The 57,671-nt window shown below is 31.2% G+C and carries 33 protein-coding genes and 1 tRNA gene (2 of these 34 running past the window's edge); 13 read left to right on the top strand and 21 right to left on the bottom strand.

Annotated elements, in window-relative coordinates; genetic code table 11:
- Together H6553_11500 and nadB are read right to left on the bottom strand one after the other, a co-directional pair.
- A protein-coding gene (locus H6553_11500) for a hypothetical protein (GenBank protein MCB9034454.1) crosses the window boundary here: on the bottom strand, positions 1–18,361 show its 5' portion. Its footprint begins 7,127 nt before the window's first position; only the first 18,361 of its 25,488 coding nucleotides appear in the window; its start codon is at positions 18,359–18,361; its stop codon lies off the left edge, out of view.
- Between the two features lie 130 nt (positions 18,362–18,491).
- Positions 18,492–20,093 carry an L-aspartate oxidase gene (gene nadB, locus H6553_11505; GenBank protein MCB9034455.1) on the bottom strand — a complete coding sequence of 534 codons (1,602 nt, stop codon included), beginning with the start codon at positions 20,091–20,093 and terminating at the stop codon, positions 18,492–18,494.
- Positions 20,094–20,922: 829 nt separating this feature from the next.
- Here nadB and deoC point away from each other — a divergent pair.
- Positions 20,923–21,576 carry a deoxyribose-phosphate aldolase gene (gene deoC, locus H6553_11510; protein ID MCB9034456.1) on the top strand — a complete coding sequence of 218 codons (654 nt, stop codon included), beginning with the start codon at positions 20,923–20,925 and terminating at the stop codon, positions 21,574–21,576.
- Positions 21,577–21,605: 29 nt separating this feature from the next.
- On the opposite strand, the gene H6553_11515 is transcribed toward deoC, so the two are convergent.
- Positions 21,606–23,879 (bottom strand): WG repeat-containing protein, encoded by a 2,274-nt coding sequence (locus H6553_11515; GenBank protein ID MCB9034457.1) that lies wholly within the window; start codon positions 23,877–23,879, stop codon positions 21,606–21,608.
- Positions 23,880–24,067: 188 nt separating this feature from the next.
- On the opposite strand from H6553_11515, the gene H6553_11520 reads away from it, so the two are divergent.
- Positions 24,068–24,535, top strand: coding sequence for a hypothetical protein (locus H6553_11520; GenBank protein ID MCB9034458.1), 468 nt, complete (start codon positions 24,068–24,070; stop codon positions 24,533–24,535).
- 45 nt (positions 24,536–24,580) lie between these two features.
- Positions 24,581–25,282 (top strand): purine-nucleoside phosphorylase, encoded by a 702-nt coding sequence (gene deoD, locus H6553_11525; protein ID MCB9034459.1) that lies wholly within the window; start codon positions 24,581–24,583, stop codon positions 25,280–25,282.
- Here deoD and H6553_11530 read toward each other — a convergent pair.
- Together H6553_11530 and H6553_11535 are read right to left on the bottom strand one after the other, a co-directional pair.
- Positions 25,279–25,851, bottom strand: a complete 573-nt coding sequence (locus tag H6553_11530; GenBank protein ID MCB9034460.1) for a DUF3109 family protein — start codon at positions 25,849–25,851, stop codon at positions 25,279–25,281. The two genes, deoD and H6553_11530, sit on opposite strands and share 4 nt — an antisense overlap.
- Entirely contained in the window at positions 25,852–26,553 is a 702-nt protein-coding gene (locus tag H6553_11535; protein ID MCB9034461.1) for an SAM-dependent methyltransferase, read from the bottom strand.
- 82 nt (positions 26,554–26,635) lie between these two features.
- Here H6553_11535 and H6553_11540 point away from each other — a divergent pair, with 82 nt between their 5' ends.
- Positions 26,636–27,556 (top strand): alpha/beta hydrolase, encoded by a 921-nt coding sequence (locus H6553_11540; protein ID MCB9034462.1) that lies wholly within the window; start codon positions 26,636–26,638, stop codon positions 27,554–27,556.
- A gap of 45 nt (positions 27,557–27,601) precedes the next feature.
- Here H6553_11540 and H6553_11545 read toward each other — a convergent pair whose 3' ends face one another.
- The gene (locus tag H6553_11545; protein MCB9034463.1) at positions 27,602–28,441 is read right to left on the bottom strand and encodes a transketolase; all 840 of its coding nucleotides are present in this window, start codon (positions 28,439–28,441) and stop codon (positions 27,602–27,604) included.
- Positions 28,442–28,515: 74 nt separating this feature from the next.
- Positions 28,516–31,332 (bottom strand): carbamoyl-phosphate synthase large subunit, encoded by a 2,817-nt coding sequence (carB, locus tag H6553_11550; protein MCB9034464.1) that lies wholly within the window; start codon positions 31,330–31,332, stop codon positions 28,516–28,518.
- 97 nt (positions 31,333–31,429) lie between these two features.
- Between carB and H6553_11555 the strand changes: the two genes are divergently transcribed.
- The 3 genes from H6553_11555 (at position 31,430) to H6553_11565 (ending at position 36,275) form a co-directional block, all read left to right on the top strand.
- A complete protein-coding gene (locus H6553_11555; GenBank protein MCB9034465.1) occupies positions 31,430–33,826 on the top strand; it encodes a gliding motility-associated C-terminal domain-containing protein in 2,397 nt (798 codons plus the stop codon).
- A 163-nt stretch (positions 33,827–33,989) separates the two neighbouring features.
- Positions 33,990–35,012, top strand: a complete 1,023-nt coding sequence (locus tag H6553_11560; protein ID MCB9034466.1) for a glutamine synthetase beta-grasp domain-containing protein — start codon at positions 33,990–33,992, stop codon at positions 35,010–35,012.
- 123 nt (positions 35,013–35,135) lie between these two features.
- Positions 35,136–36,275 (top strand): cystathionine gamma-synthase, encoded by a 1,140-nt coding sequence (locus H6553_11565; protein ID MCB9034467.1) that lies wholly within the window; start codon positions 35,136–35,138, stop codon positions 36,273–36,275.
- Positions 36,276–36,338: 63 nt separating this feature from the next.
- Here the strand turns inward: H6553_11565 and ybeY are convergent, their stop codons facing one another.
- Genes ybeY through H6553_11585 form a run of 4 tightly spaced genes read right to left on the bottom strand, consistent with a single transcriptional unit; the run spans position 36,339 to position 39,019 of the window.
- Entirely contained in the window at positions 36,339–36,782 is a 444-nt protein-coding gene (gene ybeY, locus H6553_11570; protein MCB9034468.1) for an rRNA maturation RNase YbeY, read from the bottom strand.
- Positions 36,782–37,504: a ribonuclease III gene (rnc, locus tag H6553_11575; protein ID MCB9034469.1), complete on the bottom strand. Its 723-nt coding sequence runs from the start codon at positions 37,502–37,504 to the stop codon at positions 36,782–36,784. Before rnc ends, ybeY begins: the two co-directional genes overlap by 1 nt.
- Positions 37,505–37,516: 12 nt before the next feature.
- Positions 37,517–38,776 (bottom strand): beta-ketoacyl-ACP synthase II, encoded by a 1,260-nt coding sequence (fabF, locus tag H6553_11580; protein ID MCB9034470.1) that lies wholly within the window; start codon positions 38,774–38,776, stop codon positions 37,517–37,519.
- A 3-nt stretch (positions 38,777–38,779) separates the two neighbouring features.
- Entirely contained in the window at positions 38,780–39,019 is a 240-nt protein-coding gene (locus tag H6553_11585; GenBank protein ID MCB9034471.1) for an acyl carrier protein, read from the bottom strand.
- A gap of 136 nt (positions 39,020–39,155) precedes the next feature.
- Here H6553_11585 and H6553_11590 point away from each other — a divergent pair, with 136 nt between their 5' ends.
- The 3 genes from H6553_11590 to H6553_11600 are packed head-to-tail and all read left to right on the top strand — an operon-like array spanning position 39,156 to position 42,083.
- Positions 39,156–39,593, top strand: coding sequence for an IPExxxVDY family protein (locus H6553_11590; protein MCB9034472.1), 438 nt, complete (start codon positions 39,156–39,158; stop codon positions 39,591–39,593).
- On the top strand, positions 39,583–41,016 hold the full coding sequence (pyk, locus tag H6553_11595; protein MCB9034473.1) for a pyruvate kinase: 1,434 nt from the start codon (positions 39,583–39,585) through the stop codon (positions 41,014–41,016). The genes H6553_11590 and pyk overlap by 11 nt, the downstream gene beginning before the upstream one ends.
- 17 nt (positions 41,017–41,033) lie before the next feature.
- Entirely contained in the window at positions 41,034–42,083 is a 1,050-nt protein-coding gene (locus tag H6553_11600) for a M42 family metallopeptidase (GenBank protein MCB9034474.1), read from the top strand.
- A 62-nt stretch (positions 42,084–42,145) separates the two neighbouring features.
- On the opposite strand, the gene H6553_11605 is transcribed toward H6553_11600, so the two are convergent.
- Positions 42,146–42,218: transfer RNA gene (locus H6553_11605), tRNA-Phe, on the bottom strand.
- Positions 42,219–42,363: 145 nt separating this feature from the next.
- Between H6553_11605 and H6553_11610 the strand changes: the two genes are divergently transcribed.
- From H6553_11610 to H6553_11620, 3 genes are all read left to right on the top strand, one after another.
- Positions 42,364–44,214, top strand: a complete 1,851-nt coding sequence (locus H6553_11610) for a hypothetical protein (protein ID MCB9034475.1) — start codon at positions 42,364–42,366, stop codon at positions 44,212–44,214.
- A gap of 115 nt (positions 44,215–44,329) precedes the next feature.
- Entirely contained in the window at positions 44,330–45,589 is a 1,260-nt protein-coding gene (locus tag H6553_11615) for a hypothetical protein (protein MCB9034476.1), read from the top strand.
- Entirely contained in the window at positions 45,582–47,063 is a 1,482-nt protein-coding gene (locus H6553_11620; GenBank protein MCB9034477.1) for a glycosyltransferase family 39 protein, read from the top strand. The genes H6553_11615 and H6553_11620 overlap by 8 nt, the downstream gene beginning before the upstream one ends.
- On the opposite strand, the gene H6553_11625 is transcribed toward H6553_11620, so the two are convergent.
- From H6553_11625 to H6553_11665, 9 genes are all read right to left on the bottom strand, one after another.
- Positions 47,053–48,114, bottom strand: a complete 1,062-nt coding sequence (locus H6553_11625) for a hypothetical protein (protein ID MCB9034478.1) — start codon at positions 48,112–48,114, stop codon at positions 47,053–47,055. The genes H6553_11620 and H6553_11625 overlap by 11 nt on opposite strands.
- A gap of 69 nt (positions 48,115–48,183) precedes the next feature.
- The gene (locus H6553_11630) at positions 48,184–49,365 is read right to left on the bottom strand and encodes an aminotransferase class I/II-fold pyridoxal phosphate-dependent enzyme (GenBank protein ID MCB9034479.1); all 1,182 of its coding nucleotides are present in this window, start codon (positions 49,363–49,365) and stop codon (positions 48,184–48,186) included.
- A gap of 99 nt (positions 49,366–49,464) precedes the next feature.
- Positions 49,465–50,241, bottom strand: a complete 777-nt coding sequence (locus H6553_11635) for a Fic family protein (protein ID MCB9034480.1) — start codon at positions 50,239–50,241, stop codon at positions 49,465–49,467.
- A gap of 272 nt (positions 50,242–50,513) precedes the next feature.
- Positions 50,514–50,987 carry a methylated-DNA--[protein]-cysteine S-methyltransferase gene (locus tag H6553_11640; protein ID MCB9034481.1) on the bottom strand — a complete coding sequence of 158 codons (474 nt, stop codon included), beginning with the start codon at positions 50,985–50,987 and terminating at the stop codon, positions 50,514–50,516.
- 34 nt (positions 50,988–51,021) lie between these two features.
- A complete protein-coding gene (locus tag H6553_11645) occupies positions 51,022–51,579 on the bottom strand; it encodes a DUF1572 family protein (GenBank protein MCB9034482.1) in 558 nt (185 codons plus the stop codon).
- Between the two features lie 72 nt (positions 51,580–51,651).
- The gene (locus H6553_11650) at positions 51,652–52,068 is read right to left on the bottom strand and encodes an OsmC family protein (GenBank protein ID MCB9034483.1); all 417 of its coding nucleotides are present in this window, start codon (positions 52,066–52,068) and stop codon (positions 51,652–51,654) included.
- A gap of 58 nt (positions 52,069–52,126) precedes the next feature.
- A complete protein-coding gene (locus H6553_11655) occupies positions 52,127–52,729 on the bottom strand; it encodes a 2OG-Fe(II) oxygenase (GenBank protein ID MCB9034484.1) in 603 nt (200 codons plus the stop codon).
- A gap of 175 nt (positions 52,730–52,904) precedes the next feature.
- Complete coding sequence (locus tag H6553_11660; GenBank protein MCB9034485.1) at positions 52,905–53,621, bottom strand: PorT family protein; 717 nt, start codon at positions 53,619–53,621, stop codon at positions 52,905–52,907.
- Positions 53,622–54,178: 557 nt separating this feature from the next.
- On the bottom strand, positions 54,179–57,671 hold the 3' portion of the coding sequence (locus H6553_11665) for an alpha-2-macroglobulin (GenBank protein ID MCB9034486.1). The gene runs 2,639 nt beyond the window's last position; 3,493 of the gene's 6,132 nt are visible here — the last part of the coding sequence; its start codon lies off the right edge, out of view — the gene reads right to left on this strand; the stop codon is at positions 54,179–54,181.

Genomic DNA, 57,671 nt, shown 5'->3' on the forward strand with positions numbered 1-57,671 from the left:
CTGGACCTTCCATTAATGGTTGTACAACATTGTCTTTATACCATACGAAGTTAAAGTTATCTAAGTTTTGTGCTGTATTTGAGTAAGTATCTCCATCAATCAGAATGTAATCTATACCTGTAATATGTATTTCACCATCACAAATACCTGTATTCTCGCAATCGCTTAATAGTTGACGCGTAATGTTTATGGTAACTTCTGGATTGTTAAGTACACTACAAACTGTACATGTAAGATTACCAACGCCTAAGCTAGGACAACCTGCTTCTATTGTTCCACAAGGTAAAACAAATGGCTCTAATGGATAAATAACGAAATTAAATTCAACTGAATTAGTACTATTATTGAAATCAAACACTGCATTTGTTTCTATACTGTCTAGTGATTGACCTTCATATACTGTACCAGAAGCGATCAAATTACCCTCTAAATCAAGTAATTGGTATTCAAAATCAAAAGGAGCTACTGTGTAAACACCAATGCTTGTATGTAGAAGAATCTGCATGAAACCACTATAAGTTCCATCATTAAAACAGCTATCTCTTCCAAGTCCGTTTGGCATAATTAGTGCTTGTGGTATATACTGACATTCTGTACTTGTTGGCAGATAATTATACTTAGCAAATGCTCTTTCTTCACAGAATGTAGTTGGATTATCATAAGTTATTTCTACTGAATAATTTCCATAAGGAACATTTGCCAAATAAGGACCAGTACCTACTACATTGCCATACATGTCTGTCCATACAAAATTGTACACTGCATCAGCTCCAGCCATTACACTAGCACTATCTGCATATTCTAGAGAATTAACATCATCTATACGAGTATAAATTCGATCTACCCAAATACTTATGAGTGTAGTATCTCTTTCTTCACAAGCAGGCGTAGCTAACTGTGTTCCTTCTATTTGTGCAAAGATTGTTGTTAAACCATTACTAGAAGGTATATAAACAAATGATACATCCATATATACCGGACAATTAGGATCATCATCACAAACACCATAAATATTATCACTTAATAAGTCTGAAGCGATGAAAGAAGCATAACCTTCTATTATACCATTGCTTGGTGTAATTTCTGTGCCTGATTCTGTATCGTACCATTTCCAATTATTACAGCTTGGATTACTTAGTAATATATTTATTGGACTATTTGGTCTTCTACATTGATTATCTAAAGCAAAAGAAATATTTGTACTTGTATCTGCAGTAGATGCATTGGTTACTGCAAAAGTTGAGCTATCTGCACAATCTGTACCATTGCTTACTACTACTTTATAGATACCTGCATCTAAACCAGTAATTAAGTTGGTGCCTGATATAATGAATACATTATTTGGCATACTGTACCAAGAAATTGTAGCACTAGTAGATCCTGTTGTAACATACTCTACAAAAGCAGAACCATTGCTTAAGCTACAGTTAGTATTTACTATACTTGTGTTAGTTATAGATACACCACATTCTTGTGGACATTCTTTTTTAAGTAACACTCTAATACTTGTATCTGCACAATATCTATCGAATGTTACCGTATAGAATCCTGGATATAAGTTAAATATGTTTGCTCCACCTGCATAATTGCCTACGGCAAAAGCAGTATCATAGCCAACTGTACTTGTAATATAAATTGAATCTACTGCATCGTTGATTGCTGCCCAATCGATTGTTAATTGACCTGAATTAGTATTACAATCAAAAGAAGGTGTAACGGCAGCTATTAATGGATCTGGATTAGCATTTGGTATTTCTATTTCTATTGTATCGAAACCACAAGTTGCCTGTACTATTAATTGATATACTCCTGGTCGTAAGTTTGTAATACTATCTGTAATTACAGTATCTGGATTTGCAAAAGAAACTGAGCCAGTAGAATTACCTGTCCATGAAATACCGTAGATAGTATCTGTAGAACTAGCTGTGAATACCACTTTTCCGTTTGATGCACCACAACTTGTTGCAGCAGTAATCGCTGGAACTAAATCTATAATAGTTTCTTTTGGTGAAATACAAATGGTAGTATCATAAGTACAAATTCCCACATAAGGCGTACTATATGTAATTGAAATATCATGACAACCTACTGCTAAGCTTAAAGTATCTATATAGCTTGAAGGATCAAAGCCAATTTCGCTATATGTTGTATAAGGATCAGCCCCTATTATATGGAAAAGTATAGCGTTACCTATTGCTGCATTATTGTTGCCTTGTGTTAATGCAGTACAATTACTCCCTATACTGCCTCCTGTATTGCTAACTCTATTATATATAAAGCCAAGCCGAGTTGCTGGTGATACACTATAATTTTGGACATTTCGGACTTGAATAGATAGTTGCGTAATTATGCTATCATAATTTGGACAATCTGATTCATAAACATATGTGCCGTATGGACTGTTGTTAATATAAAGTTCATCTGTTCCTAAACTAGTTCGCATAAAGCTTTGTAATTGTTGAATAAACGCTGAAGGTGTATTGAAAACACCAGACAAGGTAAAGGTATCAGTAGGGTTTTGTGTATAAACTACAAAATCTCCAATATAAGGGAAAGGAATTCCTTGTCTTGCTTTATTATTGATAACAGATCCAGATCCAAAACCAATACCAATACCCAAATAATTATCTATTTGTTCAACTGGATAACTAACGATACTATTGCCATCCAACTGTATTTCTATTATTGACGGATTATTAAGTGTACCATAGTATAACACATCACTAGGGGTAATGCTTTGAATATTTAGTACTACATTGGCAGTATCACAAGAAGCATACTCAAGTACCTCTGTATTTACTAGAATAGGAAGACCAGTAAACTCAAATATAGAATCATACACATTTCCACATATATCAGTTACTCTAACATAATACTTCTCTCCATAATAAACATTAAAGTATGTATAATCTAACATATATGTTAAATTGTTAGGATATTCTTGATATTGGTAAAGAATATTCGTATCTCCATTAAAATTATATTTAACAATATATACGCTATCAATAAAATTAGGCATAAATATATCTTGATCAAACTCTGCATAACCAAAATAATCCCCTAAATTGGAACCCGCACAGGTGAGATTCTCTATATAAAAATATGGATTTGCAAATACTGCATTATTTTGTAAAGAATCTATCCCTATTGTAAAGGTAACACTGTCTATTTTACACTTGGTATACGCATATATTGTATAAGTGCCAGGTATTAAACTTTTTGTGTAATCTTGAATTAGAATTTTATTATAATTACCACCAAATACAACAAATCTATAATTGTCAAAATTTGTTGTGTCAATACTAGACCCATTATTTTCAACCAATTGTTCTGGTCCATACATGATAACACTGTCAAATAAAACATTATTATTACTATAAACATCTAAAACTAGAAGCCCTCTAGAAGTAATAGAGTCTATACATGATACGCCAGCATTAGAAATATCTATATCGAACATAATGCTATCGTTTGTTAACACCTCTAAATAAATTGTTGTGTCTTTAATACCACAAGCTGTTTGGATACTAAGTGTATGATAGCCCGTGCTTGTTAGTGGTATAGAATCATTTTGAATGCAGTTATAAATAGGATCATAACTAGCAAAACGAATATCTGTAAAGTAAGAACGAGGTGTTAAGAATCCAGCATTTCCTGTATTTTGAATACCCCAGCGGAACTTCCCTTTTGATTTATCCATTGTAAATGGCTGTTTAAATATTTCTGTTCCATTATAGTTTATACTTAAGGTGTCTTCTTTATAAGTACAAGTAATATTTTTTACTACAATAGAAGTAGCATAGTATAATACTTGTACCGATCCATTATTTGAATATGTAGGATAATTAACTCGAATATAATCTGCCGATTGTTGATCATATACTACCTGAATCGTTGGAAGATGTGTGTATCCTGATGTTAAATTTGTATTATAATATAAATTATGATTAAATATACTGGCAGTGTCTGCATCTTGAATCATGAAGATATTATAAAAAGAATTTGCACCTCCGCCTATGCCTTCTGTAAAAGAGAAAGAACTTTCGAAAGCAGACTCTGACATAGTAAAGCCATTTATATAATTATCATCTGGCGTAGTTTGATCTGTAAGTGTCGCATCGTATGAATAAAAAGATAAAATAGTTTCGTTATAAGCATCTGCCCAAGGTTCATAAAGGTGTGGTTTAATATAATTTGTATTGTATGTGGTATTACATATTTTCGTTGAATCGACATTATAAGGAATACCATCTAATAGAACTGTCATGTCGCTAGTAGCACTAGCAGAGTATACCAGCCAAGCAGTATCTCCACAGTTGATTGGATTTGGTTGTAACATTGCTGTTAAGCCCACAGTATCTATTTCTGTTTCTGGAATAACTATAGTAAAAGTAGTGTCTGCACAAGGTGTACTTACAGTAAATGTGTATGAGCCAGCAGGAATACCTCGAATTTCAATTAGTGAGTCATTTAGTGTTGTATTAATGATTACAGAATCGGTTTCTGTGCCAGACCATTTAATTTTAACTGGAGTACTGTTTGCAGAAATAGTTAAGTCTACACCCCCTAAGGTTGTTTCTAAACAGTTAGAAGAACCAATGATATTGCTTGCTACAACATCCAAAGTATCAAGAGCTTCTGGTATGGTAATAAAAGTATCTAATGTGTTACAATGTGTATATACCGTAACCGGATAAGTACCTGGCTCTAAGTTAAGCGTGCGTGCTTGTGTTTGGTAGTAGTATGTTTCGCAAGAAGAAGAAGAAACTGTCATATTTGTGAAAGAGACAGAGTCTAGAGAACTAGTAGCCCCAACGGAAACAACAGGATATATATGTGTAATAGAATCTACCCAAGCAGGTAAGTCTGCTAAATAATTTAAACCCGCAGAAGTACGAATCTTAAACTTATTGTCTGCTTTACTAAGTACTAAAGTTATAGTATCACTAGCTGATATATTAATCGTTAAAAATGGAGAATTAGTGCCAACCATTCCAATGGTAGATAAATAACTATCATAAGTTGTAGCAGGATTAATCATCCTTCTATCCCATGTAAAAACTGAAGATCCAGCATTACCTGTTGCAAGACCCCACATTGGTTGAATCGAAGTATTGAATAAAGTATTACGATTTGACATTGATTTTGCTGTTGAAAAACCAATATATTTTACAGAAGCAGCCGCAGCATAAGGTAGTTGGAAACTCAATACAACAGAATCATTGTCATTCCACTCCAACTCTGTATTGCCATACAAATTAGCATTATCATAATTGGTATTATACTTAGCCATTTGAGCACTACCTGGAGCAATATAATAGTTCCAAGTATCGTAATTTGAGTTAGAAACAGAATACCCTTCATTAGTAAGTGTTAAAGGTTGTGTTCTGCCCGACTCTACAATACAAGAAGGCGATGGCACTTGTTGATGTGTGTAGGTAGCTAAACCTGCACTTGTATAGTTATTAAAAGTGGTAAGGAAATTTGGATAAATAAGTGGATAAAGCACTGAATTGTTTACTACATTAACATACCTAAAATTATAATCAGGAGTATAACCACTTAGTACCCCTTTTGTAGAGTTCATAGTAAAAGCAGCTCTTTTTATGGTATAAACCGATTCACCAGAACAAATTAATGAATCTAATTCTAAATTAAAATCAAAGTGAATATTTGGATTAATTGAATTAAATGTTTCGTTATACCACTCATTTAATTCTTGTAAATTATTTATAGTAGGACTGTATTGATTATAAACTATTGTTCTAGTATAAGTTGTTGCTACTCCTGTTTCTGTATTCTTTATTTGAATATTAATAGGAACTGTATTTGTAGCTGTAGAACCAGCAGGATATCCTAATTTTAAAGGGAATTTAAAGGCATCAGCATCGGTACATGTAGAGATGGTATTACCCGCATTTGCTGTAGTTGCTTGTGCAATAGTATAGTCAAAGTGTGCTTCGTAAAATGTTTGGTCACCAATTCTAACGCTATCTATTCCAGACAGACTTAGTACATCATAAGTCAATGTACCTTGGTCTAAGCAGGTTTGTGGTGCTGTAATATCAAAGTTTACAAGAGCTGCATCTGTTTCGCTTTGAACGGCAAACTCGTAACAGGTATCGTTACATAGTGTGTATGTACAAAGAGTATAAGGACCTACAGCTAGATCTTCATATATAGCAGCATAAAATTCTTCATTAGGATAATTAACTGTTCTATAGCCATTTGGTCCTGTAAGTATAACACTATCTATATTGGTAGTAGCCGTAATATTTATTCCATACTTACCAATATCATCACAACTTGTTGCATTAGTAATTTCCTCCCCTTCAAAGATGATACTGTCTTTGGGAATAATTGGTAGTGTAATAAAGGTATCATGAACACCACAAGCTGTATAAATTTGTACTGGAACTATTCCGCCTTCTGGTACTTGAATAGTATCGCAGAAGATAGAATCTTGTACATAAGTATATGAAGTTATATTATCTGCGGAATAATTACCCCATGAAAAATTACCAGCGACAAAATATGCATTATAATGGTCTATATCTGAATATTCATTATCATAGATAACAAAATCAGATTCTAAGAGTTTTACATTACCTACATAATTATAATATATAGAATCTATTACTTTATAAGTATTGATGCCACAGGTAAGTGTATGCGTATAAACAGTAGAATAGTCTTTAAGATTTATATAATATCCTGGATCATATGTTCTTAGTCTGGCATTCAATAATGAATCCATCATTGCTAATAATTCTGTTTCATTATTAATGACCGCTCTATTATCCCCTTGTGTTGTAACATATGTTGCTGTACTGGTTGGTGCTGTAATTCTAGTATATCCCAATTGCACAATAGAGCCATTTGAAGGTTTAGTTATAGGAAATGCCACACGAATATTAGTATATGGTAGCGTTGTTAAATTATTACCAGAACAAGAATATGTTGCAGGTGTTGGTGTTGACATATTATAATAACTAGGCATGTACCTATTAGTATAATATATATCATTATATTTTTTATCAAAGTATTTAATGCCGCCAATAACAATACTATCTATATTTTCGTTGGCATTAATACAGTATGAAACAGTACTACCTAAACAGTTGGTTGCAGTATCAAGTACATTGTAGGTAAGATTATAGCTAAATGTATCTGGACTAGCTTCCACAACAAACGAATCTATATAAGTACCACATTCTGTATATACAAACATGTAGTATGTACCCGCCAAAGAATAATTGGTAAACATTTGAAGATAACCAGTATAGTCTGTATTTACATTAGTAACCACAACATTATTATATGGAAAAGCAGGCATATTTGGTCCATTCCAATAAATAGGAGTAGAAGTAACTCTGATACTATCTATGTGAACAGATGCACCTGTAGAAGAAGTAACAGAGTAAAGAATTGGTTTATTATAAGGATCATTATTAGGATCTGCAAATGGACCTTTAGGTCTTCCATAACAATCTAAACCACCATTGGCTTCTAGGTTTAAAATTAAACTATCGGTAGTTCTGCAAGCAGGAACTGTAATGGTGGTGTCTTTGTAACCACAACCAGCATAAACTTGGATGTTTAGTGTGGTATCGCAAACTTTAGGTATAGTAATTTCATTAGACCATCTATGCTCAAAGAACATATATATATTTACGCCACTAACATCTTCAAAGAAAAGTCTAAATTTATCTGCAAAAGCATAACTAGGCAATAATATATTGTTCAATTGTGTATTTATCTGTATATCATCTAAATGACCATTTGAAGATAAAACCGTTGCATTAATAGTCATATCAAGGTTATCTACATAGCCCTCTAAACAATCTATTATATAGTTTTGCATAGAAGTATTATTATTCTGAGTAGACCCCATACAATCTGAAGCAGTATTGCCATCAGTTAAAGTAACTTGAGAAATAGATGGAAAACGATATGGAGGAAATCCATTAAAGTTATATGAAAATAAATCTTGACCATTTGAAGTAGAGTATTCAACTAGTTCATAATACCCTTTTCGTGGAAGTAATGAAGATACTCCATTAACAAAAATACTATCTACATCAACTGCTACATCATAATTAACATTAACATCCCAAGCACCGCAAGCAGCAGGTTCGAAAGAAGCTGTAAGCAAAATGGTGTCTGTAATGGCATTAATAGTTATAGAATCTTCTAAGAAAATAGAACAACCGCCGGCTGTATCTTCTACAAATAATTTAATGGTTTTCTGACCTATGGTATTCCATTCAACTGAATAAGTCCAATAATTTGAAGAAGAAGAATCGATATTAATTATTGTTCCTCCATCTATATCTACTGTAAATATAATATCATCTTTAACGCCATCAAAATCAATCTCAAACTCCGTTGTCGCATTAATACAAGTTTCATTATTTGAAGCATAGAGGAATGGTTCTCCTGGAGATTTTCCTTTAATCGTAATACAAACATCATCTGTGAATACGCAAGCAGCGTCATCACCAATACGCATTTCTAAACGATAGCAGAATGTTTGATTGCTTGTAGGATATGTTCCTGTGTATTCAAATACTGGATTTGGTATCGTGTCATTGCTTAAGTAAATTCTATTGACATCTCCACTTAAGTTAACCCATTGGTAACGATATGCACTGCCTTGTGGTAAGTTACAACCTAATGGTACTATCTCTTCTGGACAAACAATAGCATCATTACCTGCTAAGTTATTTTGAATTAAATTAATTTCTAATGGATTAGAACCACAAGCACAAGTTAAGCCAGCATCTACAGTTAATAATAGTGGACAAATAGGCACATTGCCATCTCCATATGAAATTGTTTTATTAATACTAATTAGTTGTGGTGGCCAATTGCCATTTGGTTGTGATGTTGGCATCACATGTTTTACTACACCTATTACTGTGTCTGAACTTGGATCGTAAATACCATTGGCATTAACATCTCCAAATATTTTAACAAAGAGTGTATCTATATGTGTTTGGTCTGCAAATGAATTGTCTTGAACAAAAATAAAGCCATTTACATTTATAGTTAAGCTGTCGTTATTGCCACAAGACATTGTAGCATTTAAACCAAGGTTTTGAGCTTCTAAAATACCTTGTAAATTGAAGGTATCTGTACCATTTGAGTTGGTTACTAGTGAAATAGTACAACTATCGGAAGGATTGTTGCTTACACAATTTATAGTAGCATCAATTCTTGATACAATATCTAAAGGATACAATCCACAACCAGCAGTATCGCTAAATTTAAATTGCATCTCTAATGCCATTGCTGGAGATAAAACGGTATTAGGAACATCTATACATACTTCTGTATATCCGCCACCTAAAGAAGTAGTGGTTACAGTACTATAATCCCACCCAAATTGATTAACTCCTGTTTGTGGTACATATTCTAGTCCTGGAGGCATTGTCCAACATAATTTTTCACCAGGTTGAGGTGTTGTAAATGGAATACTTGGAAATACTGTATATCCTACTTCTTGTCCGTTTCCTACACAAGCTGCAAAAACTCTACTCGCAGAACGAGAAGGAAAGCTTGCATCGCTTGGTACCATAATAAATGAATTCAATGCACTAAAGTCAATACCACCCACAATTGGTTTCGCTGTATTGCCTCTTACCGTGATGATATCATCGGCACAAACACCTTCTGCTTTTGCGACCAATTCTATTGGTTTAAAGGCAGTTGCAGCTTCGCAAGTTGTTACTGCTTGGAATTTAATTGCAAATTGTGCTGTGTCTTGAGCAAAAGCCCCTGCACCTGGTAAGCCATTATCGGCTAGTAAAGTACTTAAGTCTGCTATATCTATTTTGTAAGTACTCATACCTGGTTGACCAGGTGTTGCACCAACAAGAGTTGGCATTGCTATACTAGAAAATGTAGTTAAGCCAGCTGCTGTTGTATCGTTTGTTCTATTGAATGGATATTTAAAGCCCCAAGAGCTTGGTACTTGTATATATGCATCTGGCATATTAAAGGTTAGTTCGTGGAAGAAAGTATATCCTTGTAATATATTTTTAAGTTCTAATACAAAATCTATCGTATCACAAAGTTCTAAACCATCTGATGTTTCGTCAATTAAGAAAGTGATTGCCATATCTGACTCTGCTAGTTGAACAAAACTTGTGTCTACAGAAGTTACGGTACACATAGAGTCTACACCAAATTCATTATGTATTGTTTTTGGATATTCAAAACAAGTTACGCCTGCATAAATAGTAACATATTGGTCTGCACAGCTAATAATATCTGCAGTAACTTTAATTCTAACACAATCAGAGCTATCTCCTAAACCAACTAATATTTGGTTTGGTGTAAGATTAGTATTGGTATATGTTTGCAATACAGTAGACAGTGTTATATCATTTGGATCTAATTCTTGGAAAACTATATTTGCTATTCCAGAACTATGTTGTAATCCTGTCCAAAGCAGTGGTGTATTGCCTTCTTTACAAACATCGTAAACCCATGTTGCTGTTCTATTTAAACTGTATTGTGGATTATCAAAATAGGCAATTGGAGTAATTGTAACTGATGCGTTATTTACTATTTCAATCATTCCACTTTCTGTTAAAACACTAGACTGACATTTTGCATTTAACTCATGGTAAAATGCTTGGAAATCGTATTCAACTTCTTTGTCTAAAGCATAACATTCTTGGTATTGGAAGTCTACAAATAATCTGTATGTATAAATATTGTTATCATCAAACACAAGAGTTCTACTTGACTCTGGATATACTACTGTAATATAATATTGACCGCCTATTAGTTCTGTAATAAATTGAGACTCTGCAATAGAGTCTACAATAACTCCTGCACTATCTACATATAGTTTGGTAATTGGATTTAATAATTCACCATCTAAAATAAATTTAACCGAATCTAAAACATAGCTTGGTTCGAATACCGCAGAGTGACAATTTCCAGAAGGACAGTCGTATAATAATTCTGCTTGAAATGCTGCTTGACAACCTGGAGATTGTTCAAAAACTACATTGGCTATTATTGCTCCTGTATTGCTTAAAGAAGTAATACTATCTAAAGCTGACAAGGTGTCTTTTAAACAAGAGCCAGTATAAATTCTATCTAAATAAACATCGGTAGAGACGAAAGCACCAGCATCTACTGTGTAACAACATTCTGTATAGCAAAGTGTAGCGTCTACATTAAATACTTCTGTTCCTACCACCCAAATAGAGTCTACAAATGTTGGCCAAGTATTACTTACATTGGTCAATGTAATGGTTGTATTATCTCCATCGTTTGATAAATTAATATCTGAACTTGGCACTAAGAAATTAGACACAAGCATTGTATTAAAATATATTGGACCACAAGTATCCATTACGGCTCCTTGCACATGAATTACTACTGAATCAATACCATATTCTGGTCTTACTATTGGATCATAACAAGCGGTATTACAGTCGTGGAAAACAGTAGAAGAAACTGATAGTTGACATCCTTCTAAGTTTGCAATTTCTTGGTCAATGCTAAACTGTGCATTGTCTTCTAAGTTATCAAATCTTACAGAATCGCCAATTGCTTTATTAATACAAATGCTTGAACTTCCTGTAGATGATAAATAATATTGTGATGTATATTTTGCATTTTCTGCAAACTGATAACAACATGTAGCAAAACCAGCAGTTAATTCGTAAGAGAACAGTACTGCATTGGCTCCAGAAATCGTATCATCTAGTGTTCCCCAGTTTCCATCATTGTAAATAGCCACTATGGTATTGCTTCCTACAGTTGTAACCGTAACATCTGCTGCATTTACAGTATAAGTACCACCATAAGGTGTTGTTATTTTAACTGAATCTTCGTTTATAATAAATTGTTGATTTTCTATTACTAAGATTATAGAGTCAACATTATAAATTGGTAGAATAAATGAAGGATAACAAGCATTAGCACCTCCTTGTGGATCGCATGGTGTTTCTACTTCTCCTTTTAATTTTACTGCACAATTTGCTAATAATTCTAAACTTTCATTCACATCAAATCTTGAGCCATCAATTAGGTTAACAACAACTTGTTCATCTGAAGTTACTCTTGAATCGCAACCAGCAGAAAGTGCTGTGTAATAGAAATCGAATCCTAATTGCGTAGTATCTTGGTTGTATGTATAGCAACAAGACACCCAAGTATATGATAAGTTTACAATATATAATGAGTCTGGTGCTCCAAGTGTATCATACAAAATAGGCCAGTCGTTACTAACATTAACTAGAACGATTTCTGTAGTTTCTGTTGTAAGGTTTTGTCTTACTATAATTTCACCTGCATTATCACCTACTGTAGAACAAGTTCCGTCTTTAGTACAAACAGTAGCAGTACCTAAAGAGTCTACTAAAGCTGGAATAGTAATAATTAAAGAATCTCCTTGATAAGTTGGCTCAAACAACATATTTGTACCATCTGTAGGATAACAGTCTGCTAAGTTACCAGAACAAATATTGTTTACTTGTAACTCTAAATCTGCTCTACAACCTAAGTCATAATTCAATTCTGTAGCAGTTATACCAAAATCATCAAATCTAAATGGAGTTATGGTATCAATTGCAGATTTTACTCTTGGCGAACAACCAAAAGGTAAATCTTCATAATAATAATTTATAGTTGCTGTGCTGTTGTCTTCGACAGCATAACAACAACCCTCATATTCAAAAATTGCATTTAAAGTATACAAAATTTCATTGTCTATATAGCTGTTTTCTTTTATTGGCCAATTGTTACCATTGTTATATAAAACAATTTTTGTAGTTGTTGCTGTTGGATGAGATACACTAATATCATCTCCTGTATTAGAGCCAATAATATAAGTATTCGTATTCGTTGCAAGTGTTATTTGAGGTAGTGTATCTAAACTTAAACCATTAAAATATAACACAATACTATCTAGGTAATATTGAGGTCTGAACTCACTAGGTAAAGGATCGCTTCCTCCACCATTTTCGCAAAGGTTTCTAATTGTAGACTCTATTGATATTTTACAGTCTAATTCTTGTTGGTGGTCTATTTCTACTAAGACACTATCGTTTTGATATTTAGTAATGGTATATGCTTCTCCTCTATAGTTGATTGGATCGCAGAAATATTTTGTTTGATAAATAATTTCTGTAGTATCGCTATTATATCTAATTACATTATACTCTCCGTTTGGTGGATATAATGTAGTTCTCATTGTAAAGTTATAGTTTTTAATACCACAAGTTTTTGGTGCTTGACTGGTATTGACCTTATATAAGGTATTAAAATATAGACTATCTCCTGCAAAAATTTCTCTACCTGTACATGGTATATTTAAAACAAAAGTATCTATAATTCTTGTTCCTAAATCTCTTGTTATTCTTGTAACGCAAGATTTAGATATTGGAACTAGTGTTCCTGCTGCATCTTTAATATAAATACTATCTATTCCTAAATAATCTAAAGGATCGTTAAAGCGAGGAGAACCACCTGTAGCATATTGGTCATTTACCCAAATAAATGATGCTAAAGCTGTATCAAACTCAAAGCTAACTTTTGTAGACACTTTTACAGTATCGCAATTTGCAGAGATACTTGTACTACCTAATGGATCATTTAGACGAGTTAGAGTGCTATCTACATATCCCTCACTAATTCTAGACACATCGTAACTTTCCCAGTTTACTAAACAAGGACACTCTTCTCTAGAACCACCATGGTATGTTTGTCTACCACTACAAGATCTTAAGAATTCACAACAAGTAGTACCATCTGTTTGTTTGCAAGTATAGGTAACTGTTGCATTATCTATCCAACCCACAAGTGGAGTTCCTTCTATTGGATATGGTGCACAAGGGTAACTTGGACCGTAACCATTAGTTACAAATTTAATTGGAATATCATTTGTTCCGCCATATGGTGTGTTTTCAATTTCGCTTAAATAAATAGTTAAACAAACTATTGAATCTAAGCCACCATTTTGAACAGTATCAAATTTATGTCCTAAATAAGCTGGATTTAAACTTAACCAGTCTGCTTCACTAATTTCTGTAAATCTATAGTAGTCAGTTCCAAAGAATGAAGCATTAAAATTAGCACGCATAGAATCTGCATGTCTTCTATTTTCAGCATAAGGCATACAAACTTCAAAAACGATAGATGTATCATTAGGACAATCTGCTATACCATAGTGTCTATAATCATATCTAAAAGTATGTAAATTACCACCACCTAGTGATGTAGTGGTAACTCTATCATATAATGTATATGGTCCTGAAGGAACATCTAGATTGATTCTTTCATCAATCATTTTAGTTCTTTGACTATTGGTTAAGTTGCAATAATTATCTCCTTGACCTGTTGGACTTCCATCACAATTAATAGTAGAATCTATAATTTGACCATGACATCTTTCAAAATAGAATTTAGCATCTGGTTCGTAGCACATATCTCCATATGCTTGACAAGAAGCTCCTCCGTTTTGGTATCCTCTAGTTTCTAGAGAACCACTAGCTTGACATTTTAAGTTTAGAACAAAACGGATTGTAAAATCTGTAGTAAATTCATCAATAAATGCATCTCCATCAGTACCAGAATTAAGCATTCCTGTAATAGGAGTTGTATTGTTTGTTAAATTAACCGTCCATTTTCTTTGAGCATCTACAGTAATAGCAGAAGCAGGAACTACACTACCATTTATATAAACGCTATCTATATCGTAAAAGTTACAATTTCTTGTATCTAAAACAAATTTAAAACCACCAAGTGTATCTATTTGGTTAAGGTCTACAAAATAGTCTATGTAACCATTAGCACAATAGCCTGCAGGTGTATATTTAAAGCTATCTACACTAACTGTTGTAATTGTATTGATTGGTAAGTTAATAGAATCTGTAGCTAAGTGACCGCTGTATCGAATAGAATCTGTAAATAAATCAGATTCACAAAGTTCATAACGCAATTTAAATGTTGGATATAAACAAGTATTAGTAACAACGCCTTGTCTGTCTACTCTCCATCTAATATTAAGTGTTCCAATAGCGGCATCTATATTTCCATCTGCATCATAACCATCTATAATATTTGAGATTGCTGCTGTATTATTGTTTAAATCAACAGTATATACGCCACCACTATAATTAATAATAGAACCAGTTAACATGGTTCCATTAATTTCTATTCCATCTATAGCATATAAGTTACAACCTCTTGTATCTAAAACTAATTGAACTTCTTCTATAGTATCTGCAATAGCATTTGATGATAGTTGTACTTGATAGTCTATATAATCGTAATCACATTCTCCATTTCCTTCATAACCTTGGAAGCTTACTAAAGTACTTGGTCTTGTAGTTGGCACACAAAGTTGTGCTTGAGCTGTTGGTCCGCCAGTAGCCGCATAAGAACTATCTCTAAAGCCAGCACATTGATTGTATGCAATGCTTGGTATTGGATAGAAACAACAAGTATTTGAGCCAGCTGTAGTTGGAATTACACCTACCACAATATTGAAATTAGCATTTGCATCATCATTAAATGAATCACCATCTAGGTCTACTAATCCTGGAATTGCAATACTATTATTACTATTAACAAGATTGATAGATAACAGCCCTGTTGTTTGGTTGTAGTTAATTAAACTTGCATCAATAAGTACTCCATTAATTTTTACATTATCTACATCAAAATCATAAATACCACAAGTACCTTGACTTAAGTAAATTGCAGCATCTAATATTGAATCTAACTGACTAATATTAACATTATATGCCACTGTGTTTGTTTGACAGAACTGCATTGTAGAAGATGTAGATCCTGTTAGTGTAGCTAAAGCAGTATTATAAGTAAGAATTGCTTGAGGTCTTGTTCCTAAACTTATTTTTTGTGTTGTACTTAAACCACTATTTGATAGTTTTGATGACTCTCTTAATGCACCACAAAGGTCATAATTTATAGTATAGTCTGGATAATTACATTGTTCAGCAAAATTAGAGATTGGAGATTGAATACTAGAATAGAATTTTGTGGTTATAGTATCGTTAGTTTCATCTAAAAATCCATCTCCATCGTTGTCATAAAAACCAAGTTGAGTCGCTAAAGTAGTATTAATATCTGCTAAGTTAATACAAACATTATTTCCACTATAAGATAATAAACTATTTGGAATACTCACTCCGTTTACTGTTGCACTATCTATTTCATATAAACCACAAGATTTTATATCTAAGCATATTTGAATGTTTCCAATAGTATCTTCTATTAAGTTATAAGATTTGTATTCGAAATATCCTGGAGTACAAAATCCGAACATTTCGTAGCCAGACATAGTAGAAGTTACCCAACCATCATAATCTATCAATTCATATTTTGTGTTGATATCATATCCACTATATTGAAGTGATTTTTGATTGATATTAGATTGACAAAACTCATATGCTGCAACTTGGAATGTTGGATAAGTACAAGGAGCTGCGTCTGTTACATACTCTAAATCATAAGATACAGTGATTGTAGATTGGTCTGTATGAATGTTATCATAAAAACCAGGAATTGTTATTGTATTGCTTGTTAAGTCTACAGCAACAGTTCCTGTTCCACTTGCTGGTGTAAATGGAACGCTTACTCCGTTTACATAAACTGCACTTATATTATAGAATGGACAACTTTGTGTATTTAAGTTAAAGATAAACTTTCCAACAGTATCGTTTAATTCAGATAAGTCTATTTCATATGTAAGCTTTCCTTTATCACACGCTCCAACCTCAACTTCTTCTATTAAACTTATATCCATATTATAACAAGGTATAAGTCCTAAACTTCTCATTCCATCATTTCCTAAACCTAAGTTGTGATATTGTTTAGAATAAGTTTTATCACACTTATCTTTATATGATAGTGTAGTATATGGTTTTCTGCAATCTCCAACACAATTTACTGTACAGCTACTATTACACGCTGAAGAATAATATACATTAAATCTTAAACTATCATTAACCTCTAAATTTCCATTTGGATTTATAGTTGCCAATAATGTACTTAAGTTAAATGTTTTAACACTTCCTAATGTAGAGGTAGGTGTTATTGGATATTGAGTTCCGTTATATACAACAAAAAATGTATTATAGTCGAACAAGCCACAAGTTCTTGTATCAATGCTTAGTACTAAATTATTCATTGTTGCATTAGTATCTAATCCTACATCATAAGTTGAAGCATTAGTAATTAAATAACTAAAAGAACCTATATTATCTTGACAACTATATGGAGTACTTGTTTCTACACTTGTTAAATTGAAGTCTACTCCTAAATCAACAATATAAGAGTAGTTTGCATTTGCTGTTTGACAAGTACCTGATGGAGGACAACCCCATGATGCTTTTATAATACTACTGTTCTGCCCTTCTGGACATCTTGCAATAATATCATATTCTACGATAATGGTATCTTGTTCATCAAATAGCCCTGTTGCGTCATCATCGTAAATAGAGGAAACTATTGGTAAGGACATACTTCCATTTGAACTAAATGTAATTGCACTTACTGGTACACTTATACCATTAACCATTACACTAGTTGGTATGATTTGAATTGATGATGAAGATACATCTCTATAATACAAACTATCTAAAGATGCTAACTGACCTGTTTGAATTATAGTTACACTTCTATGTACAGTATCTCCTAAGTAAACAGTAGGTGGTGTTCCTTGACTGTTTATAACCAATGCTGGTTTATATATATAATTATTTAATGGGACTGATGTACTATCTAACTGATAAGTTCCTTGTTTTGGCACCCAGCCACCTTTTGCATTTGGAGGACAGGTAAAAGTTGAGATCCCATTATATCCTCCACATGGCCATCTTTCATAACTTAGGTTATAATTTGGAAATAAATTGCCTCCAATGGTGTTAACACCACACTTTGCAACAATACCCAAATAAACGACAAAAACTTCTCCAGGGAGAAGACTACCTGTAAAGCTAATTGTGTTTGTTGAACCACTGGGACTTATTGTCTGCGATGTCGGTTGTAAAAAATCTGTTGGTGGTTGACTTGGATGTGCATTTAGCGTATCTATGTTTAACCTATAAATTTGACCATAGCCACTAAACTGTATCCCTGCAGGAAGTGTTGTTGTTAGCATCAGATTCCTAATCAAAACAGTATCTTCTACTGCTGCAATTGCAACAGCTAAAGTATCTTGCTGATCACTACAAATTGTCAAATCATTAATGCGTGGAAATGTAGATTTATTATTTAAATCTATTACAAATGAGTGAAACAAACCACCTTGTGCTTGTAGCGAAAGCGTTAAAAATACTGTCGCCAAAAGAGCTAAAACATTGCGTTTCATATATATCAATTCTTTATTTTTTAATTCTGTTAGGAGTTTTCAGTTGTCTAGACATTGCTGCCAGTAGGCAAAGGTAAGTAATTTTATTTAAAGTGTGTTAAGTTACCTTAAAAAAATCATATATTAGGAATTAAAGCAATGTGTTTATTGGAATTTCATATTTCGAGTTATAGTCTGTAGTATAGTGTAAACCACGGCTTTCTTTACGCAAATTAGCACTTCTTGTGATTAAGTATCCTATGGTTATTAGGTTTCTGAGTTCCATTAATTGAGGTGAAATTGTTGTAGTACTATACAGCTCTTCGCATTCTTTGAACAACAAGTACAAGCGTTCGCTAGCTCTTTTTAAACGCACATTATTTCGTACAATACCAACATAATTACTCATGATATCTTTGAGTTCTTTTCTACTTTGTGTGATGAGTACCATCTCTTTTGGATCGCTTGTTCCTGTCGCATCCCAGTCTGGAATTTTATCAAAATTTATATTATTGAAAAGAAGCGTATTGTTTGATATATCTTCAAAAATTCTATGAGAAAAAACGATTGCTTCTAGTAAAGAATTTGACGCTAAACGGTTGGCACCATGCAGCCCAGAGCAAGTACATTCGCCACAAGCATATAAATTATTAATAGATGTTTTTCCGTATTCATCGATTAAAATTCCGCCACAAGCGTAGTGTGCTGCTGGTACAATTGGTATCATATCTTTAAAGACATCTATGCCTATAGATTTGCATTTTTCATATATGTTTGGAAAGTGATGTAGGAATTTTTCGTGATCCATATGACGACAATCTAGATACATACAATCTTCACCAGAAACTTTCATTTCGTTGTCAATTGCTCTTGCTACAATATCTCTTGGTGCTAGTGATTCTCTTTTGTCATATTGCTTCATAAACTCAACGCCTTGTTTGGTTTTGAGAATTCCACCATCGCCACGAACGGCTTCTGTAATTAAGAAAGATGGGCTTACTCCTGGTTGATATAAGGCAGTTGGATGAAACTGTACAAACTCCATATTGGCGACTCTACCTTTGGCTCTGTAAACCATTGCAATACCATCTCCAGTGGCAATAGTTGGATTTGTAGTACTACGATATACTTGACCAAAACCTCCTGTTGCTAACAGTGTAAAGTTGCTTAATATTTTTTCGATTTTGTTGGTTTCTTTGTTTAAAGCGTAGACTCCAAAACACTGAATATTTGGTGTAACTCGTGTTACAATTCTGCCCAAATGGTGTTGTGTGATTAAGTCGATTACAAAATAATGTTGTTTTATTTCTATATTTTTTTGTTGGTGTACTCTGTCTAGTAATGCTCTTTCTATTTCCCAACCAGTGATGTCTTTATGATGTAAAACTCTGAATTCTGAGTGTCCTCCTTCTTTGCCTAACATATAATCGCCTTCTTGATTTTTATCGAAGCGAGTTCCCCATTCTATCAACTCATCTACTCTTTCTCTGCCTTCTTTTATTACAATATCAACTATATGTTCATCACACAATCCATCTCCAGCTATTAATGTATCTTCTATATGTTTTTCATAATTATCTTCGGAAAAGTTAGTTACTACAGCTATTCCGCCTTGTGCATACTTGGTGTTGCTTTCGTCTTCATTGGCTTTAGTTAAAATTAAAACTTTTCTATCTGGAAATTTTTCTGCTACTTTTAGTGAAAAACTTAAGCCAGCAATACCCGAGCCGATAACTAGATAATCATAATTCATTTGGTAAATGTAGTAATTAGTAGTGAGATTTTACAGACTATTATAATCAAGATTAATAGATAATAGACTTTATAATAATTAGCTGTATGATTTTTAGTCTTGTTCTTTTGCTATTGTATGACTAGTATTAACCCAAATTACGCTTTAGAAAAAATAGGTTTTCATTTTGTTTGTTTTTAAAAGGTTGCGTAGCTACGCCACGCTTTACTACTTAATAATCCCAAATTACGCATTAGAAATTTATTCCGAAAAAATTCTACTTTATATTTACTTCAGTACTCATTTTTTTATACTCAATGTAGCTAAAACTACATTTCCGTGAAAAAAATTCCGTGCTTTGTAAATATTTTGTATAATTTTCTCTCATGACAAAGTCTAATGCGTAATTTGGGATAATTAGTGCTAATAAGGTTGAAGTGCTACGCACTTCCTATTTAGAACTAGAAGGATTAAATACTCCAATTGGAATAACCATGTGTGCAATTCATGGTGTAAAAAGTACCTAATGCGTAATTTGAGATTAACATAGTACTCTCTTTATTTCCACTTTTTCTTGATACAAAGTGTAGCAAAAATTAAGACTGCAATATCTACCTGTCGGTAGACAGGAACTCTTAACGCTTTAACTACATAAAAAAGCTACAACTCTTGAAACTCGTTTCGTTCAATCAACAAGCTTTGCTTTACGCTTTTTTATTTGTTTCCGCTAAATTTATTGAAGGTCACTTTAATATCAAAAATAAATATAGTTTAAATTTTTATGTTTTATTTTTTCTTTTTATTATTATAAGAACTAATGTGTAATCTAAAATTACATATCTTTACATTTATGAATATAAATCAATATATAGACCATACTTTATTAAAAGCAAATGCTACGGAAAATGATATTGTTCTGTTGTGCGATGAAGCTGTTCAATATCAGTTTTATGCTGTTTGTGTAAATCCTTGTTGGATTAATTTGTGTAAACAATTATTAATTAATACAGATATTAAAATTGCTAGTGTGGTTGGTTTTCCTTTAGGTGCTAATGATACTATTGCTAAAGTTTTTGAAGCAGAACAATGTGTTTTGAATGGTGCTGATGAGATTGATATGGTAATGAATGTTGGTCGGTTTTTATCTAAAAACTATAGTTATATAGAACAGGAAATTTTATCGATAAAACAAAAAATAGATACTAAAATTCTTAAAGTAATTATAGAAACTTGCTATTTAACAGAAGAAGAAATTGCTATTGCTAGTAAAATTTGCAGTAATAATGGTGCTGATTTTGTAAAAACTTCTACTGGTTTTGGAACAAGAGGTGCTTCTTTAAACGACATTAAAATCATAAAAGAGAATATACATTCAACTATAAAAATTAAAGCAAGTGGTGGTATTAAGACAACACAAGATGCTTTAGATTTTATTGCTCTTGGTGTTAGTAGAATTGGAACGAGTAGTGGTGTTTTGATGATGAATAATGTTAATTATAAATAATATCAACTTTCATAACACTATATTTGCGATTAAAATTTCAGCCAATTTTCGTCTGTTTGTGTAATGACTTTATTTTGATATACTTGAGAAACTGATTCGTACTGTAATGGTAAAATGGTTTTAAGTTTGGTGTTGATTAGTCCTGCTTTTCCGTTGGCTAATTTTACGGTTGCATAGCCATTTTTAAATCCACTTGCTTCTATGTATTTATCATTGAGTACTTCTTTGCCTTTGGTATCTATTAATATATAAGCATCGCCTTTTTGAGTCCAAGCATATCCATCGCTAAAAGCATAAGCTTTATCGTACTGTATTGGTGCAACGACTTTGTTCTTTAAATCAATAAATCCTACTTTATCTTTTTGTTTTGCATATATCATTCCTTCATTGGCATACATAAGTTGTTCATATTCTATTGGAATAATTTGTTTTCCTGTTTTATCTATCGCTCCATATTTTCCTTGATTAAGTACAATGGCAATTCCATCTTGAAAAACACTTACATTATCATATTCTGGTTGAATAATATATTTTCCTGTTTTATCTATAAAACCATATTTTGTTGTTTTTGCAGCTGGTGCTAATCCTTCTTTAAAATCTCCGATTCCAGCAAACAAGTTTAGAATAACTGTTTCTCCTTTTTTATTGTTGAAACCAAATTTTCCTGAGTTATCTTTAAATGCAACGAGTTCTTCAGAATAACTATTTGGTTGATAAGCATAGGTGCCAATTGTTTTTCCTGATTTATCTAAAAATCTAAAACCAAGATTGTCTTTTGTTAGTAGTAGTCCATCTACAAACACACCTGTTTGTGTAGTTTTTGGTAACTTAAATAGTAAGTTTTTATTTTTATCATATATTGATACTTCTACATCTGAGTAGTTTTTTTGCAATTTATAAGTGCCTTCGTTGAGAAGTGTAATTGCTTCATTTACTCCTTTTTCAAGTTCGTTTCCTTGTACATCTATGATTCCAAAACTAGTTCCTTGTTTAAAAACAGCTAAGCCATCGTCGTTAAATCCACTCATTTGACTGTATGGTAAAATTTTTGATTTATTTGTTTTTAAGTCATGTAATTGATATGATTTATCTGTCTTTAAGTAAATTCCATTTGAACCAATATATCCATTGACTACATTATTAATGTTTTTTGTTTCTATGATTTTATTTTGTTTGCCATCATATATATATACTGTATTAAAGTCTGCAACTAATAATCTATCTCCATCTACATTTAAAAGTTTAGCATTATTAAATGTTTTTAATAGCTTCATCTTTTCATCGTACAATGAAAGTAAGTTATTATCTAAAGTATAGATATAATCATAATAAGAAAATATTGACGATGCTAAAACTCCATTTATTTGTTCTCCTTTATTGTTGTATAGTTTGTATTTTTTAGTATCTGTATCTAACATTTTTATGTAATTACTACCAACGGTGTTTGCACTTTTATAAAATCCTAATTTTTTTAGTACTGTTTGATTGTCATCTATAATATAAGTAAAGTCATCATCGTGTGTTTGTACTAAAGCGTTTCCGTCTACAAACAAATCGAGGTTTTTATATTTTGGTTCTACTAATTTTTTTGTATTGGTATTGTACCAACCTCTATAATATGTTGTATTTGTTTTATACTTTATTTTTGTGGTTGTTTTGTTGATTAAAATGAAAGCATTTCTACTTGAATGATGCACTACATCATCGTATTTTGGTTCTACAATCCAATTGCCTTTTTTGTCGATAACGCCGTATTTTACAACATTATCTTTTAATATACTTGCTTTGGCATATCCATTATAAAAGGAAAATATGCGATTGATTTTTCCTTCTGGAATAATTACTTTATTGTTGATATCTATAAGTTTAGAACCGTCATTTGTCCAAATTGGCAAAACACCGTCAGAATATGCATCGACAAAAAAATTATCAAAAGGAATAACTACTTTGCCTTTTTCATCAATTAAACCCCATTTGTAATCTTTCATTACTTGAGCATAACCATTGCTGTACGATTTAACATTATCTAATTCAAATGGATAAATTTGTTCTCCTTTAGCATTAAAAATGCCAATTTTACCACTAATATTTTTTACAGAAATGAATCCGTCGCCGACTCTCATTATATCATAGTATTGAGTAGGAATAATAGTATTCCCATCAACATCTACTACGCCTTGAACATCGTCTTTTTCTAAAATTACTTTTATAAGTCCATCGGTTAAATAATATTTTGCTTTTATTTGAGCTTGAATATTTGTAGAAAATAAAAAAGTAAGTACTAGTAATATAATGCCTTTCATATCTTGTTTTTTTACAATATAACAAATTTTGTTCCAGACTGCAAAACACAATAACTATAAATAACAAATAGTATTTTTATTAATTTTTACCTGTGTTAACATTTGTCGTTTTATACTTTTAGGAATTAAACCTCCGTTTGTCATTTTATATTCAAAAAATATATGATATATTTACAAAAAACAGTTTTATGGAAAACGAATTTTTAGATTATCAGAAAGAAAATCCACTACAACTTAATGAACAAGCTAAAAGTTATTTGATGATTACTTGTAAGTGGTCGAAATTTTTAGCCATAATTGGATTTGTTTACATTGGTATCTTTTGTTTGATTGGAGCATTTGCTGGTTCCTTTTTTAAACAAGCAATGAATGGAATGAGTGGTATAAGTCCATTGCCTTTTAATCCTAATATACTAGGAATTATATATATTTTATTAGCTGCTTTAATTTTTTATCCTGTGGTAAAACTATATAAGTTTTCAAAAATAGGTTTAGCTGCTTTGGCTTCTAACAACAGTCATTTAATTGAAGAAAGTTTAAGTAACCTAAAATCATTTTTTAAGTTTCAAGGTGTTTTAGTTGCTATTGTAATTGGATTTTATTTTTTAATTATGGTTGTTTCTCTTCTTGGTGGAATTGCTGGTAGTTTTATGTAATTTTTATTCTATTAATATAAAAAATTATCAAAAAAAGATAAACATATGAGTATTCATATTGAAGCAAAGGAAGGAGCAATTGCCGAAACAATTTTATTACCAGGTGACCCACTGAGAGCAAAATGGTTGGCAGAAACTTACTTAACAGATACTACTTGCTTTAATAATGTAAGAAATATGTTAGGTTATACTGGTTATTATAAAGGCAATCGTATTTCTGTTATGGGAACTGGTATGGGCATTCCTTCTATTGCTATTTATGTTACTGAGTTGATAAAAGATTATGGTGTAAAAAATTTAGTTAGAATTGGTTCTGCTGGTTCTTTACAAGCAACTGTAAAAATACACGACATTGTTATAGCAATGGCTTCTAGTACTACCTCTTATATTAATACCAAAAGATTTAATGGTGCAGACTATGCTCCTACTGCTAATATTGGTTTGTTTATGCAAGCCATTCAAACAGCAAAAGCACTGAATATTCCTATAAAAGCTGGTAGTGTTTTAAGTGCTGATGAGTTTTATGATGATAATGAACAATGGTATAAAATTTGGAGCGATTACGGTGTGTTGTGTGTAGAAATGGAAACTTCTGCACTATATACTATTGCAGCAAAATATAAAGTAAATGCTTTAGGTGTTTTTACTATAAGTGATAGTTTGATTTCTAAGGAAATTATAGATGCAAAAGATAGAGAACAATCATTTACGCAAATGGCAGAATTAGTTTTAAATATGTTTTGCTAATTTTCTTTAGCTACAAAATCTATTTTATTATATATTTCTTCACCAAACTTTCTTACTAAAGCATCTTTTATAAATTGATAAACTGGTACTTGTAATTTTTCGCCAAGCGTACACGCATCATTGCAGATTTCCCATTCGTCGAAATTAACGGCAATTACTGTTTCCATATTTTTAATACGAATTGGATACAAATGACAACTAATTGGTTTTTGGAAATCTATCTTTTTGTCTTTCCAAGCTTTTTCTATACCACAAGAAATTAATCCGTTTTTTTCATACACTACATAAGCACAAGCACCTTTGCCAATTAATGGTGTAGCATATGGTGTGTATTCATCATCATCTTCCAATACATAAACACCTTGTGCTTCTATTGCTTCAATGCCTTCTTTCGTTAAATAAGATTTTACTTTTGGATAAATGGCTTCTAAAATTGCAATTTCATTTTCTTCAACAGGAGCACCACCATCGCCTTCTACACAACAAATGCCTTTACATTTATTTAAGTTGCACACAAATTGTTTTGTAAGTACTTCATCTGCAATTAATATATCATCAATTAATATCATTTATTTTCCTATTAAAAAAACACAAGGTTGTTTGTGAAAATTATATTTTGTTCTCTTCCATTCTGCAATTGGTAACGACAGAATTTTTTCTGCTGAACTGTTTAAATTACAAGCAACACACAGCATGGTTTTAAAATGTAACTGTTTTATCAAATCTTCAAGTAACTGATGGTTGCGATAAGGTGTTTCTATAAAAATTTGAGTTATATTATTTTGTTTTACTTGTTGTTCTAGTTGTAATATTGCTTTTTTTCTTTCAGAAGTTTCAATAGGCAAGTAACCATGAAAAGCAAATTGCTGACCATTAAATCCACTTGCCATTAATGCTAAAATAATAGAATTTGGACCTACAAAAGGAACAACCTCAATATTTAATTCATGTGCTAGTGCTACGATTTTAAATCCAGGATCTGCTACACATGGAGTTCCTGCTTCTGATAATAAACCAATATTATGTCCTTCAAAAACAAGATTTAAAAAGTCTTCATCAAAATTATAATTATTGTGTTTATCAATTTCAGAAAAAAAACAATCGTCTATATTTTTATTTGGTTCAATTTGTTTGATGAATCTTCTTGCTGTTCGTATATTTTCTACTATAAAATAATTGGTCATCTTAATAGCTTCTTGCGTAGCCAAAGGAATACTTGTTGTAGTATTTTCTGATAAGAAACTGGGTATTAAATATAGTTTGCCTTGCATTTTGATTCAAAAATACAACAGTGTTTTAAATTATTTACATTTGTATAGCTTATTCCTTCTATTAATTATTACCTTGTTTAATATGAACTGGAAATCTAAATTGGTTTTATCGCTTGAAAGAATAAATGGAACACTCAATGCCAATAAAAAAACACCTATATTATTAAACCGAATGCGTGCTAATATTGTTGGAAAAATGGGTAGTCTTTTGTTTGATAAAAAACTACCTATTAAAAAAGTAGAAGACTTTAAAGTTGAAGATATTCCTATAAGATATTATTGTGATGTAGATGGTAAGAATTTAAAAACCATACTCTATTTTCATGGTGGAGGTTTTAGTTTATATGGTTTAGATTCGCACGATTGTGTTTGCAGACGCTTGGCAAAAATGAACAACTGTAATGTATTTTCGGTAGATTATAGATTAGCACCAGAACATGTTTTTCCTGCAGCACATAATGATGCTAAAACGATAGTGAATTGGGCTTTTAAGAATATTGAAAAATATAATGGCAACAAAAATAAAATTATAGTTGCTGGCGATAGTGCAGGTGGAAATTTAGCTGCCTGCTTGGCACACTATTGCAAAAAAGAAAAACTACCATTAATGGCTCAAATATTGGTTTATCCTTGGGTAGATGGCACCTCTTCTTTTCCTTCGATAAATCAATTAGCAACTGGATACTTTTTAACTAAAGCTGGTATTTTATATTTTAGAGATACTTATTTGTCAAACAAATTAGATTATACCAATGTTGAGTTTTCTCCTTATTATGAGAAAGATTTCTCCAATTTAGCACCTGTTTTTGTGTTAACAGCAGCCTTTGATCCTTTAAAAGATGAAGGATTTGCCTACTACGAAAAATTAAAAGCAGCTAACAATAATGCACAGTATAAAGAATATAAAGAAGTATTCCATAGTTTTTTTAATATTCCTTATATTGATGAAAATGCAATGCAAGCATATACCGATATTCAATTGTTTTTAAATCAATTTGAGTAAACGATAGATTAACTAAAAAACAAGTATTTTTTTAATATTTTAAAATTAATAATCGCCTAAGGTTTCTGTAAGCTGACTTAAAGCACTGGCTAATTGTTCATCGTTTGGTGCTACACCATGCCATTTGTGTGAACCCATCATAAAATCTACTGGATAACCCATTTGTGTTTTCATTAAAATAGCTATTGGTTTACCTTGCTTGGTTTTTAATTTGGCTTCTGTAAGTGTAAATACAACATCTTCCATTTTATTACCATTCATTTGTAGTACTTCCCACCCAAATGCTTTAAATTTTGCTGGTAAATCTTGTAGTGTACATACTTCATCTACACTTCCATCAATTTGAGCATTATTCCAATCAATGGTTACAATTAAATTATCTACTTTATTATGATGAGCAAACATTAATGCTTCCCAAATTTGTCCTTCTTGCAATTCGCCATCACCAGTTAAACAGTACACCAATTTATCATCTTGATTCATTTTTTTAGCTAGTGCTGCACCAATAGCAACAGAAACACCTTGTCCTAATGAACCACTTGCAATTCTAATACCTGGTAATCCTTCGTGTGTTGTAGGATGACCTTGTAAACGAGAATTAAGCTGACGAAATGTTGCCAATTCTTTTACATCAAAATAACCTCTACGAGCCAATGTGCTATAAAAGACTGGAGAAATATGTCCGTTAGATAAAAAAAATAAGTCTTCGTTAGTGCCATTCATATTGAAATTGGTATCGATATCCATAATTTCAAAATAAAGAGCAGTAAAGAAATCAGCACAACCAAGCGAGCCACCTGGATGTCCGCTTTGACATTGATGTACCATGCGTACAATATCTCTTCTTATTTGTGATGCAGTTTGATTAAGTTCGGCTATTTGCATATTTGATGTATAAAAATCCAAAGATAAGATTTAAAATTTATATACAATTTAAGTTGCAATTAAGAAAAAAACACTTACCTACTTAAAAACATCGATTTGTCTTTGTATAGTTTTCTAAAGTATGGATCAAATAAATCGTCTATAAAATAAATGGCTTCGCCTGTAGATTTCATTTCTGGCCCAAGTGTTTTATTAACATTCGGAAATTTATCGAAAGAAAAAACAGGTTCTTTTATAGCATAACCGTTTAATTGTTCTTTAAAGCTAAAATCTTTTAATTTGTGTGTGCCTAACATCACTTTGGTTGCCATATTCAAATAAGGAATTTTATATGCTTTGCAAATAAATGGCGTAGTTCTTGATGCTCTTGGATTAGCTTCAATCACATATACTTTATCATCCTTAATAGCAAATTGAATATTAATGAGTCCACGAATTTCTAATGCTTTACACAGTTTTTCGGTATAGCGTTTCATGGTTTCAATAATTAGCGGACCTAAACTATATGGTGGAAGTACTGAATTACTATCGCCACTATGAATTCCTGCTGGTTCAATGTGTTCCATTACGCCCATAATTTGTACGGTTTCGCCATCGTAAATAGCATCAATTTCTGCTTCTTTGGCTCTATCTAAAAAATGGTCAATTAAAATAGTATTTCCTGGAACATGTTTTAAAATATCTAAAACGCCTCTTTCACATTCTTCATCGTTGATGACAATACGCATTTTTTGTCCACCTAAAACATAACTTGGACGAATTAATACTGGATAACCAACTTGATTGGCTACTATTAAAGCTTCTTCTGCCGAAGTTGCTGTTCCATAGTCTGGATATGGAATGTTTAACTCTTTTAATAAATCAGAAAAGCGACCTCTATCTTCTGCTAAGTCTAAGCTATCGTATGATGTACCTATGATTTTAATGCCTCTTTCATTTAGTTTCTCTGCTAACTTCAAAGCCGTTTGTCCACCTAATTGTACAATAACGCCTTCTGGTTGTTCTAACTCAATAATTTCTATCAAATGTTCCCAAAATACAGGTTCAAAATACAGTTTATCAGCAATATCAAAATCGGTAGAAACAGTTTCTGGATTGCAGTTAATCATAATGGCTTCGTAACCAACTTCTTTTATCGCCAAAAGTCCGTGCACACAACAATAGTCGAACTCAATACCTTGACCAATTCTATTTGGTCCAGCACCTAATACAATAATTTTCTTTTTGTTAGAAGGAATAGATTCGTTTTCTTCATCGAAAGCAGAATAAAAATAAGGTGTTTGTGCTTCAAACTCAGCAGCACAAGTATCTACCATTTTGTAGACTCTATTAATGCCAAATTCTTTTCTTTTTTGATAAACCAAATCTTCGTCAATTCGTCCTAATAAAAAAGCCAACTGAGCATCAGCATATCCTAGTTTTTTTGCTTTTTGTAGTAATGATTTATCAATAGTTTGAATAGAAGATTGCTGAATTTCTTTTTCTAACTTCACTAAGTTTTCAATCTGATTTAAAAACCAAATGTCAATACCTGTTAATTTTTGAATGGTATTAATAGGAACACCTAAACTAACAGCATCTTTAATTTTAAAAATTCTGTCCCAGCTTGGATGTTCTAAACTATCTAATACATCTTGAATTTTATACCAACCTTTACCATCAGCACCTAATCCAATTTTATTATTTTCTAAAGATTGACATGCTTTTTGTAGTGCTTCGGCAAAATTTCTACCAATGCCCATTACTTCACCAACCGATTTCATTTGTAAGCCAAGCGTATCATCACAACCATAAAATTTATCGAAATTCCATCGTGGTATTTTTACGATGACATAGTCTAAAGCAGGTTCAAACAAGGCAGAAGTTGTTTGCGTAATCTGATTTTTTAATTCATCTAAAGTATAGCCAATTGCCAACTTAGCAGCAATTTTTGCAATAGGATATCCTGTAGCTTTTGAAGCCAATGCAGAAGAACGAGAAACTCTTGGATTAATTTCAATGACTATAATTTCTTCTGTTTTTGGATTAACAGAAAACTGCACATTGCAACCACCAGCAAAATTGCCTAAGCTACGCATCATTTTTATAGCTTGGTTACGCATTTCTTGAAAAACAGGATCTGGTAAAGTCATTGCTGGTGCAACAGTAATAGAATCTCCAGTATGCACACCCATTGGATCTAAGTTTTCTACTGTACAAATAATAACAACATTGTCATTTTTATCTCGTAGTAATTCTAACTCAAACTCTTTCCAACCTAAAACAGCTTTTTCTACTAATACTTCATGTACTGGCGATTTTTCTAAGCCATGAGCCAATGCTTCTTCAAAATCTTCTTTTTTATGAACAAAACCTCCACCAGAACCACCAAGCGTATAAGAAGGTCGAATAACTAAAGGGAAACCAATTTTTTGAGCTGCTTCTTTTCCTTCTAACATAGAATTAGCAATAAAAGAAGGAGCCACTGACAATCCTAATTCAATACAAAATTTTCTAAATAGTTCTCGGTCTTCAGTTGTTTCAATTACTTCTAAATCAACACCAATAACACGAACGCCATATTTCTCCCACAAACCAATTTCACTAGCTTCCTTACAAAGATTCAAAGCTGTTTGTCCACCCATAGTTGGCAAAACACAATCAATTTGTCTTTCGTCTAAAATTTCTTTTAGCGATTCAATAGTTAATGGTTTTAAATAAATATGGTCTGCAGTAACTTCATCGGTCATAATTGTAGCAGGATTGGAGTTAATGAGTGTAACTTCAATGCCTTCTTCTCTTAAAGAACGCGATGCTTGAGATCCAGAATAATCAAACTCACAAGCTTGACCAATTACGATTGGACCACTACCTATAATTAAAACGGATTTGATGGAATTGTCTTTCGGCATTTTACAGCGATTTTTCAAAGATAAAAAACAAATGACAAGTATCTTGTAAAAAAGCGAATTAATAATTGGTTAAGCATAGAAATTATATCTTTGGTGTGTGATTAAAAAGCTATTATTTCTGTTTTTTTCTTTATTTGTTTGTTGTCTCAACAATATAAAGGCAGAACATTTAACTGGAGGCAATTTAACCTATGAATATTTAGGTGGAAATAGTTATAAAGTTCGGTTAAACATAAACAGAGATGGTTATAATGTAAATAATACTGAACTAGATAATAGCTCAGTTATAACTATATTTAATTTAGATTACTCAAACTATAATATTTATACAACAGAAACATTGCCATTAATTAGCAAACAGGATATAAGCCAGTCTGGAGTTAGTAATCCTTGTATTATAAATCCACCAAGTGTTTATATAGAAAAAGGATATTATGAAGGAAATGTTTCATTGCCACCAAACAACAGAGGTTATCAAATAGTATATCAAAGATGCTGTAGAAATGCTGGCGTTATCAACTTATACAATAGTAACGATCAAGGATCGACTTATGATGTTTTTATTCCTGGAGGAATTAATAGACAAAATTCTTCTCCATATTTTAATGATTTTCCACCAGCATTTTTATGTATTGGTTCTAAGTTTTACTATGATTTTTCTGCTACAGATACTGATGGAGATGTATTGATATATAGTTTATGTGCACCTCAACAAGGAGGAAGTGCTACAAATCCAGCACCAGCAGTTGCTTCTAAACCTCCATATTATGCTGTCGATTATAAAAATAATTATGATGAGTTGCATCCATTAGGAATGAACGCCAGTATTTCTATAAATCCGAATACAGGTATTTTATATGCAGTGCCAAGTACACAAGGTTTATTTACTGTTGGTATTTGTGTTGAAGAATATAGAAATGGTATTTTTCTAAACAGAGTAGTGCAAGATATTCAACTAAATGTTTCAGATTGTGTCATTCCGTCAGCAATTCCAGCAGTAGCAACTGGAGTAGGTATTCCTGTTTACCAAAGTGATGATACTACTTATAAAAGTTGTAATGGTTTAAAAGTAAATTTTGCAAATGAAAGCGTAGGCAATATAAAAAACTATAAATGGGATTTTGGAGACTTAACCACCTTAGTAGATACTTCTAATTTAGCAACGCCTTCATATATTTATGCAGATACAGGTAGATATGAAGTAACACTAATCATAAATCCAGGTGAATTTTGTGGAGATACTTCAAAAATGATAGTATATGTATACAAAGAATTAGCTGGAAATTTTACAATGAATGATGCTTGTCCAAAAACAGCTGTTCAGTTTACAGATTACTCTAATTCTTTTTACAATGATTTAGTGAGTTGGAAATGGAAATTTGGCAATGGTGATTCTACTTTTACACAAAACCCAAATTATAGTTATAATAATAGTGGCACTTATAAAGTACAATTAAGAGCAGAAACCGCTTTAGGTTGTGTTGTTACAGCAGAAAAAAACATAACGATTTATCCAACACCAAAAGCTAATTTTACAAATGATTTTATTTGCTATAAATCAGCAACACAGTTCAATAATACTTCTACAATAAGTAGTGGAACTATTGATAGTTATTTATGGAGTTTTGGAGATGGAACTCAATCAACAGCAACGAATCCAAGTCATACCTTTAGTGCTTTTCAAGATGCGACGGTTGAGTTAAAAACAGTTTCAAATTTTGGATGTAGAGATTCTATTCAAAAAACAATAATAATAGATGATACATTGGTTTTAAATACAACAAGTATACAATCAAACTATTGCGAAAATGAATTAGAAACGATTGACAATACAACAAGTGGTGGAAATAATTTATCATACAGTTGGTTACATAATGGAACTGAAATTGCAACAACACAAAATATTACATTGCCAACCAATGTCTTCAATCAAAACAGAATAACATTAGTGGCAAAAAATAGATGCGAAGAAAAAACAAAATCATTTAATTACTTTGTTCAAAAAGCACCGAACAAAACACTTGCTCAAAACAATATCATTCTATGTCCTGGACAAACAGATACTGTTTTTTCTTTTCAAGCACTAGATTCTATTTTTTGGAATACCAACGAAAACAACCTAAATTACATAATTATAGATGGAACTATCGATCCAATAATTGCAAAAATGTATTTAAAAGAGTGTTCTATTGAAGATACACTACAGTTAAATTTAGATTGTGATGTTGCTATACCCAATGCTTTTTCTCCAAATCTTGATGGGGTGAACGATTACTTTAATTTAATTAATAGTGGCTCTGTGGAAACTTTTAAATTACAAGTATTTAATCGTTGGGGAGAGTTATTATTTGAAACAGATAGTTACAATAAACCTTGGGATGGAACTTATAAAAATCAAGATGTTCCTGTCGACTCTTATGTTTATATAGTAAAAGGAATAAAAAAAGACACAAAAAATTTCTTTTTAAAAGGCATTTTTAATCTATTTCGATAAATTTTTTAAAAATTTTCATGTATTTGTATTAAAAACTCATTTTCCTCTTGATTTTTTCAAATTTTAATCTTAACTTAAAACAAAAACTAGGTTTGGTTATATTAATTTCTTACATTTGTTATAGATGTTAGATTAAATAATTCACATTTTTAAAAATAATAATATGAGCAAATCAAAATTAGAGTACATTTGGTTAGATGGTGTTAAGCCAACCCAAAAAATGAGATCTAAAACTAAGATTGAAGAGAATTTTAGTGGAAAAGTAGAAGACGCACCTATTTGGTCTTACGATGGTTCTTCTACAGAACAAGCAGCTGGTGGTTCTTCTGATTTATTGTTAAAACCAGTAAGAATTTTCCCTGATCCAGACAGAATCAATGGTTACTTAGTAATGTGTGAGGTATTAAATCCAGATGGAACACCACATGCAACTAATGGTAGAGCAACTATTGATGATGATGACAACGATTTTTGGTTTGGATTTGAACAAGAATATACACTTTGGGATATCGATCACCAAACACCACTAGGTTTTCCTGGTAGAGGATATTATCCAGCACCACAAGGACCTTACTATTGTTCAGTAGGTGCTGAGTATGCTGTTGGTAGAGATATTATTGAAGAACATTTAGACTTATGTATTGATGCTGGATTAAACATTGAAGGTATTAATGCAGAAGTAATGAAAGGACAGTGGGAATATCAAATTTTTGCTAAAGGAGCGAAAGAAGCTGGCGACCAAGTTTGGGTAGCAAGATACTTAATGGAAAGAGTTGGTGAAAAACACGGTGTTAGAATTAACTTAGATCCAAAACCAGTTGATGGTGACTGGAATGGTTCTGGTATGCACGCAAACTTCTCTAACACTACTTTAAGAACTTGTGGAGATAAAGCAACTTACGAGAAAATTTGTGATGCCTTCGGTGCTTCGCCAGAAGTAATTAAAGCTCATATTGATGTGTATGGTGCTGGTAACGATAAAAGATTAACTGGTAGACATGAAACACAATCAATTGACAAGTTTAGCTATGGTGTTTCTGATAGAGGTGCTTCTATTAGAATTCCAATTGCTACAGTGCAAAAAGGATGGAAAGGTTGGTTAGAGGACAGGAGACCTGCTTCAAATGCAGATCCATATAAAGTAGCTGCTGTTATTATTAAAACAGTTAAGTCTGCTAAAGTATAGTACTACTACTAACTCCTTAATATTTCAGGAAGGTTGTCATAAGACAACCTTTTTTTATTTTACAATGCAATAATATCATCGTCTTAAAAAATAATTTTACCTTTATTCGCTCAATTAGTGCTTATGAAATTCAATACTAAAGCAATTCATGCAGGAATAGAACCAGATAAAAGCTCTGGTGCAATTATGACACCTATTTTTCAAACATCAACTTATGTGCAAGATGCTCCTGGTGTTCATAAAGGTTATGAGTATGCAAGAGGCAATAATCCAACTAGAGATGCCTTACAAACTCAATTAGCTGCCTTAGAAAATGGCAACTATGGTATTTGTTTTGCTAGTGGATTAGCAGCAACCGATGCTGTTTTAAAACTGTTTAAACAAGGCGATCATTTTATTTCTTGTAACGATTTATATGGAGGTACTTATAGAATCTTCAATAGAATTTATGGAAAATTTGGTTTCGAGTTTTCTTTTGTTGATATGTTTGACACAAAGAATGTAGAACAAGCCATTAAAGAGAATACCAAGTTAATTTGGATAGAAACGCCAACCAATCCAATGTTGAATATTGTAGATATTAAAGCAGTTTGCGAAATTGCTAAAAAACACAATATTTTAGTTTGTGTTGATAATACTTTTGCATCGCCATATTTGCAAACACCATTAGATCTAGGTGCTGATATTGTGCTACATTCTGCTACAAAATATTTAGGCGGACATAGTGATGTGATTCATGGTGCTGTAATTGTAAAAGATAAAACGCTAGCAGATGAATTTAACTTTTTACAAAATGCAAGTGGAGCTGTTCCTGGACCACAAGATTGTTTTTTAGTATTGAGAGGAATAAAAACACTACACTTAAGAGTGCAAAGAGCGTGTGAAAATGCTATGGCTATTGCTCAGTTTTTACAAAATCATCCAAAAGTAGCACAAGTAAATTATCCAGGATTGGCTACGCATCCAAGTCATGCATTGGCAAAACAACAAATGAAAGACTTTGGTGGTATGGTTTCTTTTTCTTTAAAAGATGATAGTATAGATGCTGCAAACAAAGTATTATCTAACACTAAAATATTTGCACTAGCAGAAAGTTTAGGTGGCGTAGAGTCTTTAATTGGTCATCCAGCAACAATGACACATGCTTCAATTCCATTAGCAGAAAGAAAAAAAACAGGCGTAGTAGATTCTTTAATTCGTTTAAGTATTGGTGTTGAAGATATAGATGATTTAATTGCAGACTTAGATAATGCTTTAAGTTAATAGTTCATCTTGAATTTATTACAAGAGCTTTTTAAAAGAACAACATTAAAACAGAGTGCTTCGTTAAGTTGTAGCATTTTTGATATGCTCAAACAATTGAATTGCTTTATTTTCTGCTTGTCGCATTTCAATTTGTGCTTGCTTGGTTTTGTCTTTAAATCCAACCAAGTGCAAAACACCATGAGCCATAACTCGTATTAATTCTTCTTGATAAGCAATATTAAGTTGTTGAGCATTGTCTTTTACTCTATCTATGCTAATATATATATCTGTAGATAATATGTTTTTGTCATCACTATTGTTGAAAGTAATAATATCTGTATAATAGTCGTGATTAAGGTATTCTTTGTTGATGGCTAATAAACCTTCATCGTTTAAAAAAATGTAATTGATACTTTCAATTGTTTTATGGTATGATGTAGCCAATTGTGTTAACCACAATTTTATTTTTCTAGATTTAAAAAAGTACGGTCGATTAATCTCTTCAAAATGAAATAAAATATTCATTAGGCGTTTATGTTTAATAATTCAATTGCTTTTTTACAAGCATCAAATTCTGCATCTTTTTTGCTTTTACCATTACCATTGCAAACTTTTTCATTGTCAATTAATAAATCAACATTAAAATACTCTATTGTTCCATCATTTGCAATATGAATAAACTGAATTTGTTTTTTTTCAGACTGACACCATTCCAACAAAAAGCTTTTGGTATCGAAAATCATAGAATCGTAATTGTCAAAATCAAAACTAGTAATTAAAAATTTTTGGGCAATTTGCTTTACAGCATCAATGCCATGGTCTAAATAATAAGCACCAATAAGTGCTTCAAAAGCATTGCCTAAAATATCTGGCGACTGTTTAAATTGGTGTTTTTTTAAGGAACTTCTAAGATGCTGATGCAATTTAAGTTCAAAACCAATAGCATTTAATTTCTTACGGTTTACAAGATTAGACCTAATTTTTGTAAGCAATCCTTCATTTTCTTCTTGTAATAAATGAAAAATAAACTCGGCAATTACCATTCCTAGCACCGCATCACCTAAAAATTCTAGTCGCTCATTTCTTTCACTTGTTTTTCTAGTAAACGAAGAGTGTGTTAATGCTCGTATATATACTTTCTCATCGTGTTTAGGAAAAACGCCAATTTTTTCATAGAGCTTATAGTACTTATAATCTTTATTATAATACGAACGGCTTCTAAAGAATCGCTTTATCCAATTAATCATAAAAATAGTAGTCTACTTAATATTCTTCTTTATTAGAATTGATGCATTATGTCCACCAAATCCAAAATTATTATTAAGTACAAAACTAATATTTTTTGGCTGTAATATATTAAAAGTATAATTTAAATTTTTGTTTAATTTTTCATCTAAATTAAAATGATTTATAGTTGGCGATACTTTTTGCTCTTGTAGCATTAATATAGAAGTAATTAATTCTACAGCACCAGCAGCACCTAATAAGTGTCCGAATATAGATTTTGGAGCAGTAATATTTAAACTTGTAGCCAAATTGCCAAAACATTGTTCTATTGCATTTATTTCTGCTAAATCGCCAAGCATAGTAGAAGTTGCGTGTGCATTTATCACATCAATATCTTTAATTGATATTTTGGCATCGTCGATAGCTGATTGCATTACTTTGCTTACCATTACTCCGTTTTCATCTGGTGCTGTAATGTGATATGCATCTGCATTCATGCCATAACCAACAATTTCTGCAAAAATAGGAGCATTTCTTTGTAGAGCATGTTCTAGCGTTTCTAAAACTAAACAACCTGCACCTTCGCCCATTACAAAACCATCTCTATCTTTATCAAAAGGTCTTGATGCTGTACTTGGATTGTCATTATTGGTAGATAAAGCTCTTAAAGCATTAAAACTTCCTATACCAACTTCATTTATTGCTGCTTCTGAACCACCAGCAATAATAACATCAGCTTTGCCAAGTTGTAAGTAAGTATAGGCATTAATTATACTATAAGCAGATGATGCACAGGCAGCTACAGTTCCGTAGTTTATGCCTTTAAAACCATATTTTATAGCAATATTTCCTGCTACGCTGTCTATAATTTTCTTAGGAACAAAAAAAGGACTAAAGTATGCTGGATTATTGTTGGCTTGGTTAAATTTTATCGTTTCTTCGTAAAAAGTATTTACACCACCAACACCAGAAGCCCAAATTACACCAATTCTATCATTATTTATGTTTGAAGAAGTTAATAGATTAGACATATTAAGTGCTTCATCTGTAGCAATTAAACCATATTGTGCAAATAAGTCTAACTTGTTGATTGTTCTTTTGTCAAAATAGTCTTCGGCATGATAGTTTTTAACTTCACAAGCAATTTGAGTTTTAAATTGACTACAATCAAACTTAGTAATGGGCTTTGCACCACTTATTCCTAGAAATAAATTTTGTTGAAAATCTTTTGTATTGTTACCAATAGGAGTGATAGCACCATAACCAGTTACAACCACTCTTTGCATTGGCATATATTATACTTTTACATTTGCATCAAGATAGTTAATAATATCTTGAACTGTTTTTATTTGGTCGGCTTGTTCATCAGGAATACTAATATTGTATTCTCTTTCAAAAGCCATAATTAACTCAACCATTTCTAAAGAATCTGCTTTTAAATCGTTCTCAAAACTTGCATCTAAGCTTATTTGCTCATCATCTACACCTAATTGTTCTTTTATAATAGCTTTAACTTTTGTTACTGTAGTTGACATGATTATCTTTTAGTGTGCACAAATTTAATACATTTATTTTAATTAGCGTAAATCTAAAATACTGTTTAGTAGAGATATTAATTATACTTAATTTGGTTGCTTATTAGAAATAAAATTGCAATTTTGTGCGAAAGTAATGGCTAAAAAAGAAATTATATTAGCATACGAAGAAGATATTCATCTTTGGGGAATTAATAGCAACCTAGAAGATTATAGGTTGTGTTGGTATATTAATGAAACATTGTACTGGAAAATGAAACGCATTAATGATGTAAATTTCTATAATCCAAAAAGCAAAACAGTACAGTATTACAGTGCGTACAAGTTTGAAAATGAAATAGATTTCTATGATGCAGAGTTAATTCAAAACAAAAGAGCTGGAAATTATTTGCTACCAGAAATGAAAAGTTTTGATTATGTTTTCCTACTTAAAGGAGAATTGGCTTATTTTGATACTGATGCATTTGAACAACAACTTTCTCAAATCTCTGGCATACAATTAGTATATAAAGTAGATTTAGATAAAATAAAATCGAGGAAAAATTTATTATTAAGACACTTTAATGAAGCATAAAACTATTAGCAAAACAAAAATCATAGCAACAGTTGGTCCAGCAAGTAATAATTACAATACTTTAGAAAAATTATTTTTAGCAGGCGTAAACACTTTTCGCTTAAATTTTTCTCATGGATCTCATGAAGACCACTTAAAAGTAATTCAAACCATTACTAAAATTAATACTACACACAATGCTCATATTGCAATACTAGCAGATTTACAAGGACCAAAGCTAAGAATTGGAGATATTGAAAATGGAAGTATTGAGTTAAAAACAGGTGCTACTATTAAAGTAACTACTAAAAAAGTATTAGGCAACAAAGAAAAAGTATCTGTAATATATAAGAAACTAATTTCAGATGTTGGCATTGATGAAGAAATTATTGTTGATGATGGAAAGATTGAATTAGTAGTAATTGAAAAAAATGACAAAGACACTATTACTTGTAAAGTAAGATTTGGAGGAACACTCTCTTCTAATAAAGGATTTAATTTACCAACGACCAAAGTCTCCGTTCCAAGTTTAACCAAAAAAGACAAAAAAGACTTAGCTTTTATTTTAACTCAACCAATAGATTGGCTCGCATTGAGTTTTGTTCGTTCGGCTCAAGATATTATATATTTAAAACAAATATTAAAAAATAAAAAATCACTAATAAAAGTAATTGCTAAAATAGAGAAACCAGAAGCGATACAAAACCTAGAAGCAATTATAAACGCAACAGATGCTGTAATGATTGCTCGTGGAGATTTAGCGGTAGAAGTGCCAATGGAAAAACTACCTATAATCCAAAAAGAAATAGTAAAAAACTGCATAACTAAAGGTAGACCAGTGATTATGGCAACGCAAGTAATGGAATCTATGATGGAAATGCCAAGACCAACAAGAGCAGAAATTACAGATGTTGCCAATGGTGTGTTTGATGGTGTAGATGCTATTATGTTAAGTGGAGAAACTGCAGTAGGTAAAAATCCAATAAATGTAATTAAGATAATTAAAAAAATAATACTTCAAACAGAACAACAAAACGAAATATATTATAAAAAATTATTACCAGACCAAAAATCAACAACATTTCTATCAGATGCTATTTGCTATAATGCTTGTAATATTGCTAAAGAAGTAGAAGCAAAAGCAATAAACGGAATGACTTATTCTGGATATACTGCTTTCATGCTAGCAAGTTATAGACCTAAATCAAACATATATATATTCACAAGCAATGAAATATTGTTAAAACAATTAGGAATGGTTTGGGGTGTAAAAGCATTTTTTTATGATAAATTTGTAACCACAGACGAAACCATTTCTGATGTAATCAACATCTTAAAACAAAACAAAAAAATTAAACAAGGCGATGTAATTATCAATACTGCAAGTATGCCAATTAAAGGACGAGGCAGAACCAATATGATAAAAATAAGCGTAGCAAAATAAATATAAAAACACAATATATGAATGTAAATGTAGAATTATTGGCAAAAATTTGTGAAGCTCCAGGAGCTCCAGGGTTTGAACAAAAAGTAAGAAACATTGTAAAAGAAGAGCTACAAGATAAAGTAGATGAAATTACTACAGATAACTTAGGCAGTGTTTACGCTGTAAAAAAAGGAAAAGACAGCTCTAAAAGAGTGATGATAGCTGCTCATATGGATGAAATTGGGTTTATTGTAAAATATATCGACGAAAATGGGTTTTTAAGATTTCACACACTTGGCGGATTTGATCCAAAAACACTTACTGCACAAAGAGTAATTGTGCATGGCAAAAAAGATTTAATAGGTGTAATGAGTAGTAAACCAATTCACATCATGACAGCAGAAGAAAGAGCAAAGCCAGCTCAAATTCAAGATTATTTTATTGATTTAGGATTGCCAAAAGAAGAAGTAGATGCTTTGATAGAAATTGGCAATCCAATTACAAGAGAAAGAACTTTAATTGAAATGGGCAACTGTGTAAATTGTAAATCTATAGACAATAGAGTAGCTGTTTACATTTTGATTGAAGCCATGAAAGCATTAAAAGATTGTCCGTATGATGTTTATGGTGTATTTACAGTACAAGAAGAAGTAGGTATTAGAGGTGCCAATGTAGCAGCACACAATATCAATCCAACATTTGGCTTTGGATTAGATACTACAATTGCTTACGATTTACCAGGAGCAAAACCAGATGAACAAGTTACTGCATTAGGAAAAGGTGTAGCAATAAAAATTATGGACGCTAGTACTATTTGCGATTATAGAATGGTACAATTTCAAAAAGAAGTAGCACAAAAAAACAATATCAAAACACAGTTAGAAGTATTGCCAATGGGTGGTACTGATACAGCAGGCATTCAAAGAATGGGAAAAACTGGAGCAATTGCAGGAGCAATTTCCATACCAACAAGACATTTACACCAAGTAATAGAAATGGCTCATAAAGATGATATTGCTGCAGCTATAGATTTACTAATAGCATGTTGCGAACAAATTGATGCTTACGATTGGAGTTTGAAGTGAATGAAAATAAGCTAAAAGTATAATAAAAAACGCTGTCTATAATAGACAGCGTTTTTGTTTTGTGGTACCTCCAGGAATCGAACCAGGGACACAAGGATTTTCAGTCCTTTGCTCTACCAACTGAGCTAAGGTACCAGTTGCGAGGTGCAAAGATAATTAAATTTTTATTTTACAACAAAAAACATGCTGTTTTCTATCAATAAATTTTCACATTACACTTTTTAACAATATATGTCTTTACATTTATGTTGCAATTAGTTATTTTTATAAAAAAATTACTATGAATAAAATAAAATTTATCACTTTAAGTGTACTATCTTTTCTCTTTTCTTATGCTGTATTTGCTCAAAACGAAGTAAAAGAAGCAACATATGATATTTCTAGGAAAGCAAAAAATGGATACTTAGGTGGCGTTGAAGCCAATCAGGAAACAAACACTTTCGATTTAGCTTATGTCTTGCCATCTGGTCAAAAAAAGGTAAAAATAGAAACCTATACCTATGATATTAATTTAGCACTGAAAGATACTAAACAAGAAGAATGGGATGTTGACAAAGTAAGACAACGATACAAGTGGTTTAATTATAGAGGCGATGTTTATTATACCAACGGATTAACTGCTTCTACAACTATGGGAGGAAAACTGGTCTTTAGAAAAAAACTAATTACTTGGAAATATAGATGGTGGTATGGAACTTATATTAAAAATGTTAAAATGTTAGATAAAGTAAAACCAACAAGCGATGCTGGCGAAAAATATTATTTTAGAGGTGGTGCTTACGAAGTAGACAGAGACAGTTCTATTTTAGTAATTGCAGGTAGACAAGATTCTCCAAAAGATGCTTTGGGTTCTTACTTACACTACGATTTAATTAAATGCGATAATCAGGTAAACATAACTGTTTTAGATAAGATAGATTTTACAACGCCACATGCTCCAATTTTTGCAGAACCATTAAAAGACGAAAATCATGCATTAAACAATGACGATTTACCTAGAGATTGGATTGTAGTTTTTGCACCACAAGGAAATGTAGACAAAAAAACAACTGCTGCACCAAATAAATTAGTATACTATAGAATTTCACCAGAAGGAAAAATAAAAGAAACAGTAACCTTTGATGCACCAAGCAATGGTTGGAGAATTTTACAAGCATATGAAAAAGATAATGAACTATTTTTCTACGGACCTTGTATTACAAAAGATATTTCTGGAACATATATAGATAAAATATATAAAATTTCATTAGTAGCAACAACCTCTGCAGACGAAGAAGATAAAGCTACAGAAAACACAAGTGCAAAATCTGGTGGCATGTTTAGTGGCTTAAAGAATTTGGGCAATACACTTGCAGGAAATAAAGATATGGGCGTTACACAAGACGCTATAGATGCTATGTTAGACGAAATGAATTTTACAGGTTTTGTATTGGGAAAATTAGTAAACGGAAAATTTCAGTTTATAAAAGAAACACCAGTTGCTGACTTTAATACTAAAGCAGTAAAACCAGCATCGCAAAAGAAAATAGTTGATTTTAATGGCAAACGATTTGAAACTTTTAATATTTATTTTACAAGTAATAATGATATTCTAATTAATGGACAAGATTTTAAAGTGGCTAAAGAGAAACCATTTGGTCCAGATTATAATGCAGGTTCAAGATTATATCAAGGTGTATATATGTTTCAGTTTGATGGACAAGGCAATCTAAAACATAACTATGGTGTATTCTTAGATCAAAAAGAAACTGCAGGATTTTTTAATCGTTCGCCACTTACTTCCGATATGTTTCCTGCTACAAGTTACTTAACAGAATCTGCAGATAAAACCAAACTCTATTGGATGATGAATATTTGTAGAGCAACTCACGAAGAAACAGACGAAGATTATAGTTGGTTTACCAAAACAACAACCAAAACTTGGGCACCATTATTTAGTGTACAATATGGAACATTAGATTTAGAAAATGGTACAGCGTCAGATTTTAAATTATTAGGCGATGCAGAAAAGAAAAAATTCTATTTATTTCCATCAAATAATGTAGTAGAATTAGGCAAATACATCATCTATTTATCAGAAACAGAAAAAGGAGATAAACTATTATTATCGAGAATGGATATTTCTCAATAATTTTTTTTATAAATATTTTTAAGTGTGAAGAGCAATCAATTTTGGTTGCTCTTTTTTATAGATTTTCATCAAAACACAATTATAAAAAGAACCTTAAAAAATACTATTTTTGATTATGCAATGGATTTCAAAACACAAAGAGTTTGTTCTACTAGTAGTGCTATTTTATATCTTCTTGTGTTTTTATGTACCAAAATGGGGACATTCTGGAGATATGTGGTTTTGGTTAGGTTGGTCTGAACATATCTTTGAAAATGGTTTGGCAAATGTATATACCAATAGCAATTGCGATTATATGCCTGGTTTTTTATATTTCTTAAAACTACACTGTTTGATACAAAAATCTACTACTAATATACAAGACAACTTATATACACTTAAATATTACATTCTTGTTTTTGATATATTAACTGCTTTGCTTATTTCAATCAAAGCAAAAACAAATGAAAAGCAAATAGTTTATTTCTTTTTAATTACATTAAATGTTGTTTTTTTATATAATACTTATGCTTGGTGCCAAGTAGACAGTATTTTCACTTTCTTTGGATTTTTGGCAATATTATTGGCTATACAAAACAAAATAGCTTGGAGTATAGTCTGTATTTGTATTTCCTTTAATTTTAAAGTACAAGCTATTGTATTTTTCCCTTTGTTATTTATGATTCTTGCTTATCAAATAAAGAACATAAAAGCAATTAGACAAATAGTTATAGGAATAATTGGAGCAATCATTGTTCAAACAATAATATTATTACCTTTTATATTAAATGGAACTGTAAATAAAGTGTGGCAAGTTTTAACAGGTTCAGTAGGTCATTATCAATCTGTTTCTTTAAATGCATTTAATTTTTGGTTTTTAGTGCTTCCTATAAATGCAGAACAAATGTTTAATTATTCAGACAAAACACTATTTTTAGGTTTTACTTTAAATCAAATTGGTTTTTTCCTATTTGCAACAAGTGTTTTTCTCGCTTGTTTTCCTTTTATCAAAATTATAATTGAAAATCTTTACAAGAAACAATATCAAAAAATAGATATCAATAAAATATTTATAATTGGAGCATTAATTCCACTATTGTTCTTCTATTTCAACACTCAAATGCACGAAAGATATAGTCATCCTGCAATGGTTTTTATTTTCTTATTTGCAATTAATCGTAAGAAATATTTTCCAATGATTTTATTTTCATTTGCTTATGGTCTAAATATGGAAAAAGTATTAAAACATTTAGCTTTAACTAATTATGAAACACTTGTTTTTCATCCAGTATTTATTTCTGTTTTATATTTAATATTAATTATATATCTATTTTATCAATTATACAAAAAAGAAACCAATGTGGTTAATCACTTAAACTTACAATTAAATGATTGAAAAATCAAAATATAATAAATTTTTAACTGCCTTGGTTTTTATATTAAGTCTTATTCCACTTTTTATGTTATTAGATAGTTGGTCTGTAAGAAAATGGGATGAAGTAAGAAATATAGTTCAGGCAATAGAAATGTATTACAATCATAATTGGTTAGTACCAACATTTCAAGTAGAACCAGACATGTGGAATACTAAACCTCCTTTGTTAATTTGGATTCAAGTTTTTTTATTTACGCTATTTAAACCAAGTCTTTTCTTAGCACGGTTGCCAAGTGCCTTATCTGGATTTTTAATTTTTGTAGTCATTTATCTGTTCTTTAAAAAATATTTTAAACAGCCAATAATTGGTTTGTTGGCAATACTTTTTTTAATATCATCACCAGCAATAATTAGATATCATGTTACAAGAACAGCAGACTATGATGCACTATTAACTTTACTAATGCTATGTTATGTCTTGTTTTTTTATCTCTACTACAAAACAAAAGCAAATAAATATTTGTATCTGTTTTTTTTAAGTTTAACACTTGCATCTCTTACAAAAGGCATTGCTGCACTTTTCTTTTTGCCTTCTATTTTTATTTTTTGTTTGATGAATAGTACTATTCTTGCCATTTTAAAAAACAAAGCATTTTATATTGGATTATGTTTCTTTGTGTTTTTCGCTTTTGGATATTATTTATTGAGAGAGCAAATAAATGAAGGTTATTTAAAAGCCATTTGGAATAATGAATTATTTGGACGATTTGCTGTTATCAACGAAGGACATAATGGAGGTTTTTTGTATTATGCATATTATTTTGTAAATAATTATTTTAAATCTTTTTATTTGTTTTTTATAGTTTCAATTCCTGTACTTTTATCTATTAAAGACAAAATAGAACAAAAGTTTTATCAATATATTATACTTAATATTTTTATGTTTTTTATAATTATTAGTATTTCTAAAACAAAAATAGAATGGTATGATGCTCCAATGTATCCATTAATTGCTATTTGTTGTGCTGCTTGTTTATCTATTTTACTTAATAAACTTAATGTTCTTATCAATATAAAAGGACTAAGTATTGGTATTGTACTGGCAATATTTTTAATTCCTTATGTAAATTTTAATACTAGTATTTTTAAAACCGTAAAAGAACAAACCGATGATTATGAACAATTGAATGGTTATTTTTTACACAAACATTATAAAAAAGATGCACAATATCTTAACAATATATATATAGAAAATTTAGTGCATGAATATAATGCAGATGCCTATTTTTATCAATATTATTTACAACATGAAAAACAAATAAAGATAAATTTATTCTCGCACAATGATACTTCTATGGTAAAAGAAAATAGAAAAATTGCTACAGCAAATGAAGCTACAAAAAAATATATAGAAGAAAATTATACTTATAAAGCCATTGATTCACTAGCTCAGATAAAAGTATATTTAATTGGTAACAAAATTATCAATAAGTAATTGGTTGGCTATTTATCCATTGAAATAAAAAATAGATATGAAGTATTGCAAAACAAAATGCCAAACTATATACTACCATTTTATTTTTAGTTTGAATGTAGGAATACATTACTAAATACACAGGAATTAAAATACTTACATATCTTGTAATACTTGTAACAGAACCAGCACTTAATGGAATTAAAATGGTTGTCCAAATTAAAAAATGAGTTGTCCAAGAGTATTTCTTAAAAGTTAAAATCACAAATGCTATAAAAATAGTAATATATATAGAATTAAATTGATTCATTAAGTCACCTTTTCTAAATAAAGCCAACAAAGGAAATATGCGTTCTTTTTCCCAACCTTTTTGTGCTGTAGCAAAAGCAAAATAATTGCCTGTGTATTGGTATTGATAGACTAAATATCCTACAAAAACAATTAAAGGAACAATGTATATCATTAATCTTTTTAATAATACCAGTTTGTTGTTTTTAATTGTAATAAAATATTTATTAATAGTATATAAAAATAGAAAAACAATAATTATAACTCCATTAGGTCTTGTTAAAATAATTAATGAAGAAAGAACAGCAAGCAATAATATTTTGTTTTTATCAATAGCCAATATGCTACTAATTATTAAAAACAAAAATAAAGCTTCAGTGTAGTAAACATTATAGTGCAAATGCAAAGGAAACAACATAAATAATAGCGTAAATAAAAATGCATTATTTGTAGTAATTTTTGTTTTAGCATAATTAAATATTTGAAGAAAGCACAGTGTAGAAAATATACAAATTAATATAAACGACATTGGTTTAAATGCCATATTGAACAAAGAGCAATAACCTGCTGTGATTTTTGGAAGTAAAGGAAAAAAAGCCCAACTGCTTTGTACTAAACTTCCATCATGGTAACCTCCTAACTCCCATACTTCTGTAATATTAGGATATCCATACAATGCAATTTTTTCATACCAACCAGCATCATTCTTAAAAAAGACATCTAAGAAATTAGTATAATCTACAGAAACACTACACCAACCAAGCTGACTAAAAATATAAAACAATAAAACATATACTAACTTAATGAATAAAGATAGAATTATTATATAAATATAATATTTTCTATTCAAGATTTATTTTTTACTAGCATTTAATGCTTGTTCTATGTCTGCTTTAATGTCGTCTATATGTTCTAAACCAACTGACAAACGAATGGTACCTCCAAAAATTCCTGCTGCTTCTCTTACACTTTCGTCTATTTTACTGTGTGTAGTACTTGCAGGATGTGTAGCAATAGTTCTACAATCGCCAAGGTTAGCCGTATGCGAAAATAAATTTAAGCTATCTAAAAACTTTCGTCCTCTATCAATTCCACCTTTTACATCAAAAGTAACTACGCCTCCACCTTGTTTCATTTGCTTTTTTGCCAACTCATATTGAGGATGCGATGGCAAAAACGGATAGTTTACTTTTTCTATTTCGTTATGCGTTTCTAACCATGTTGCTATAGCCAATGCATTACTACAATGTCTGTCCATACGAACAGCTAAAGTTTCTAAACTTTTACTCAACACCCAAGCATTAAACGGCGACATTGCTGGTCCTGTTTGTCTACAAAATGCTCTTACTTCTTTTATAATTTCTTTAGATGACAATACTACACCACCAACAACTCTACCTTGTCCGTCTATAAATTTCGTGGCACTATGCGTAATGATGTCTGCACCATAATCTGCTGGATTTTGTAAATACGGCGTAGCAAAACAATTATCGATGTTTACCAATACACCATGTTTTTTACCTAATGCACACAAGAATTCTAAATCTATCAATACCAAACCTGGATTAGATGGTGTTTCTGCAAATATCATTTTGGTGTTTGGTTGTATTTGTGCTTCCCAAGTTGCTGGTTGGTTGATGTCAAAAAAAGAATGTTCAATTCCCCATTTTGGTAAATATTCTTTTAAGATTTTTGTAGTAGATGCAAACAATGCAGACGATGCTAAAACATGGTCGCCTTGTTGTAAAAAAGGCATCATGCTTGCAAAAACAGCAGCCATTCCTGTAGCAGTACCAAAACCATCTTCGGTGTTTTCTAATACACACATTTTCTCTACGAACTCATTTACATTCGGATTAGAAAATCTTGAATAGATGTTGTCTTGAATTTCATCTGCAAACAATGCTCTTGCATGTTCAGCATCATCAAACACAAAAGAAGAAGTTAAATACAAAGGCACAGAATGCTCTCTAAAAGCTCTTTCGTGTTGTGTGCGGATGGCATTGGTTTCGAAATGATTGTACTTATTTGGCATGAATTACAATTTAATCTGTCAAATTTATAAAGGAATTTATAGATTAATGCCTTTTTTATTGTTTTTATATCGTTATATCCACGATAGCAAGTCTTTTCTTTATAATGACATTGGCAACATTAATAAAAAAGGCAATGCTTGGTTATAGTCTAACGCTGAATATTCTAATCCTAATAAACGAATATTTTTGTAATAGGTATTGTGTTGATTATAATACATTTTTTCGCTTTGTATTAACCACGCTTTGTCTCCTAGTTTTTGAGCTAAAAACCACTTTTCAAGCAGTCTTGCCGTTCTTCCATTTCCATCATTAAAAGGATGAATTTTTACAAAAACTAAATGAATGAATGAAGCAAAATAAAATACTTCTTCAATATTTAATTTAGCATTTAGTAATACAGTTATATCATCAAAAAAAAGGTTCATTTCAGTTTCTACTTTGTTAGGTAATGCTGCTACATACTCAATTTTTCCATCTGGTGTAGTAACATACATATTTTGCTTTCGATATTTACCTTGCCAATTTGTTGCAACTATATGTTTACTTAGCAACTTATGTGTTTCTAAAATATTTTCTTGATTGAGTTTATTGTTTTTTGCAAAGATATAAGCATTATATAAATCGTCAATTTTTTTGGTATAATCTGGCAAAAATTCAATCCCAAATTTTTTATGTTTTATATAACTATCTAATTCTATTTTTTCGCCTTCAATTTTACTACTATATACTGATGAAACAGACACATAAAAACTAAATGTATCTGTTGAAATTTCTGCATCTTCTAAGGTATCAAAAGCAGTTTGTAAAGTTTTTGGTACTTGCTTTATATAGGCATCAAGCAAATCTGTTGAAATTATTTGTAACTTTTGGCTCATTTAAAGATAGCGTATTAATTGCCTTTTTTATTCTACTTAAACTAGTAAATAATAACAAATGTAGGTATTTTTTAATTGCTTTAGTTTATACCAAAGTTACATTGAAAATAGACCAACATTATATATCGTTCCATACTGAATTTATTTCAGCATCTTCTAAAAACAGATTCCGAAATCTACCTGTTCGGCACCATGTCTACCGACAGGTAGAGACAGGCAAGTTCGGAAAAAATAGATCTGCTTTATAAATCAATTTGGTGTTAGATTGCTTATCAATCAAATAATGATGTTTGAATATTGTTTTGCTCAAAATCTAACAGCCATTTTTTTCGCCACAATTCACCTGCATAACCAACTAGCGTTCCGTTTTTTCCTATTACACGATGACAAGGAACGACAATAGCAATTGGATTATTTCCGTTGGCACTTCCTACTGCACGAATGGCTTTTATATTGTTGATAGATAAAGCAACTTGCTCGTAGCTTTGCGTTTTTCCGTAATTGATTGTAAGTAGTTGTTGCCAAATTGTTTTTTGAAAAACGGTGCCTATTAAATCTAAAGGCAAGGAAAATATTTTTCTTTTCCTATTGAAGTATTCGTTTAACTCTTGAATTGCTTGTTGTGTCAGTTCATTTTCATCAAAAATTTCTTTGTATGCTTTTACAAATTTAATTTGAGTTATACCTATATCAGATGATTCTATATATATTAATCCAATTGGAGATTCGTAATAGGAATTGTACATCATTTGATTACAAGATACTCATTTTTAAAATGATTTATTTTAAATCATCTGTAAAATGACCTCCGTGTTTTCCTTTGGCAAATTTTTCGCTATTAAATGTAGTTGATTCTCCTTTAGGAACACTTAAACTTTTCCAGTCATTGTCTTTAATCATTCTTGCAATAAATACTATTTGACCTATGTGATAAGCGTAATGTGCTAACTGTCTGTTGATTGCATCTACAATGGTATGTTCTTGATTTCTAATATATATTTTAGTTTCAAAATTATCTTCAGTAATGCTATCTAATGCATCAAATAAACATTGCCAACCTTTGTTCCATTTTTGTAGCATTTCTGTTTTGGTGGTAATATTTGATTCAAATTCTGCATCTCTGTTTCTCCACGATTTTTCACCATCAGTAGTTAAAAAATCTGTCCAACGAGACAACATATTTCCACATAAATGACTTACAATAATTGCAATTGAGTTTGATGCTTCGTTGTATTGCCAAAATAAGTCGTTTTCGTTGAGTTGTTCAAAAGACTTTTCTCCTAGTAGTTTGTAGTACTCAAATTGTTTTGTTGCACTAGTGATATAATTTTGTTTCATAAATAAATTTAAACAAAATCTTGTTAAGAAACATGGAGATATTTCACTACGCTCAATATGACGAGAGTAATACTACTCAATTATTTCGTAGCTGTGTGTAATTGCTGCTACTTTGTTGAGCATATGCGTAACACTACAATATTTGTCCATTGAATAATTAATGGCTTTTTCTACTTTGGCTGCATCTAAAGCTCCTTTTAAAATGTAATGTACATGAATTTTTGTGAACACCATTGGATGCTCTTCTGCTCTTTCTCCTTCTACTTTTACATCATAATCTATCACTTCTTGTCGCATTTTTTGTAGCATAGACAAAACATCCATACTTGTACAACCTGCTAATGCCATTAACACTAGCGACATTGGTCTTGTGCCTTTATTTTCTCCGCCAATTTCTGGACTGCCATCCATGTTTACTATATTGCCATCTTCATCTGTAGCTTGTAAATGAACGGCATTGTTTACTCGTTTTAGCTCTATTTTCTTCATGATTTAAAATTACAATAATCTATCAAAAACAAGGTAATATTTAACAGTCCAATACGCATTAACCATTTTTTAACCAACCAGCAATGCTTAATCTATTTTTAGTAGTTGATGGCAAGACTTCATGTTCTATTTTATCGCTTTTAAACAAAACGGCTGTTCCTGCAAATGGTAAAATGCTTATGGTTTTATTTGGAAGATAGAGTTGCAAATTACCTTCATCTTCTGTTGTCCAGTCATCATTCAAATAAATAACTAGCGAAAATTGCCTCGCTCTGTCTGCTCTAAATTGGTCGAGATGTTTTTTATAAAAGCTGCCTTTTTCATAAAAGGCATAGTGAAATTCATAGCTATTGATATTAGTATAGCAAGTTTGATTTAAATACTGAATAAAACTATTTATTTGTTCAAACAATATTTGTTCTGTTTGATTTGAAGTATTATCTTCTATCCACGAAATAACATCGCCTCTTACTTTGGTATTTTTAGCATAATCGAAGTTTTTACCAATACCTGCTGGATGCATTTTGTCTTGTTGATAGCGTTGTAGCAGATTGTTTTTAAGTGCTAGTGCTGTTTCTGTTGTAATAAAGTGATTGGATATTGCATATTCGTTATCTATTAAAGACTGAATCATTTGTTCAAACAAATTGTTTTGTTGCATAAGTTAATATTTTATATTGCCTTTTTACAACTAACAATAATATATCAATCTTTATATAATAGATTAAGCGAACAAATTTCAATAAAGGCGACGCAAGATACACTATGCTCTGAAATAAAAAAAGCGTTGACTTAAAAAAGCCAACGCTAAACTGAGTGCTTGAAATATAATAATTTTAAAATCTAAAAATTCCGTATACTTGAATGCCTGTGTTGGCAGACCATTTATTATCTCCAGCAGGAATAATAGCATCTGTGCCAAAATAACCAGCATAATCATCGTTTATTAAGTCCATAAACCCTTGATTAATTCTAGCACCAACACCAATTCCTTTATTGGAAATAAATTCTAATCCTAAATTGGCACCTAAATCAAATCTATTGTAAAGGTTATTACCATCTGCATCTTCATAATCTTTACTCATCATATTAACTCCTTTTTTTTCATCAACTACATCTCCATTAGCATCTTCATGTGTTAATTTTGCTCTTGCAGCAGTAATAAATGAGGCATAAGGTCCTATATTTATATTGAAATTATCTCCAATATAAAACTTCATACTAATAGGAACTTCTACTTGATGTGTGTTTACTTTAAAAATTAGTTTTTCATTAGTTAATGGAACTGTTCCAGAGGTTCTAACTCCTTTGTTAGCATAACCAGCTTCTATATCTAAAGCAAAAACATCGCCAAATCTTTTTTCATAAGAAAAAGCAGCAAAGCCACCTACTTTCATTTTGTTTCTTACATCATTATAGCTGTTATCTTCTCCCATTAAAATAGAAGTTAAGCCAACACCTCCTTTTATGCCAAAGCCGCCATCGTTATCTCCTGCTTTAACTCCAAAAACGACTAGTTGCATAATTACTAGTAAACTCAATAATTTCTTCATATAACTGTTTTTTAGTTCTATTGCATCAAAATCAATACCAAAAGTACTTTTTGGCAGTTATATTATGAAAAATACTTATAAATAAGTAGGTTTTAAAGGTGATGCTGCTGAATAAGCTATAGATGCTGAAATAAGTTCAGCAAAATTAGAAATGTACCTTATTCCCTTTTATGGTTCGTGAGACACAAACCATGGCTTGGTGATAACAAGTGGAAATATAATAGATGCTGAAATGAATTCAGCAAAAGGTTGTTGAGACAAGTTCAGCAAAATTAGAAATGTACCTTATTCCCTTTTATGGTTCGTGAGACACAAACCATGGCTTGGTGCTAACAAGTGGAAACATAATAGATGCTGAAATGAATTCAGCAAGAGATTGCTGAAACAAGTTCAGCAAAATTAGAAATGTACCTTATTCCCTTTAATGGTTCGTGAGACACAAATCATGGCTTGGTGATAACAAGTGGAAATATAATATAGATGCTGAAATGAATTCAGCAAGTATTTAATGAGATACTTCGTTTCGTTACACTACACTCAGTATAGACGAACTGCTATTAAGGTTGTATAGTTTGTGTTATTCCGTTTGAGTGTGATTTAAACTCTGGTGCATACATACATTCTATACTTGTAATTCCTGATGAAAATGTTCCTGCAATGTTTGCTCTTAAATCATATTCAAAAACATAAATACCTTTGTTCATCCAATCTACAAAGAAATGTGTAGCAACATCTTTTGTAGTTTCATAATAACCTAAACCATCTTGCCATTTGTATTGCGACAATACATTGGTTGGCTCCATTCCTGCCGCTCTTAAATCTTTTAGATGTACATATTCTAGGTTTCTGTCGGTTCTTAATTCTATGCGAACAGTAATTAAATCGCCTACTTTAATTGGACTGTTGTCTGTAATTTCTTTTAAAATAGTGCCTTCGTTGGTTGTAACTTTTTTGAAATACTTTTTAGTGAGCTGTAAGTTAGTTTTAGCTCCAGTTATTTTATCTAAATCTTCGAAATATTGCCAATACACTGCACCCCAAGCTGGTCCATCATCTGTTTTCTTAAGTGTAATATTCGCCATTTCTGGTTTAATTTGATCTGCATTCCACGACATTTTATAGTAACCAGTTCCTGCTTCAACACCTAATTGTACATTGCTTTCATCAAATTTTTCATTGCCTACTTTTACTTCTACTAATTTGTTGTTGTTGATCCAATTGCTACCACTTAATAATAAGGCATAACAAGCTTCGGCAGTTGCTTTGGTGGTTTTCCAACTGGTAGTTTGTTTTTGTTTTAATAGCCAAACTTTTAATTCATCAACAGCTTTTTGATCTTTTGCTACTTCATTAAAAAACTCAATGATAATAGATTGCGTTTCTACTGGTGCTTGATACCAATACCAACCTGGATTTTCAACGGCTTTCCAATACATGCCCATTTCTTCTGAATGAATGGCTGTTTGTTTAAATGAAGTAATAATTTTATTAGCTAAAGTTGCTTCGTTGTTTCTATATAAAACCATACCTAACATAGCTTGCATATAGTAATCGTTCAAGTTAGCATTCCAATATTTTTTAGCTTGACCAAAGAAATAATCATATGCTTCTTTGTTTTGTTTTTTGATTTCAATATTGTTATAAAAAGAACGCATATACAAATAATGTATTACCATATTGGACAAATGATTTGAAGTCAAATAGTTTTTGTCGTATTTTTTTATGTCTTCAAAATCTTCTTTCATTCTATCATCTAAATACAAAACTGCTTTTTTGGTCATAGAACTTAAATCATCACTTTTAGTAATATCTAATACATTTAATTTTGATAGATGACCAATGCCTTCCATAATATATTGTGTGATATATCTATTTTCTGGCATACCTTTAAACCAGTAAAATCCACCATTTGAACTTTGCAGATTTTTAAGTTTATTAAATGCCTCTGCTTGTTCTTTCGACATTTTATCTAAATCGAACAATAAAGCAATTCTCTTTTTTTGTTCGGTTTCGTCTTGAGCTTCTCTAACCCAAGGAGATTCTTCTAATAATACATTTTTTAATTCTTGATTTTTTTCTAAGTTGCTTAACAATGCCTCTGAATTAGTTTCCTTCCATTTGTTAAACACATTTTGAATTCTTGGATTAGAATTAGCAATATAGCTTGCTAAAGTGTTGGCATAATATCTAGAAAACAATTGCTCTGCACACTCGTAAGGATATTCCATTAAATATGGTAATGCTTGTACTGCATACCACGCTGGATTGCTACTCATTTCTAGTGTATATTTTTGATTGGTAAGTGTAGTAGAAGTATTATTGGCTAATTTATCAAGTGTGTATTTTTTAGTAGATTTTCCAGTAATCCAAAGTGGTAAAGACTCTGTAACCAAAATTCTATTGCTTAATACAGGAATAGTATTGGCTTCTCCATCAGTGAAATTACCTGCTTTAGCACTTATTTCGTAAACAATAGCATCGATGTTTTCTGGAACACGAATTTGCCATTGCACTAGTGTATTTTGATTTGGTTTTACACTGAATTCAAATCTATTATTTTTAATTGCAAACTGTTGATTGATGGTTTCATTGGTCAGTGCATTTTTAATGTTGAGATACGCAAAGCCATTTAAAACAGTATCAGATAAGTTGGTAACTTTTGCTGTAAGTGTAAGCATATCACCTTGACGCATAAATCGTGGTCCGTTTGGCACTACCATTAAATCTTTTTGAGTGATAGTTGAATTTTCAAAAGAAATATATTTTAAATCTTCGGTATGTGCTAAACCTAAAAACTTCCATTTAGTTAAAGCTTCTGGCATAGTAAATGAAAAAACGACATCGCCAGCTTCATTAGTTTTTAATTGAGGAAAGAAGAATGCTGTTTCATTTAAATTAGTTCTGATATTTGGAATTGGTTCTTCTTGTTTTGGCTTATTTTCTACATCACCAAAATTTTTATCTTGAACACCATCTTCATCTTTTTCAATAGCACTTGGAGGTGGAGCAGTAGTAGGCACTGCTTCTTCTAAAGCCATTTCGTTTTCTTCTACTTGTATATTCATTTTAGCTGCTTCTTTTAAAGCATAGCCATTACCAGCAGCAGATTTGTAGTAGATATTATAACGATTCCATTGATTGAGTGTTAAGCCATACAAGTTTAAATTCTGATAGTAATAAGAAAGAAAACTCGTATATTTTCTAAAATCATCTGAAGTATACAAACTACCACTAATACTTCCAAAATCGAAACCAGAAAATGCATTTAAATTATAATTGTTATATTTATATGGTAAATATAAATTAAAACTATTGCTTGCAAATTCATCTAAAGAAGCATCGTACATAGCCGCTAATAATTCTGCATTTACTTTTTCTTTTTCAGGTCCTTTAATAGTAAGTTCCCACGATTCTTTTTGTCCAGGCAATAATTTATCTCTAAATGTTTTCCATTCTACTTGTAATTGATTGCTTTTATATGGAATATAAGCTGCTTCTTTTCCAGCATAATATCTATTATTAAATATCATATAATAAACAATTTCTATTTTTTTACCTCTATCTTCTTCTTTAATCGTTGGAATAGAAAAGGTTTTAATTTCGTTGTTTAAGTATAAATGATGTTCTGCCAAAAGTTTATCGTCCATTTTAACTATTGCTACGATATATGCTTTTTGTAGTGATGTACCAATTTTGTAAGTCAATACTTCGTTAGGTTGTACTGTTGTTTTATTGAGTGTAACACTAATAAAATCTTTTGGATTAAGTGTAGTTGCATTTGGATTAGATACTACAAATGCTTTGCTGAATTTAATTTCTTGTCCTGATTTATCTAAACAAGAAAAGTTTAGTTTATAAATACCAGCAGGCAATTCATCTTTTAAAATATTAATTGCAGTTTGGTTTCCTGTATTAAAAGCATACGATTTTACAGTTTTAAGCACTTCGTAGTTTTCATATAAATTTTCATCTTTATATATTTGATATGGATATATTTTATCGTGTTCGGCTTGTGTTAGTAAAAATTGGTCTGGTTGTTCCCAATATCTT

Source organism: Chitinophagales bacterium, from assembly GCA_020636535.1.
Taxonomy (GTDB): domain Bacteria; phylum Bacteroidota; class Bacteroidia; order Chitinophagales; family JADIYW01; genus JADJSS01.

Coding starts and splice junctions, on each gene's coding strand:
- H6553_11590 (MCB9034472.1), top strand. CDS start 39,156: ATGGCTAAAAAAGAAATTATATTAGCATACGAAGAAGATATTCATCTT.
- H6553_11600 (MCB9034474.1), top strand. CDS start 41,034: ATGAATGTAAATGTAGAATTATTGGCAAAAATTTGTGAAGCTCCAGGA.
- H6553_11530 (MCB9034460.1), bottom strand. CDS start 25,851: ATGATATTAATTGATGATATATTAATTGCAGATGAAGTACTTACAAAA.
- H6553_11515 (MCB9034457.1), bottom strand. CDS start 23,879: ATGAAAGGCATTATATTACTAGTACTTACTTTTTTATTTTCTACAAAT.
- H6553_11650 (MCB9034483.1), bottom strand. CDS start 52,068: ATGAAGAAAATAGAGCTAAAACGAGTAAACAATGCCGTTCATTTACAA.
- H6553_11655 (MCB9034484.1), bottom strand. CDS start 52,729: ATGCAACAAAACAATTTGTTTGAACAAATGATTCAGTCTTTAATAGAT.
- fabF (MCB9034470.1), bottom strand. CDS start 38,776: ATGCCAATGCAAAGAGTGGTTGTAACTGGTTATGGTGCTATCACTCCT.
- H6553_11535 (MCB9034461.1), bottom strand. CDS start 26,553: ATGCAAGGCAAACTATATTTAATACCCAGTTTCTTATCAGAAAATACT.
- H6553_11615 (MCB9034476.1), top strand. CDS start 44,330: ATGCAATGGATTTCAAAACACAAAGAGTTTGTTCTACTAGTAGTGCTA.
- H6553_11645 (MCB9034482.1), bottom strand. CDS start 51,579: ATGAAACAAAATTATATCACTAGTGCAACAAAACAATTTGAGTACTAC.
- ybeY (MCB9034468.1), bottom strand. CDS start 36,782: ATGAATATTTTATTTCATTTTGAAGAGATTAATCGACCGTACTTTTTT.
- H6553_11540 (MCB9034462.1), top strand. CDS start 26,636: ATGAACTGGAAATCTAAATTGGTTTTATCGCTTGAAAGAATAAATGGA.
- H6553_11520 (MCB9034458.1), top strand. CDS start 24,068: ATGGAAAACGAATTTTTAGATTATCAGAAAGAAAATCCACTACAACTT.
- H6553_11630 (MCB9034479.1), bottom strand. CDS start 49,365: ATGCCAAATAAGTACAATCATTTCGAAACCAATGCCATCCGCACACAA.
- deoC (MCB9034456.1), top strand. CDS start 20,923: ATGAATATAAATCAATATATAGACCATACTTTATTAAAAGCAAATGCT.
- nadB (MCB9034455.1), bottom strand. CDS start 20,093: ATGAATTATGATTATCTAGTTATCGGCTCGGGTATTGCTGGCTTAAGT.
- carB (MCB9034464.1), bottom strand. CDS start 31,332: ATGCCGAAAGACAATTCCATCAAATCCGTTTTAATTATAGGTAGTGGT.
- H6553_11565 (MCB9034467.1), top strand. CDS start 35,136: ATGAAATTCAATACTAAAGCAATTCATGCAGGAATAGAACCAGATAAA.
- H6553_11560 (MCB9034466.1), top strand. CDS start 33,990: ATGAGCAAATCAAAATTAGAGTACATTTGGTTAGATGGTGTTAAGCCA.
- H6553_11585 (MCB9034471.1), bottom strand. CDS start 39,019: ATGTCAACTACAGTAACAAAAGTTAAAGCTATTATAAAAGAACAATTA.
- H6553_11640 (MCB9034481.1), bottom strand. CDS start 50,987: ATGTACAATTCCTATTACGAATCTCCAATTGGATTAATATATATAGAA.
- H6553_11610 (MCB9034475.1), top strand. CDS start 42,364: ATGAATAAAATAAAATTTATCACTTTAAGTGTACTATCTTTTCTCTTT.
- H6553_11620 (MCB9034477.1), top strand. CDS start 45,582: ATGATTGAAAAATCAAAATATAATAAATTTTTAACTGCCTTGGTTTTT.
- rnc (MCB9034469.1), bottom strand. CDS start 37,504: ATGATTAATTGGATAAAGCGATTCTTTAGAAGCCGTTCGTATTATAAT.
- H6553_11660 (MCB9034485.1), bottom strand. CDS start 53,621: ATGAAGAAATTATTGAGTTTACTAGTAATTATGCAACTAGTCGTTTTT.
- deoD (MCB9034459.1), top strand. CDS start 24,581: ATGAGTATTCATATTGAAGCAAAGGAAGGAGCAATTGCCGAAACAATT.
- pyk (MCB9034473.1), top strand. CDS start 39,583: ATGAAGCATAAAACTATTAGCAAAACAAAAATCATAGCAACAGTTGGT.
- H6553_11635 (MCB9034480.1), bottom strand. CDS start 50,241: ATGAGCCAAAAGTTACAAATAATTTCAACAGATTTGCTTGATGCCTAT.
- H6553_11545 (MCB9034463.1), bottom strand. CDS start 28,441: ATGCAAATAGCCGAACTTAATCAAACTGCATCACAAATAAGAAGAGAT.